This is a genomic window from Cyanobium sp. L1E-Cus, from assembly GCF_024345755.1.
Taxonomy (GTDB): Bacteria; Cyanobacteriota; Cyanobacteriia; order PCC-6307; family Cyanobiaceae; genus Cyanobium_A; species Cyanobium_A usitatum.
In genome coordinates, this window is the sequence record NZ_JAGQBS010000008.1 from 1 (window position 1) to 55,207 (window position 55,207).

The 55,207-nt window shown below is 62.2% G+C and carries 54 protein-coding genes, 2 tRNA genes and 1 pseudogene (1 of these 57 cut by a window edge); 12 read left to right on the top strand and 45 right to left on the bottom strand.

Translation table 11 applies throughout. The annotated features are described in order from the left end of the window. Window positions 1–445: pseudogene (locus KBZ22_RS08685) on the bottom strand (photosystem II q(b) protein); the annotation flags it as partial. Window positions 446–601: 156 nt separating this feature from the next. On the opposite strand from KBZ22_RS08685, the gene cofG reads away from it, so the two are divergent. Together cofG and KBZ22_RS08695 are read left to right on the top strand one after the other, a co-directional pair. Beyond that, the gene (gene cofG, locus KBZ22_RS08690; RefSeq protein WP_255021711.1) at window positions 602–1,618 is read left to right on the top strand and encodes a 7,8-didemethyl-8-hydroxy-5-deazariboflavin synthase subunit CofG; all 1,017 of its coding nucleotides are present in this window, start codon (window positions 602–604) and stop codon (window positions 1,616–1,618) included. Continuing rightward, on the top strand, window positions 1,615–3,195 hold the full coding sequence (locus KBZ22_RS08695; protein WP_396111876.1) for a photosystem II high light acclimation radical SAM protein: 1,581 nt from the start codon (window positions 1,615–1,617) through the stop codon (window positions 3,193–3,195). The genes cofG and KBZ22_RS08695 overlap by 4 nt, the downstream gene beginning before the upstream one ends. Here the strand turns inward: KBZ22_RS08695 and KBZ22_RS08700 are convergent. Genes KBZ22_RS08700 through KBZ22_RS08710 form a run of 3 tightly spaced genes read right to left on the bottom strand, consistent with a single transcriptional unit; the run spans window position 3,179 to window position 5,615 of the window. Then, a complete protein-coding gene (locus tag KBZ22_RS08700; protein WP_255021713.1) occupies window positions 3,179–4,033 on the bottom strand; it encodes a CPBP family intramembrane glutamic endopeptidase in 855 nt (284 codons plus the stop codon). The two genes, KBZ22_RS08695 and KBZ22_RS08700, sit on opposite strands and share 17 nt — an antisense overlap. Beyond that, entirely contained in the window at window positions 4,033–4,362 is a 330-nt protein-coding gene (gene clpS / locus KBZ22_RS08705; protein WP_396093912.1) for an ATP-dependent Clp protease adapter ClpS, read from the bottom strand. The genes KBZ22_RS08700 and clpS overlap by 1 nt, the downstream gene beginning before the upstream one ends. A 26-nt stretch (window positions 4,363–4,388) precedes the next feature. Then, window positions 4,389–5,615, bottom strand: coding sequence for an LL-diaminopimelate aminotransferase (locus KBZ22_RS08710; protein WP_255021714.1), 1,227 nt, complete (start codon window positions 5,613–5,615; stop codon window positions 4,389–4,391). 97 nt (window positions 5,616–5,712) lie between these two features. Here KBZ22_RS08710 and KBZ22_RS08715 point away from each other — a divergent pair, with 97 nt between their 5' ends. Next, the gene (locus KBZ22_RS08715; RefSeq protein ID WP_255021716.1) at window positions 5,713–8,364 is read left to right on the top strand and encodes a TIGR03960 family B12-binding radical SAM protein; all 2,652 of its coding nucleotides are present in this window, start codon (window positions 5,713–5,715) and stop codon (window positions 8,362–8,364) included. Between the two features lie 126 nt (window positions 8,365–8,490). Here KBZ22_RS08715 and KBZ22_RS08720 read toward each other — a convergent pair whose 3' ends face one another. Then, the gene (locus KBZ22_RS08720; protein WP_255021717.1) at window positions 8,491–8,697 is read right to left on the bottom strand and encodes a hypothetical protein; all 207 of its coding nucleotides are present in this window, start codon (window positions 8,695–8,697) and stop codon (window positions 8,491–8,493) included. 58 nt (window positions 8,698–8,755) lie between these two features. Here KBZ22_RS08720 and KBZ22_RS08725 point away from each other — a divergent pair, with 58 nt between their 5' ends. Beyond that, a complete protein-coding gene (locus tag KBZ22_RS08725) occupies window positions 8,756–10,822 on the top strand; it encodes an Rne/Rng family ribonuclease (RefSeq protein ID WP_255021718.1) in 2,067 nt (688 codons plus the stop codon). Further along, window positions 10,823–11,464, top strand: a complete 642-nt coding sequence (locus KBZ22_RS08730) for a ribonuclease HII (RefSeq protein WP_255021719.1) — start codon at window positions 10,823–10,825, stop codon at window positions 11,462–11,464. It abuts the gene before it with no gap. Here the strand turns inward: KBZ22_RS08730 and KBZ22_RS08735 are convergent. Next, entirely contained in the window at window positions 11,430–11,942 is a 513-nt protein-coding gene (locus tag KBZ22_RS08735; RefSeq protein WP_254941759.1) for a DUF1997 domain-containing protein, read from the bottom strand. The genes KBZ22_RS08730 and KBZ22_RS08735 overlap by 35 nt on opposite strands. A 69-nt stretch (window positions 11,943–12,011) precedes the next feature. On the opposite strand from KBZ22_RS08735, the gene pheA reads away from it, so the two are divergent. After that, on the top strand, window positions 12,012–12,839 hold the full coding sequence (gene pheA / locus KBZ22_RS08740; protein ID WP_255021720.1) for a prephenate dehydratase: 828 nt from the start codon (window positions 12,012–12,014) through the stop codon (window positions 12,837–12,839). 7 nt (window positions 12,840–12,846) lie between these two features. Here pheA and KBZ22_RS08745 read toward each other — a convergent pair whose 3' ends face one another. The 9 genes from KBZ22_RS08745 to KBZ22_RS08785 form a co-directional block, all read right to left on the bottom strand. Next, complete coding sequence (locus KBZ22_RS08745) at window positions 12,847–13,830, bottom strand: methyltransferase domain-containing protein (RefSeq protein ID WP_255021721.1); 984 nt, start codon at window positions 13,828–13,830, stop codon at window positions 12,847–12,849. A gap of 8 nt (window positions 13,831–13,838) precedes the next feature. Continuing rightward, window positions 13,839–14,486 (bottom strand): LON peptidase substrate-binding domain-containing protein, encoded by a 648-nt coding sequence (locus KBZ22_RS08750; RefSeq protein ID WP_106632421.1) that lies wholly within the window; start codon window positions 14,484–14,486, stop codon window positions 13,839–13,841. Between the two features lie 114 nt (window positions 14,487–14,600). Then, on the bottom strand, window positions 14,601–14,921 hold the full coding sequence (gene rpsJ / locus KBZ22_RS08755; RefSeq protein ID WP_006910513.1) for a 30S ribosomal protein S10: 321 nt from the start codon (window positions 14,919–14,921) through the stop codon (window positions 14,601–14,603). A 124-nt stretch (window positions 14,922–15,045) separates the two neighbouring features. Further along, window positions 15,046–16,275: an elongation factor Tu gene (tuf, locus tag KBZ22_RS08760; protein ID WP_106632420.1), complete on the bottom strand. Its 1,230-nt coding sequence runs from the start codon at window positions 16,273–16,275 to the stop codon at window positions 15,046–15,048. Between the two features lie 40 nt (window positions 16,276–16,315). Continuing rightward, complete coding sequence (fusA, locus tag KBZ22_RS08765) at window positions 16,316–18,391, bottom strand: elongation factor G (RefSeq protein WP_254941762.1); 2,076 nt, start codon at window positions 18,389–18,391, stop codon at window positions 16,316–16,318. 99 nt (window positions 18,392–18,490) lie between these two features. After that, the gene (gene rpsG, locus KBZ22_RS08770) at window positions 18,491–18,961 is read right to left on the bottom strand and encodes a 30S ribosomal protein S7 (protein ID WP_106632418.1); all 471 of its coding nucleotides are present in this window, start codon (window positions 18,959–18,961) and stop codon (window positions 18,491–18,493) included. Between the two features lie 106 nt (window positions 18,962–19,067). Continuing rightward, on the bottom strand, window positions 19,068–19,442 hold the full coding sequence (gene rpsL / locus KBZ22_RS08775) for a 30S ribosomal protein S12 (RefSeq protein WP_106632417.1): 375 nt from the start codon (window positions 19,440–19,442) through the stop codon (window positions 19,068–19,070). Between the two features lie 65 nt (window positions 19,443–19,507). Then, complete coding sequence (locus KBZ22_RS08780) at window positions 19,508–19,864, bottom strand: AIR synthase (protein WP_254998941.1); 357 nt, start codon at window positions 19,862–19,864, stop codon at window positions 19,508–19,510. 42 nt (window positions 19,865–19,906) lie between these two features. Continuing rightward, a complete protein-coding gene (locus tag KBZ22_RS08785; RefSeq protein ID WP_255021722.1) occupies window positions 19,907–21,649 on the bottom strand; it encodes a phosphodiester glycosidase family protein in 1,743 nt (580 codons plus the stop codon). A gap of 176 nt (window positions 21,650–21,825) precedes the next feature. On the opposite strand from KBZ22_RS08785, the gene KBZ22_RS08790 reads away from it, so the two are divergent. Continuing rightward, window positions 21,826–26,424, top strand: coding sequence for a glutamate synthase-related protein (locus KBZ22_RS08790; protein WP_255021723.1), 4,599 nt, complete (start codon window positions 21,826–21,828; stop codon window positions 26,422–26,424). Here KBZ22_RS08790 and lipA read toward each other — a convergent pair. Continuing rightward, on the bottom strand, window positions 26,421–27,290 hold the full coding sequence (gene lipA / locus KBZ22_RS08795; RefSeq protein ID WP_255021724.1) for a lipoyl synthase: 870 nt from the start codon (window positions 27,288–27,290) through the stop codon (window positions 26,421–26,423). The genes KBZ22_RS08790 and lipA overlap by 4 nt on opposite strands. A gap of 106 nt (window positions 27,291–27,396) precedes the next feature. Here lipA and KBZ22_RS08800 point away from each other — a divergent pair. Beyond that, window positions 27,397–27,470, top strand: a tRNA-Pro gene (locus KBZ22_RS08800). A gap of 5 nt (window positions 27,471–27,475) precedes the next feature. Here the strand turns inward: KBZ22_RS08800 and cobJ are convergent. Both cobJ and KBZ22_RS08810 read right to left on the bottom strand, forming a co-directional pair. After that, the gene (cobJ, locus tag KBZ22_RS08805; RefSeq protein WP_255021725.1) at window positions 27,476–29,329 is read right to left on the bottom strand and encodes a precorrin-3B C(17)-methyltransferase; all 1,854 of its coding nucleotides are present in this window, start codon (window positions 29,327–29,329) and stop codon (window positions 27,476–27,478) included. Further along, window positions 29,326–30,573 carry a hypothetical protein gene (locus tag KBZ22_RS08810; protein ID WP_255021726.1) on the bottom strand — a complete coding sequence of 416 codons (1,248 nt, stop codon included), beginning with the start codon at window positions 30,571–30,573 and terminating at the stop codon, window positions 29,326–29,328. Before KBZ22_RS08810 ends, cobJ begins: the two co-directional genes overlap by 4 nt. A 645-nt stretch (window positions 30,574–31,218) precedes the next feature. Here KBZ22_RS08810 and psaA point away from each other — a divergent pair. Next, window positions 31,219–33,522: a photosystem I core protein PsaA gene (psaA, locus tag KBZ22_RS08815; protein WP_106632413.1), complete on the top strand. Its 2,304-nt coding sequence runs from the start codon at window positions 31,219–31,221 to the stop codon at window positions 33,520–33,522. Between the two features lie 19 nt (window positions 33,523–33,541). Then, window positions 33,542–35,749, top strand: a complete 2,208-nt coding sequence (psaB, locus tag KBZ22_RS08820) for a photosystem I core protein PsaB (RefSeq protein WP_106632412.1) — start codon at window positions 33,542–33,544, stop codon at window positions 35,747–35,749. A gap of 327 nt (window positions 35,750–36,076) precedes the next feature. On the opposite strand, the gene KBZ22_RS08825 is transcribed toward psaB, so the two are convergent. From KBZ22_RS08825 to KBZ22_RS08840, 4 genes are all read right to left on the bottom strand, one after another. Beyond that, window positions 36,077–36,568, bottom strand: a complete 492-nt coding sequence (locus KBZ22_RS08825; protein WP_254942898.1) for a photosystem I reaction center subunit XI — start codon at window positions 36,566–36,568, stop codon at window positions 36,077–36,079. A 46-nt stretch (window positions 36,569–36,614) separates the two neighbouring features. Next, window positions 36,615–36,731, bottom strand: a complete 117-nt coding sequence (locus KBZ22_RS08830; RefSeq protein WP_106632445.1) for a photosystem I reaction center subunit VIII — start codon at window positions 36,729–36,731, stop codon at window positions 36,615–36,617. A gap of 103 nt (window positions 36,732–36,834) precedes the next feature. Continuing rightward, on the bottom strand, window positions 36,835–37,809 hold the full coding sequence (locus KBZ22_RS08835; RefSeq protein WP_255021727.1) for a glycosyltransferase family 2 protein: 975 nt from the start codon (window positions 37,807–37,809) through the stop codon (window positions 36,835–36,837). 26 nt (window positions 37,810–37,835) lie between these two features. After that, window positions 37,836–38,612: a C40 family peptidase gene (locus KBZ22_RS08840; RefSeq protein WP_255021728.1), complete on the bottom strand. Its 777-nt coding sequence runs from the start codon at window positions 38,610–38,612 to the stop codon at window positions 37,836–37,838. A 32-nt stretch (window positions 38,613–38,644) separates the two neighbouring features. Between KBZ22_RS08840 and KBZ22_RS08845 the strand changes: the two genes are divergently transcribed. Next, window positions 38,645–39,592, top strand: a complete 948-nt coding sequence (locus KBZ22_RS08845) for a serine hydrolase (protein WP_255021729.1) — start codon at window positions 38,645–38,647, stop codon at window positions 39,590–39,592. Window positions 39,593–39,802: 210 nt separating this feature from the next. Here KBZ22_RS08845 and KBZ22_RS14410 read toward each other — a convergent pair whose 3' ends face one another. The 5 genes from KBZ22_RS14410 to alr all read right to left on the bottom strand — a co-directional run bounded on the left by KBZ22_RS14410 (window position 39,803) and on the right by alr (window position 43,683). Continuing rightward, window positions 39,803–39,979, bottom strand: a complete 177-nt coding sequence (locus KBZ22_RS14410) for a hypothetical protein (protein ID WP_396111884.1) — start codon at window positions 39,977–39,979, stop codon at window positions 39,803–39,805. Between the two features lie 241 nt (window positions 39,980–40,220). After that, the gene (locus tag KBZ22_RS08855) at window positions 40,221–40,913 is read right to left on the bottom strand and encodes a bifunctional 2-polyprenyl-6-hydroxyphenol methylase/3-demethylubiquinol 3-O-methyltransferase UbiG (RefSeq protein ID WP_255021730.1); all 693 of its coding nucleotides are present in this window, start codon (window positions 40,911–40,913) and stop codon (window positions 40,221–40,223) included. Between the two features lie 265 nt (window positions 40,914–41,178). Further along, window positions 41,179–41,358 (bottom strand): hypothetical protein, encoded by a 180-nt coding sequence (locus KBZ22_RS08860; protein WP_255021731.1) that lies wholly within the window; start codon window positions 41,356–41,358, stop codon window positions 41,179–41,181. Between the two features lie 1,000 nt (window positions 41,359–42,358). Next, window positions 42,359–42,447: transfer RNA gene (locus KBZ22_RS08865), tRNA-Ser, on the bottom strand. A gap of 18 nt (window positions 42,448–42,465) precedes the next feature. Continuing rightward, window positions 42,466–43,683 (bottom strand): alanine racemase, encoded by a 1,218-nt coding sequence (alr, locus tag KBZ22_RS08870; RefSeq protein ID WP_255021732.1) that lies wholly within the window; start codon window positions 43,681–43,683, stop codon window positions 42,466–42,468. A 50-nt stretch (window positions 43,684–43,733) separates the two neighbouring features. On the opposite strand from alr, the gene KBZ22_RS08875 reads away from it, so the two are divergent. Beyond that, the gene (locus KBZ22_RS08875; protein ID WP_255021733.1) at window positions 43,734–44,234 is read left to right on the top strand and encodes an HNH endonuclease; all 501 of its coding nucleotides are present in this window, start codon (window positions 43,734–43,736) and stop codon (window positions 44,232–44,234) included. Window positions 44,235–44,240: 6 nt separating this feature from the next. On the opposite strand, the gene prfA is transcribed toward KBZ22_RS08875, so the two are convergent. From prfA to rplE, 18 genes are all read right to left on the bottom strand, one after another. After that, the gene (prfA, locus tag KBZ22_RS08880; protein WP_255021768.1) at window positions 44,241–45,338 is read right to left on the bottom strand and encodes a peptide chain release factor 1; all 1,098 of its coding nucleotides are present in this window, start codon (window positions 45,336–45,338) and stop codon (window positions 44,241–44,243) included. A gap of 94 nt (window positions 45,339–45,432) precedes the next feature. After that, on the bottom strand, window positions 45,433–45,750 hold the full coding sequence (rpmE, locus tag KBZ22_RS08885) for a 50S ribosomal protein L31 (protein ID WP_255021734.1): 318 nt from the start codon (window positions 45,748–45,750) through the stop codon (window positions 45,433–45,435). 33 nt (window positions 45,751–45,783) lie between these two features. Further along, window positions 45,784–46,185, bottom strand: coding sequence for a 30S ribosomal protein S9 (gene rpsI, locus KBZ22_RS08890; RefSeq protein ID WP_106632403.1), 402 nt, complete (start codon window positions 46,183–46,185; stop codon window positions 45,784–45,786). Further along, window positions 46,182–46,634: a 50S ribosomal protein L13 gene (gene rplM, locus KBZ22_RS08895; protein WP_254941853.1), complete on the bottom strand. Its 453-nt coding sequence runs from the start codon at window positions 46,632–46,634 to the stop codon at window positions 46,182–46,184. The genes rpsI and rplM overlap by 4 nt, the downstream gene beginning before the upstream one ends. An 81-nt stretch (window positions 46,635–46,715) precedes the next feature. Beyond that, window positions 46,716–47,636 (bottom strand): tRNA pseudouridine(38-40) synthase TruA, encoded by a 921-nt coding sequence (gene truA / locus KBZ22_RS08900; RefSeq protein WP_255021735.1) that lies wholly within the window; start codon window positions 47,634–47,636, stop codon window positions 46,716–46,718. 71 nt (window positions 47,637–47,707) lie between these two features. Next, a complete protein-coding gene (rplQ, locus tag KBZ22_RS08905) occupies window positions 47,708–48,058 on the bottom strand; it encodes a 50S ribosomal protein L17 (protein WP_106632400.1) in 351 nt (116 codons plus the stop codon). A 44-nt stretch (window positions 48,059–48,102) separates the two neighbouring features. After that, complete coding sequence (locus tag KBZ22_RS08910; RefSeq protein WP_254941851.1) at window positions 48,103–49,041, bottom strand: DNA-directed RNA polymerase subunit alpha; 939 nt, start codon at window positions 49,039–49,041, stop codon at window positions 48,103–48,105. A gap of 57 nt (window positions 49,042–49,098) precedes the next feature. Beyond that, window positions 49,099–49,491 (bottom strand): 30S ribosomal protein S11, encoded by a 393-nt coding sequence (gene rpsK / locus KBZ22_RS08915; RefSeq protein WP_010311626.1) that lies wholly within the window; start codon window positions 49,489–49,491, stop codon window positions 49,099–49,101. A 117-nt stretch (window positions 49,492–49,608) separates the two neighbouring features. Continuing rightward, window positions 49,609–49,974 (bottom strand): 30S ribosomal protein S13, encoded by a 366-nt coding sequence (rpsM, locus tag KBZ22_RS08920; protein WP_106632398.1) that lies wholly within the window; start codon window positions 49,972–49,974, stop codon window positions 49,609–49,611. Window positions 49,975–50,067: 93 nt separating this feature from the next. Further along, a complete protein-coding gene (rpmJ, locus tag KBZ22_RS08925; protein WP_048018126.1) occupies window positions 50,068–50,181 on the bottom strand; it encodes a 50S ribosomal protein L36 in 114 nt (37 codons plus the stop codon). Between the two features lie 65 nt (window positions 50,182–50,246). Further along, window positions 50,247–50,807, bottom strand: coding sequence for an adenylate kinase (locus tag KBZ22_RS08930; RefSeq protein WP_254998954.1), 561 nt, complete (start codon window positions 50,805–50,807; stop codon window positions 50,247–50,249). A gap of 61 nt (window positions 50,808–50,868) precedes the next feature. Beyond that, window positions 50,869–52,188, bottom strand: coding sequence for a preprotein translocase subunit SecY (gene secY / locus KBZ22_RS08935; protein WP_255021736.1), 1,320 nt, complete (start codon window positions 52,186–52,188; stop codon window positions 50,869–50,871). A gap of 102 nt (window positions 52,189–52,290) precedes the next feature. Next, window positions 52,291–52,740, bottom strand: a complete 450-nt coding sequence (rplO, locus tag KBZ22_RS08940; protein WP_106632395.1) for a 50S ribosomal protein L15 — start codon at window positions 52,738–52,740, stop codon at window positions 52,291–52,293. A 9-nt stretch (window positions 52,741–52,749) separates the two neighbouring features. Further along, window positions 52,750–53,403 carry a 30S ribosomal protein S5 gene (gene rpsE / locus KBZ22_RS08945; RefSeq protein WP_106632394.1) on the bottom strand — a complete coding sequence of 218 codons (654 nt, stop codon included), beginning with the start codon at window positions 53,401–53,403 and terminating at the stop codon, window positions 52,750–52,752. A gap of 14 nt (window positions 53,404–53,417) precedes the next feature. Then, the gene (gene rplR, locus KBZ22_RS08950) at window positions 53,418–53,783 is read right to left on the bottom strand and encodes a 50S ribosomal protein L18 (RefSeq protein ID WP_106632393.1); all 366 of its coding nucleotides are present in this window, start codon (window positions 53,781–53,783) and stop codon (window positions 53,418–53,420) included. A 32-nt stretch (window positions 53,784–53,815) separates the two neighbouring features. Next, a complete protein-coding gene (rplF, locus tag KBZ22_RS08955; RefSeq protein ID WP_254937630.1) occupies window positions 53,816–54,355 on the bottom strand; it encodes a 50S ribosomal protein L6 in 540 nt (179 codons plus the stop codon). Between the two features lie 17 nt (window positions 54,356–54,372). Continuing rightward, the gene (gene rpsH / locus KBZ22_RS08960) at window positions 54,373–54,774 is read right to left on the bottom strand and encodes a 30S ribosomal protein S8 (RefSeq protein ID WP_254998955.1); all 402 of its coding nucleotides are present in this window, start codon (window positions 54,772–54,774) and stop codon (window positions 54,373–54,375) included. A gap of 19 nt (window positions 54,775–54,793) precedes the next feature. After that, a protein-coding gene (gene rplE / locus KBZ22_RS08965) for a 50S ribosomal protein L5 (protein ID WP_254941848.1) crosses the window boundary here: on the bottom strand, window positions 54,794–55,207 show its 3' portion. The gene runs 126 nt beyond the window's last position; 414 of the gene's 540 nt are visible here — the last part of the coding sequence; its start codon lies off the right edge, out of view; its stop codon occupies window positions 54,794–54,796.

The window sequence follows — 55,207 nt, forward strand, 5'->3', positions numbered from 1 at the left end:
CGCTGTAGGCAACGCAGATCCAGGGGCGCATGCCCAAGCGGTAGGAAAGCTCCCACTCGCGTCCCATGTAGGCGTAGATGCCGATCAGGAAGTGGAAGACCACCAGCTGGAAAGGACCACCGTTGTACAGCCACTCATCGAGGCTGGCGGCTTCCCAGATGGGATAGAAGTGCAGGCCGATGGCGTTGCTGGAAGGAACAACAGCACCGGAGATGATGTTGTTGCCGTACATCAGGGAGCCAGCTACGGGCTCACGGATGCCGTCGATGTCGACAGGGGGCGCGGCGATGAAGGCCACGATGAAGCAGATGGTGGCAGCCAGGAGGCAGGGGATCATCAGCACACCGAACCAGCCCACATAAAGGCGGTTGTTGGTGGAGGTGACCCAGTCGCAAAACTGGTTCCACGCAGAAGCGCCTTGGCGCTGCTGAATAGTGGTTGTCATGAGAACGAGAAGAGGGTGTTCCAGAGGAACGGGTATGGAAGGTGGCAAGCCACCAGACGGAATCCCGTCGAGCGCAAGAGCATTGCGTAAAAGAACTGTAACGGAAGATTGCGGGATTAGTGAGAAGGCTGACCGGGAGGCGCCAAAGCCCTGCTGATGAATCCTATAAGTACCGCTTATGCCGGGGTGCGGCGGATCACCTGGAGTCCCAGCGTCACCCTCGTACCCACCCGCTTCTGTTTCAACAACTGCGGTTATTGCAGCTTTCGGCGCCCCCCAGATGGCCTAGATCCCTTAGCTGATGGGCTCAGTGATGCCCAGGCGCAAGCGGCATTGAGGCTGCGCCCTTGGGCTGCGGAGGTGCTGTTGCTAAGCGGGGAGGTGCCGCCCGGCTCCCCCCAGCGCCGCGCCTGGTTCAGTCGTCTGCTGGCTCTTAGTCGTCTGGCCTGGATAGAGGGCCGGCTGCCGCACACAAACGCGGGCCCCCTCTCGATAGCTGAAATGGCCGCCCTGGGCCGGCTTAATGGCTCCATGGGGCTGATGCTGGAAGGGCTCGGCCCGGCCTACGACGCCTTGCATCGCCAGTCTCCGAGCAAGAGCTTGGCGGTGCGACTCGGCCAGTTGGAGCAGGCTGGTCGTTTAGGGATCCTCTACACCACGGGGTTGTTGCTGGGCGTGGGGGAGTCCGAGGCTGACAGGCTCGCGGCCCTGGAGTTGCTGGCCCAGCTGCAGCGCCGCTGGGGTCACTTGCAGGAGGTGATCCTCCAGCCCTTTCGCCCCGATGCCACTTCTGCTCTGTTGCTCAATGCCACTGAGCAGGCCGACCTGCTTGGCACCATTGCTGCTGCCCGGTCAATCTTGCCGCCGGAGGTGCATCTGCAGTTGCCACCAAATCTTTGGCCCTTGCAAGAGCTACCTGCTGCCCTGGCGGCGGGCATCGATGATCTTGGCGGCATCGATAGCAGTGACGTGATCAACCGCGCCTATCCCCAGCCCACGCCAAGCCAGTTAGCGGAAGTGCTTGCCCAGGCTGGCTACGAGCTGACTCGCCGGCTGTGCGTGCATCAATCCTGGCGACGCTGTTTGCCGCTGGCGATGCGGCGCCAGGCTCTCCGCGCCGAATCAAGGTTGTTAGCGTCCAAATCTTCCGGACTCAGGAGTCCATGGCCGTGAGCGCCGCGAGCGACCAACGGGTGCTGCTGGTGCGGCTTCCCTGCAATCCAATTTTTCCGATCGGCCCGATCTACCTGGCTGATCACCTCCATAAGCAGTTCCCGCAGCTGCCTCAGCAGATTCTTGATCTGGCGGCAGTGCCCCTGCTTGATGTGGACCAGGTGCTGCTGCGGGCAGTTGAGGCGTTTAGGCCCACCCTGCTGGTGTTCTCCTGGCGCGACATCCAGATTTATGCGCCCGTGGATGGGCGTGGCGGCAATCCCCTGCAGAACTCCTTTGAGGTGTTTTATGCCCGCAATCCGCTGCGGCGTCTGCGCGGTGCCTTGGGTGGCCTGGGGTTGATGGCTTCTTTTTACGGTGAGCTATGGCGGAATCTGCGGCTGGTGCGCCGCGGCCTGCGCCGAGCCCGCCGCTTCGAGCCCGAGGCCACCGCTGTGCTCGGAGGGGGTGCGGTGAGTGTGTTTTATGAGCAGCTGGGCCGCAAGCTGCCCAAGGGCACCGTGGTGTCGGTGGGAGAAGGGGAGCCCCTGCTGGAGAAGCTGATCCGCGGTGAATCCCTGGCTGAGGAGCGCTGCTTTTTGGCGGGTGAGGCACCCCGGCTCGGGCTGATCCACGAGCAGCCGGCTGGCATGGATAAAACCGCCTGCAACTACGCCTACATCGCCGAGATTTGGCCCCAGCTCGACTGGTATCTCGACGGCGGTGACTTCTACGTGGGCGTCCAGACCAAGCGCGGCTGCCCCCACAACTGCTGCTACTGCGTTTACACCGTGGTGGAGGGCAAGGCGGTGCGCGTCAATCCTGTGGAGGAGGTGATCGCTGAGATGCGCCAGCTCTACGCCAGGGGCGTGAGAGGTTTTTGGTTCACCGATGCCCAGTTCATCCCGGCCCGGCGCTACATCGACGACGCCAAGCAGTTGTTGCGGGCGATTCAGGCCCAGGGTTGGAGCGATATCCGCTGGGCCGCCTACATCCGCGCCGACAACCTCGACGCCGAGCTGGCTGAGCTGATGGTGGCCACCGGCATGGATTACTTCGAGATCGGCATCACCTCGGGCTCCCAGGAGCTCGTGCGCAAGATGCGCATGGGCTACAACCTGCGCACCGTGCTCGAGAACTGCCGCCTGCTGGCTCGTGCCGGCTTCCGCGAGCACGTGTCGGTGAATTACTCGTTCAACGTGATCGACGAGCGGCCAGAGACGATCCGCCAGACCGTGGCCTATCACCGCGAGCTGGAGCGCATCTTCGGGGCCGACAAAGTCGAGCCAGCGATCTTTTTCATCGGCCTGCAGCCCCACACCCACCTGGAGCAATACGGCTTTGATCAGGGCCTGATCAAGCCTGGCTACAACCCGATGAGCATGCTGCCTTGGACTGCTCGCCAGCTGCTCTGGAACCCTGAGCCGATGGGCAGCACTTTCGGCCGCATCTGCCTCGAGGCCTTCGAGCGCAACCCCGGTGATTTCGGCCGCACCGTGATGGACCTGCTTGAGCGTGATTACGGCCTCGCCCCACTGGAAGAGGCCCTACATGCCCCAGTGGAGGGGCGCAAAGCCCTGGCTACGGCGACCCGCTAGACCCGTCTTTGCTCCACCAGCGGCGGCGAATCCAGAGCAGGGCGCCCAGGCCTATCCAGCCAATCAGTCCGCCGATCGGGTTGATGTCGGCGCCACCGGGCCCCACCAGCCAGCCAGGCGCTGCTGGGGAAATCTGCAGCAGGCCCTTCTGCACTAGAAACCAACCCCCCACTAGGCCGCCATGCAGGCCTATTGCTCCCCATAGGGAGCCTGAGTCGGCTCGCCGCTGCAGAGCCAGCACCAGACCCAACAGAATTAAGCCCCCCAGCAGCCCCAAGGCCTCGAGCCCAGGGGCCCGATACCAGGGGTGCAGCAGGGCAAAGATAAGCGCCTGCACCACCAGCGCCCGGCGTGCCCCCAGCTGGAGCTCCAGTTCACCCCATAGCCAGCCGCGAAATAGCAACTCTTCGGCAAATCCCACCCCCGCCAGCAGCAGCAGGCCGTTGAGCAGCAGGGCTCCATTGAGCTCTCCAAGCCATTGGGCTTGGCCCGCGAGCATTAAGCCCACGGCAACTAGGGCGAGTAATAGCAGTGCCTTCAGCAGCCCCCGCACGCCGCTGCGTAGGGCAAGGGCACCTGGCACAGCCAATCCCAGGCGCAGCCAGGGATTGGACTCCTGCCAAACCCGCCTCAGTCTCAAAGGCAGGCTGGTAAGCAACAAAATCAGGGCCACTACCAGACCCGCCAGATCCACTTGGTCGGAGCGCCAGTTGGGGGCTAGGAGGGCAAGAGGCCGGGCCACCAGCCAACCCATTAGGTAGAGCAAGGGCACGTACAACAAGGTGCCCCACCAGTGCGGTCGCACTGCCGCGTTAGCTGCCGCAGCAGGCGGCTCCATCAGCTTTCGGGCTCGAGGCTGCTGCTCAGGCCCTTGCCCTTAAGGGTTTCGCAATAAAACTCAGCGGGCTCTAGATCGCAGACGATCACCAGTCCTACGCCGGTGTTGTGGGCCTCCAGCATTACGGCAATCGCGTCCTGCTCACTGAGCGAGGGCACCACTTGGCGCAGGGTGGTCACCACGTATTCCATCGAGTTGACGGGATCGTTGTGCAGCAGCACCTTGTAGCGGGGCGATGGCTTGCGCACCCGCTCCGGGGCCTTCTCCATCACGGCTGCCCCGCCGCTCTCGCGGCTGGGACTCTGGGTGGCGATTGGCATAGGAGTCATGGCAACAGACATGACGTTTCGCCCTATTAAAGGGCCCGGATGCGCCCCATGGCTTCCTGCACGTTCTCCCGGCTGTTGAAGGCCGAAAGGCGGAAGTAGCCCTCTCCCGCGGCGCCGAAGCCGCTGCCGGGGGTGCCCACTACGTGGGCTTTGCCGAGCAGGTGGTCGAAGAAGCCCCAGGAATCCATGTTTTCGGGGGTTTTCAGCCACACGTAGGGGGCCTGCTCGCCCCCGTACACCTGGATGCCGGCGGCCGTGAGCTCGCGGCGGATGATCGCCGCGTTTTGCATGTAAAAGGCAACCAGAGCCTGCACTTGGGCCTGCCCCCCGACCGAATACACCGCCTCGGCGCCGCGCTGCACGATGTAGCTGACGCCGTTGAATTTGGTGCACTGGCGCCTGTTCCACAGGGCCCAAAGCTCCACCCGTTCACCATTGGCGGCAGTGCCCATCAGGCCGCGGGGCACCACGGTGAGAGCGCAGCGGGTGCCGGTGAAGCCGGCGTTCTTGGAAAAGGAGCGAAACTCGATGGCGCACTCGCGGGCGCCTTCGATCTCGTAGATCGAGTGGGGTAGTTCGGGGTCCTGGATGAAGGCCTCGTAGGCGGCGTCAAACAGGATCAGGGCATCGTTGGCGCGGGCGTAATCGACCCAGGCCTGCAGCTGCGCCTTGGTAGCTACAGCGCCGGTGGGGTTATTGGGAAAGCACAGGTAAATCAGATCCACCTTTTCAGTGGGGATCTCGGCGGTGAAGCCGTTGGCAGCGGTGATCGGCAGGTAGGTGAGGCCGCCATAGCGGCCTGCATCGTCGGCGTCGCCGGTGCGCCCTGCCATCACATTGCTGTCCACATAAACCGGGTAAACCGGGTCTGTTACGGCGATGCGGTTGCCCTCGCCGAGGATGTCGAGGATGTTGCTGCTGTCGCATTTCGAGCCGTCGGAGACGAAGATCTCCTCGGCGCTCACCTGGCAGCCGCGGGCCTGGAAATCGCTGGCGGCGATTTTTTCTCGCAGCCATAGGTAGCCCTGCTCAGGGCCGTAGCCATGGAAGCCCTCACGGGTGCCCATCTCGTCGATGGCGCCCTTCATGGCGGTGCGGCAGGCCTCAGGGAGCGGCTCGGTCACATCGCCGATGCCGAGGCGGATGATCGGCGCCTCGGGATTGGCCTCACTGAAGGCCTTCACCCGCCGGGCGATCTCCGGAAACAGGTAGCCAGCCTTGAGCTTGAGGTAGTTGCCGTTGACCTGGGCCATCGCAAGCGCGGGCCGCGACGGCCCATGAGAACTCGCCGGATTGTCCTATAGCGGCCGGCGCTGCATACGATCAAGGCTGTCCCTGCCGTCGGCACCTGTGACCGTTGCCACCTCGGCTGATGCGCCGGTCGACTTCGACGTCCTGATTGATCTGGGCATCAGCAAGCCCGCCCGCTACCTGGGCAATGAGCTGGGAGTGAAGCCGCGCGACTGGGAGGCCGATTGGAAGGAAGTAGGGGTGCGTTGGGCGCTCACCTACCCCGAGGTCTACGAGGTGGGGGCAAGCAACAGCGGCCACATCATTCTCTATTCAATCCTCAACGCCGTTCCCGGCCAGCTGTGCGATCGCAGCTACCTGCCTGCGCCTGATCTGGCCGCCCGTCTGCGCGAGCGCGGTGCCCCCCTCTTTGCAGTGGAGAGCCGGCGGCCCCTAGCCGGCTTCGACATCCTGGGCTTCTCGCTCAGCTACGAGCTGGGCGGCACCAACATCCTCGAGATGCTGGAGCTGGCCGGTATTCCGATTCGGGCTGCTGAGCGGGGCGACCTGCCCCTTAGCCACCCGGATGCGCCACCGCTGATCTTTGCTGGCGGCCCCACCGCCACCAGCAACCCGGAGCCCTTTGCTGCCTTTTTTGACTTCGTGGCCCTCGGCGATGGCGAGGAGCTGCTGCCGGAGATCGGCCTGGTGGTGGCTGAGGCTCGCGCCGCCGGCCAGACGCGCCGGCAGCTGCTGCGCGATCTGGCTCAGGTGCCTGGCGTGTACGTGCCCTCGCTCTATGGCCCCGGCGTCGATGGGGTGAGCATCGAACCGCTCGAACCAGGCGTCCCTGCTCGGGTTCAGCGGCGAACGGCCACGCCGATGCCCCATTACGCCATGGGGTTGGTGCCCCATATCGAAACCGTGCACGACCGGCTCACGGTGGAAATTCGCCGCGGCTGCACCCGCGGTTGCCGCTTCTGTCAGCCGGGGATGCTGACTCGGCCTGCCCGCGATGTGGAGCCAGAAGCGGTCATTGAAGCCGTTGAGGAGGGCATGGGCCGCACCGGCTACAGCGATTTCTCGTTGCTTTCGCTGAGCTGCTCGGATTATCTGGCTCTGCCTGCGGTGGGGGTGGAGCTGCGCAATCGCCTGGCTGACAAAAACGTGAGCCTCACCTTGCCTAGCCAGCGAGTGGATCGTTTTGACCAAAACATCGCCCACATCCTGGGCGGTACCCGCAAGGCAGGCCTCACCTTTGCGCCGGAGGCTGGCAGCCAGCGACTGCGCGACATCGTCAATAAGGGGCTCACCGACGCAGAGCTGCTGGCCGGCGTGCGTATGGCGATGGAGAACGGCTATCGCAAGTTGAAGCTCTATTTCATGATCGGTCTGCCGGGTGAAACTGACGCTGACGTGCTCGGCATCGCCGATACCTGCCAGGCCCTGCAAGGGCAGTGCTCCGATCTCGGCCGGCTGGAGCTCAACCTCACGATCAGTAATTTCACGCCCAAGCCCCATACGCCATTCCAGTGGCACAGCGTCAGTACCGATGAATTTCGGCGGCGTCAGGAGCTGTTGCGCCGAGCCCTGCGCCAGTTGCGGGGCCTCAAAACTAATTTCAGTGATGTGCGCCTTTCCGCGGTGGAGGACTTTGTCGGCCGCGGCGACCGTCGCCTCTCAGCGGTGATTGAGGCGGCCTGGCGTGCCGGGGCGGGATTGGATGCCTGGTTTGAGTCGGCCGAGCGCAGCTACGCCGCCTGGACCGGCGCGATCGAGGCGGCGGGCCTGGGTGGCCGCTACCGCCAGCTGGAGCTAGGCGCCTGGAGTGCGGCTGAGGCTATGGAGACTGCGGATTTGGAGGCCTTCTGCCGCCAGAGCCTGCCCTGGGACCACATCGATTCCGGCCTGGATAAGCGCTGGCTGGCCGAGGATCTGCAGCGCGCCCTGGCCGCCACCGTGGTGCCCGATTGCTCCTTTGAAGGCTGCAGCAGCTGTGGCGTGTGCGGCCCGGAGCTTGGCCACAACGTGGTGATTCCGCCGCCTGCCATTCCGGCGGCTCTTCCCCAGCGGGCCCCTGCCAGCGACCGGGTCGACCGGCTCCGCATTGGCTTTGCCAAAACTGGCTCCCTCGCTTTGATTAGCCATCTAGACACCTTGCGGATGCTGGAGCGGGCCCTGCGCCGCTCCGGCTTGCCGGTGAGTTTCACCGGTGGCTTCCATCCTCTGCCTCGCCTGCAGCTAGCCCTGCCGCTGCCCTTAGGGGTAGAGGGCAGCGGCGAGTGGCTGGATTTGGAGTTCACCGAACAGGTGGATCCAGGCCTGGTGCGCTCTCGATTGCAGCGTGAGCTTCCACCTGGCTTCCAGCTGCTCTCGGCTATTCGGGTTGAGGTGTTTGGCGTCAGCCTTTCCCAAGAGCTGGCCTCAGCCCATTGGCAGTTTGTTTTGCAGCCCCAAGCCGGGGCACCGCCTACCTTGGAGCAATGGCAGCAGGCCCGCGCCAGCCTGCTCGCCGCCGAGACGCTGATGTGGAACGACACAGATAAAAAGGGTCGCCCCCGCAGCCGGGATTGCCGGCCGTTTCTGCTCGATTTGCAATGGGCGGAGCCGCAGTCGGATGGTTCCTTGCTGTGCACCCTTTGGGCTGCGATCGATGCTGCTGGCCGCAGTCTCCGCCCTGAGCAGGTGCAGCACTGGCTCGCTGAACGGCTCGGTCAATCCCTTGCCCTGAGTGACTTGCGGCGGAAGGATTTGGTGCTCAAGCCGTGCTAATTTTTCACGAAGGCGAATAGCCGATTGGACCCGGTTTATTGATCGAGTTCCAGCGGTTGCCGGTAGCCAGATTCGCTGGTTTAACCGCCCCAGGACACCTCAGTCCCAGTCTTCGCCCCACCGCTTTCAGGAAGCTCGATTCTTGAAAGCTGTTTCGCGGCACTCGATGCGCGAAAGATTCAGAACAGCATTTTTTGCAGTATTGCCGCTAGAGCGATCCGGATTTACCGGCGCTCCGAACGTTTTTTGGGCTTCCGATAGTCCAACTTTTTTGGCTTGTTGATGTTTTTCTGGCCTGGCCCCGAAGGGCTTGAACCAGGTTTCAGCCTTCAAGTCCGCCCATATCCATCGTTTTATCCCTGGCCGGGCCCGTCGGCCTATCCCATTCCCCATGCCCCAGCAGATCGTCATAGCCGAGCAACTGCGAATCGCCGCAGTTCTCAACGACGAACGTGTTGATGAATTGGTTGTGGCTCAAGGCCGCTATCAGATCGGAGACGTCTATCTAGGCACCGTTGAAAATGTGTTGCCTGGCATCGACGCCGCTTTTGTAAATATCGGCGAAAGCGAAAAGAACGGCTTTATTCACGTCACTGATCTGGGCCCCTTGCGGCTGCGCAAGGGAGCTGCCGGCATTACCGAGCTACTGGAGCCGCGCCAGAAGGTGTTGGTGCAGGTGATGAAGGAGCCCACCGGTACCAAGGGCCCCCGCCTCACCGGCAACCTCGCCTTGCCAGGGCGGTTTTTGGTGCTGCAGCCCCACGGCCAGGGAGTGAACATCTCCCGCCGCATCAACGGTGAGAACGAGCGCAACCGTCTGCGGGCCCTCTGTGTGCTGATCAAGCCACCAGGCGCAGGCCTGTTGATCCGCACCGAGGCAGAAGCTGTTAGCGAAGAGCTGCTAATCGACGACCTTGAAGCCCTGCTGCGCCAGTGGGAGGGCATCCAAACCGCCGCCGAAACCGCCAGCCCACCGGTGCTGCTCAACCGCGACGAAGACTTTGTGCATCGCGTGTTGCGCGATCTCTACAGCCCAGAGCTAGTGCGGGTGGTGGTTGATACCCCGGAGGCTGTTGCCCGGGCCAATGCCTTTCTGGGCTCTGATCACACCACGGTGCTGGTGGAAGCCCACACCGAATCGGCGGAGATTCTTGAGCACTTCAAGGTCAATGCCGCCATTCGCGATGCCTTGAAGCCGCGAGTTGATCTGCCTTCCGGCGGCTACGTGATTATCGAGCCCACCGAGGCGCTCACTGTCATTGATGTCAACTCCGGCTCCTTCACCCGCTCGGCCAACTCTCGCGAGACGGTGCTCTGGACCAACTGCGAAGCGGCTGTGGAGATCGGCCGCCAGCTGAAGCTGCGCAACATCGGTGGCGTCGTGATCATCGACTTCATTGATATGGAGTCCCGTCGTGATCAGCTGCAGCTGCTCGAACATTTCACCCAGGCGGTGCGCGACGATGCCGCCCGTCCCCAAATAGCCCAGCTCACCGAGCTCGGCCTAGTGGAGCTCACCCGCAAGCGCCAGGGGCAGAACATCTACGAACTGTTTGGACGAGCTTGTCCCAGCTGTGGGGGCTTGGGTCATGTGGCCGTGCTGCCAGGCAAAGACACGCTTCAGCCCCTGGCAACCCTCACCGGCCTGGTGCGCTCCGCCGCATCGGCTCGCGCTGAGGTGCTCAGCCCCGGCATCCCCGAGGCCGCTACCGGTCGCCGCCGCCGAGGTGGGCGAGGCGGGCGTAATGGCAGTGAGTTCCTCGATGCGCCTGGCACGCAGGCCGCTGATGGGGTCGAGATCGTCCCGATCGAGGCACCTGTCTCAGGCAGTGGCGCCAGCATGGAGCCGGCCCCCCGCCGCTTTGATCAGGAGCTGGTGGCCGTGCCGATGGATGCGGACCAGGAATTGGTGTTTGGTTGGATGGGCCTCAATCCAGCTCTGCTGCTCGAGCAGCCCCCCAGCAACGACAACGTCGTGGTCAGGGTGGTTCGCCCCGGCATGGAGGCGGAAGAAGTGCTGGAGCAAGCCAGGCAGCAGCTGGCAGTTGCTGGTTCCCGTCGCCGCCGCGGACGAGGTGGTCGCGGCGGTAATGGGGCCGCCGCTGATGGTCAGTACGGCGCTGGAGAGATGCCGGCCTCAGGCGTAGAGACTCTGGTTATGCCGGCCCCGGTGGAAATTACGCCCCTGCCAGAGCTCAGCGAGCCTGAGACAGTGGTCACGGTGTCGGTGCCGACCACTGCCAGCATCGCTCCTCCTGAAGTCGAGATTCCAGCTCGCCGCGGTCGCACCCGCAGTTCTGCCGCCAAAACCCCTGCAGCGAAATCCCAAACCTCCCAGACCACAACCCCCGAAGCCGGCACCGCCCAAGTAGACACCGCGTTGGCAGTCGCTGAGCCGGAGCTTGATGAGTCAGGCGAACCACGTCGCCGCCGCCGGCGCTCCTCGGCCTCCAGCTGAGTGGGTCCGCCGGAGTCGGATCCCTGGCAGGGCCGGGATCCGGGCGAGTGCGCCGGCGTTGATGAGGTCGGTCGCGGTTGTCTATTCGGCCCTGTTTTTGCTGCTGCGGTAGTGCTGCCGGCCGCAGCGCTAAAGCCCTTGGCTGGTCTGGGGCTCACCGACAGCAAGAAGCTCACCGCCCGGCGGCGAGCGGCCCTGGTGCCCGTTATCCAGCGCCTGGCGGCTTCCTGGGCCCTCGGCCAGGCCTCGGCGGCAGAAATCGATCGCGGGGGCATCCGGCTAGCAACAGAGCTGGCCATGGTCCGCGCCCTGCAAAAACTGTCGTGTCCGTTTGAGCTGCTGCTGGTGGATGGGGTGCTGCCCCTGCGGGGCTGGCACGGCGACCAGCGCACAATGGTGCGAGGCGATAGCCACTGCCTGGCGATTGCGGCCGCCAGCGTGCTGGCCAAGCAGGCCCGGGACGCCTTGATCACCGCCCTGGCGGAGCGCTATCCGGGCTATGGGCTGGAGCGTCATGCTGGTTACGGCACGGCCTTGCATCGCGCCGCCCTCCAAAACCTCGGCACAACGCCGCTGCATCGTCATAGTTTTTTGGGGCGGCTGGAGCTCAGTGCTCCTGGCACCAGAGGCGATAGTCGCTGAGTAGCTGCTGCCCCACCCGGCCCTTGATGCCCAGCAGGATGCCTGCCAGCAGAGAGCGGCCGGTGGCCTCCAGCACCTTGGCGGGAATCAGTTTGAGCAGCGAGGGCTGGCTCACCGTCACGGCCAAGCTGGCTTCCCCTTCCAGCCCGTTGGCACCCGCTGCCAACCAGGATCCCAGGGTGAGCTGGAAATCATCCACTAGCCCCAAACCCTCCAGTTCACACTCGGTGGCTTCCAGCACCAGCCGGTCTTGGGCCAGATGGATGCGCAGATCCACCACTGGCTGAATCTGCAGTTGAAATACCTGCAGATGGGTCACCGCGTAGCGATAGCGACCTGGGCCGAGGGGCTCGAGCTGGTCGGGATCCAGCAGGGCTTTGACCACCCGATCCTGATCGCTCAAGTAGGCGGCCAGCCGTTCGGGCTGGTGGCTTACGTCAAGTTGCAGTTGCTGACTGGCGCTGAAGGCCAGGGGCATGGCCTGCGGGCCGGCGCGGCATGATCCTATCGGTCACCACTCGATGGCCTCTCCTCGGTTTCGGAAACGATGCGTTTTGCCTTCCTCGGGCCGGCCGGCACCTACGGCGAGCAGGCAACCCGGCAACTGGCCGAGTTGGAAGGCGTCGCCAACCCTGAATTGGTGCCTCAGCTAGGTATCCGTGCCGTTGTTCAGGCCCTAGCCAATGGCACCTGTGATGCGGCAGTGGTGCCCGTCGAGAATTCAGTGGAGGGGGGGGTGACGGCCTGCCTGGACGCGCTCTGGGAGCATCCGGATCTCAGCGTCGCGCGGGCCCTGGTGCTGCCGATCCGCCATGCCCTGCTTGGCAGCGGCCCGATTACGGGCGTGAGTGAGGTGTTGTCCCATCCCCAGGCCCTGGCCCAGTGCTGCCAGTGGCTGTCGGAACACCTGCCCCAGGCCCTGCAGTTGCCCACCAGCTCCACGGCGGAGGCGGCCCGCATGGTGGCGGGCAGCCGCTTCCGCGCGGCGATCGCCTCCCAGCAGGCCGGCACGGAGCATGGCCTGCTGGAGCTGGCCTACCCGATCAATGATGTGGTGGGCAACTGCACCCGCTTCCTGTTGCTGCGGCGGGGACCACGCTCATCGCAGGGCCCGATGGCAAGCCTCGCCTTCTCCCTGCACTCCAACCAGCCAGGGGCCCTGCTCGAAGCCCTGGGCTGCTTTGCCCAGCGCGGGCTCAACATGGGCCGAATCGAGTCGCGACCATCAAAGCGGGAGATGGGTGAGTACATATTTTTCGTTGATCTGGAGCTTCCAGATGGATCGACCCCTCTGGAGGAATCCCTTGCTGAGCTGGCGCCCCTTTGCGAGCACCTAGCCCTATTCGGGGCCTACCCAGTCACCAACCTCACTTAGGAGTCGTTTAAGGCTTGCTGGGCTTGCGACCGCGAAAGACGCCAAATTGCATCAGTCCGGTGGCGAAGGACCAACGCATCAGCAGGATCGTGGGGGTTTCGCGCAGGCCTTGCAAAACTGCGGCGGGACCCAGGCCCAGGATTGCGCCTGGCCGGCGTACGCCCTCAAAGATCGATTCGATCCAGGAGGGCAGGGTGGCGCTGGTCCAGTCGCCGGTTTCGATGCTGATGCCACCAGCCTGCTGACTTTGCTCGAGGTGCTTTTGCAGTCCGCGGATACTGGCGAATTCAGGGTGGGCCCACTGTTCAAGCAACTGACGCATCACCCAGCGCTCTCGCCGATCCATGGCGCCATCGGCCGGATCGCGCCGGTTCCAGTCAGCTACAGCCAGCAGGCCGCCAGGTTTGAGCACCCGCAACAACTCATCGGCGTAGCGCTGCTTGTCGGGCATATGGGGACAGGCCTCCACACTCCAGACGGCATCAACGCTGGCGTCGGCAATTTCCATGGCCAGGGCATCCATCACCGCAAAGCGGCAGCTGAGGCCGGCTGGAGTTAGGGCTGTGGCCCGGGCGATCTGGGCCGGGCTGATGCTGATACCCAGGACGTTCAGTCCGTAGTCCTTCGCCAGGATGCGGGCGCTGCCACCAATGCCGCAGCCCACATCCAGCACGGTCGAGCCGCGGGGCAGTTGGTCAAGGCCGCTCCAGCGCGCCAGTTCATGGACGAAGGTTTCTTTGGCAACTCGGAAATCCTGGTGGCGCGACCTGCCGCTACCACTCTGGCGGTAATAGCCCAGGTGGATATGGTCCCCCCAGAGCCGCTCCAGCAGCTGGTCATTGGTCCAGCGGTCGTAGGCGTCTGCCACGCTTGCTGAGGATTCATAACGCCGCCGGCGTTTCAACCAGAGGCGCGCTGATAGGGCGACGGCAAGGCAGCCAAGGGCTCCTGCCCCGATGGTGGCGGCTAGGGGCCAGCTCAGGACGGTCATGACAGGAGTTATTGGGGCTGGAAGGTGTCTTTGAGCACGGTGCGTGCCGCCAACTGCCTCCTGGTCTGGTCCAGCAGTTCGTATTCCTGGCGCAGGCGCTCGCTGGTGTCAGTTATCTCCAGCAGGGCCTGCTGGTGGTCGGCCACGGGGCCGCCTAGGTGGGCTCCGATCCAGAACGACAGCTCCCGGGGCAGGTCGGGCAGGTCGTTGGGCAGGCTGGCCGGTTTGCCAATCAGCTTGCCGGTGAGTTCCACCACATCCCGCAGGGCCTGGCCGACATCGCCCGCTAACGCAGCCAGCTCCGCATGGCTCGTCTCGGGTTCATCCTCAATCCAGCTCACCATTCCCACTCGAAAGGGCGCCTCACGCACGATGTCGAGTACGCGAAAACGCTGTTGCCCCATGGTCACAATGTTGCTGTGGTCGTCGTCCTGGGTCTGGCAGTGCAGGATCTCGGCACAGCAGCCCACATCGGCCATGGTCTGGTTTTGGGGGTCCCAACGCACAACTCCGAAGCGCTGGTCTCCGGCCATCACGGTGCGCAGCAGCATCCGGTAGCGGGGCTCAAAAATATGAAGTGGCAGTACTTCCTGGGGGAAGAGCACCACGTCGGGCAAGGGAAACAGCGGCAGCTCCCTTACGGCCAGCTCGCCCATGGCTTTAACAGGAGATGCAAGAGCATCCTAGAAAAAATGCCCCTGCCACGCGTTGGCGTGACAGGGGTCGGCTGCAGTAAGCGACTGGTCAGGCAGGGCTACCGGAGATTGGGATCAGAGCTTGACTTCAATATCAACGCCGCTGGGCAGGTCAAGCTTCATCAGGGCGTCGATGGTCTTTGCCGAAGGGCTGTAGATATCGATGATGCGCCGATGGGTGCGGGTTTCGAAGTGCTCGCGGGAGTCTTTGTCGACGTGAGGCGAGCGAAGCACGCAGTAAATCTTGCGCTTGGTTGGGAGCGGAATGGGGCCGATCGCCGTTGCGGCGGTGTGGTCGGCAGTTTCGATGATTTTTTCGCAGGAGAGATCAAGCATCCGGCGATCAAACGCCTTGAGGCGAATGCGGATCTTCTGCTGGGCAATGGCTGTGGACATGTCAGATCAGGCGTCAGGAAGCTCCTGGGCGGAACGCCCGGGTGGCTGGTGGAGCTGGATTGTCGAGGAGCGGCAGGTGGGGTGGAGACCCATAGAGGTCCCACCCCAAAAACCTACCTCAGGATCAGGCGATGATCTTGGAAACCACGCCTGCACCGATGGTGCGGCCGCCTTCGCGGATGGCGAAGCGCATGCCTTGCTCAATGGCAACGGGGCAGATGAGCTCGCCGGTCATCTTGATGCGGTCACCGGGCATCACCATTTCGACGTTGGCGCCGTCGTCAGAGGTGAAGGCCGTGATCTGGCCGGTCACGTCAGTTGTACGGATGTAGAACTGAGGGCGATAGCCAGCAAAGAAGGGGGTGTGGCGGCCGCCTTCTTCCTTCTTCAGCACATAGACCTCACCTTCGAATTTGGTGTGGGGCTTGATGGAGTTGGGCTTCACCAGCACCATGCCGCGCTCGATGTCCTCTTTCTGGATGCCGCGCAGCAGTAGTCCACAGTTGTCGCCAGCCAAACCCTCTTCGAGCAGCTTGCGGAACATTTCCACGCCGGTGACAGTGGTCTCGCGGGTGTCGCGGATGCCGACGATTTGAACGGTTTCGCCAACCTTGACCTTGCCGCGTTCGATACGGCCAGTTGCCACGGTGCCACGACCGGTGATCGAGAAAACGTCCTCGATTGCCATCAGGAAGGGCTTGTCGACTTCGCGCTCGGGCTCGGGAATCGACTCGTCGACGGCGTCCATTAGGTCGAGAATCTTGTCAACCCACTCGTTGGCACCACGCTCGGCTTTGTTGCCAGCTTGGATAAATTCGAGGGCCTTCAGGGCTGAACCTGCCACCACGGGGATGTCATCGCCAGGGAAGTCGTAGCTGCTGAGCAGCTCGCGCATTTCCAGTTCGACAAGCTCGAGGATTTCCTCGTCGTCGACCATGTCCTTCTTGTTGAGGAACACCACTAGGGCGGGAACGCCGACCTGTTTGGCAAGGAGTATGTGTTCCTTGGTCTGGGCCATCGGCCCGTCGGTCGCGGCTACTACCAGGATCGCGCCGTCCATCTGGGCGGCACCGGTGATCATGTTCTTGACGTAGTCAGCGTGGCCGGGGCAGTCCACGTGGGCGTAGTGACGATTTGTGGTCTCGTACTCGACGTGCGCCGTGTTGATAGTGATGCCCCGCTCTTTCTCCTCAGGTGCACCATCGATCTCGTCGTAGGCCTGGGCCTTGGCCATGCCCTGGGACGCCAACACGTTGGTGATGGCAGCCGTGAGGGTGGTTTTGCCGTGGTCAACGTGGCCGATGGTGCCAATGTTGACGTGGGGTTTGTTCCTTTCGAACTTCTCGCGTGCCATGAGTAGAAAGAATCGGGGGGGTTAGTGGGTAGAGGAGAGATCAGGAATTGCCCTGATTCTTGGAGATGATGGCCTCAGCCACATTGCGAGGAACTTCCTCGTAATGGCTGAACTCCATCGAGAAAATACCCCGACCCTGGGTCATGGATCGGAGCTGGGTGGCGTAGCCGAACATTTCGGCCAGAGGCACTTTTGTTTGGACCTTGGACTGCCCATTATCAATGGACTGTCCTTCGACCTGGCCACGACGGGATGAAAGGTCGCCGATGACCGACCCAAGGAAATCCTCGGGGATCTCGACTTCCACCTTCATCATTGGCTCAAGAAGTACGGGGTTGCACTTCTTGACTGCGTCTTTGAAGGCCATGGATCCGGCGATTTTAAACGCCATCTCCGAGGAGTCGACGTCGTGGTAAGAGCCGTCAACCATGGTTGCCCTGACGTCGATCATGGGGAAACCAGCAATCACACCGGATTGGCAGGTCTCCTTCATGCCGGCTTCTGCGGGACCGATGTACTCCTTGGGAACGATGCCGCCAATAATTTTGTTGACGAATTCGAATCCTGTGCCTGGTTCGCCGGGCTCCATTTCGATCACGACGTGACCGTATTGCCCTTTGCCACCGGTCTGACGGGCAAATTTGCCTTCACCCTTGGAGCTGCTGCGAATGGTTTCGCGATACGACACTTGGGGAGCGCCGATGTTCGCTTCAACCTTGAACTCGCGCAGCATCCGATCCACCAGGATTTCAAGGTGGAGTTCTCCCATGCCAGCAATAACTGTCTGGCTGGTTTCAGGATCGGTGGAGACCCGGAAAGTGGGGTCTTCTTCTGCAAGTGACTGAAGAGCTTTGGAAAGCTTCTCCATGTCACCCTTGGTTTTTGGCTCAACAGCCACAGAGATCACGGGCTCGGGGATGAAGAGCGATTCCAGAATGATCGGGTCAGAATCTACGCAAAGCGTGTCCCCCGTGGTGGTGTCCTTGAGGCCCAAGACTGCGCCAAGATCACCGGCACGCAGCTCATCGACCTCTTCACGGTCAATGGCTTTGAGGAGGATCAAGCGAGAAATGCGCTCCTTCTTATCTTTGGTGGAGTTGAGTACATAGCTGCCTTTGTTGAGTACCCCGGAGTAGATGCGTACAAAAGTAAGCTTCCCGTAGGGGTCAGCCATTACTTTGAAGGCCAAGGCGCTGAAGGGCGCGCTGTCGTCGCAAGGGCGGGTTGCCTCGCTGCCATCAGCCAGTAGGCCAGTGATGGGAGGTAGATCAACTGGTGCTGGTAGGTAGTCAACCACTGCATCTAGCACCAGCTGGACGCCCTTATTTTTAAAGGCTGAGCCACAAACAATTGGCACTAAGCCATGATGGATGGTGGCCTTGCGGATGCCTTTGATCAACTGCTCTTCGGTGAGCTCGCCATTTTCCAGGAAGGGATCGATTAAATCTTCGTCGGACTCAGCGACCGTTTCCATCAACTTGAGGCGCCACTTTTTGGCCTCTTCAATCATGTCTTCAGGGATTTCACCTTCAATGATGTCAGTGCCGAGATCATTGGTGTAGATAATCGCCTTGTTGCGCACAAGGTCAATAATTCCCTTCAGATCGCCCTCGGCTCCGATCGGCAGCTGGATCGGCGCGGCATTGGCTTTGAGCCGATCCTTGATTTGGTCGTAGACCTTCAGGAAGTCGGCACCGGTCCGGTCCATCTTGTTGACGAACACGATCCGAGGCACGTTGTAGCGGTCAGCCTGACGCCAGACAGTCTCTGACTGGGGCTGTACGCCACCAACGGCGCAGAAGACAGCAACCACGCCGTCCAGGACCCGCATCGAACGTTCCACCTCGATGGTGAAGTCGACGTGCCCGGGGGTGTCGATGATGTTGATGCGGTTGTCTTTCCAAGTGGTGGAAATGGCAGCTGCGGTGATCGTGATACCACGCTCACGCTCCTGGTCCATCCAGTCAGTGACCGCCGCACCGTCGTGCACCTCGCCCATCTTGTGGACGACGCCTGAATAGAACAGAATCCGTTCAGTTGTCGTGGTCTTGCCCGCATCGATGTGGGCGGCAATACCAATATTTCTAACGCGTTCCAGTGGAAAGGCGCGGGCCACGGGGGAGGTCTCCGAAAGGTCAACAAAACGTGGGCGTAACTCTACAGACTGGGCCTGCAGAGGCTGAACTCGCCCTGGGTTTCAGCAGTTCAGGCAGGATCAGTAGCGGTAGTGGGCGAAAGCCTTGTTGGCTTCAGCCATCTTGTGGGTCTCTTCCCGCTTGCGAACCGCGCTACCGGCTTCGTTGGCTGCATCCATCAGCTCACCAGCCAATTTTTGGGCCATGCTGCGACCGTTGCGGGCGCGGGAGAAATTCACCAGCCAGCGCAGAGCCATGGCTGTACCGCGCTCCTGGCGAACTTCCATCGGCACCTGGTAGGTGGCACCGCCAACCCGGCGGGCACGAACCTCAACCAAAGGGGTGGCATTGCGTACAGCTGTCTCAAACAGCTCCAGGGGATCAGTACCGGTGCGGTCGTTGATCAGGGAGAAGGCATCCGAAAGGATGCGCTGCGCCGTGGACTTTTTGCCGTGCTTCATGAGCCGGGCCACGATCATGGAGGCCAGGCGGCTGTTGAATTGGGGGTCGGGAAGCACTGGGCGCTTCTCGGCGGCATTGCGGCGAGACATGGTCGACCGGAGCGGGGAGAACTAGAGGAAGGGAATGGAGCGGGCGTCGGTGACGCCCTTTGCTGAAGTTGCTGCTCAGCGGCTGGTCACGCTGAGCTAAGCGGTTTCAGCTCTTTGGCGTCTTGGCGCCGTACTTGGAACGGGACTGACGACGGTCCTTGACGCCCGCGGTGTCCAAGGTGCCGCGGATGATGTGATAGCGGACGCCAGGCAGATCCTTGACGCGTCCACCCCGGATCAGAACCACAGAGTGCTCCTGAAGGTTGTGTCCAATGCCGGGGATGTAGGCGGTCACCTCAAAGCCAGAGGTGAGACGCACCCGAGCGACCTTGCGCAGGGCCGAATTCGGCTTCTTGGGGGTGGAGGTGTACACGCGTGTGCACACACCGCGGCGCTCGGGACAAGCGCGCAGGGCGGGCGACTTGGTCTTCCGGGAAAGACTCTGGCGCTCAGTACGGATTAGCTGCTGAATGGTGGGCATCGAGGACCGGGGTCTGGTCGGAGAATATTGGTCGGACGTCCGACCGATTTCGACAATCCGTCACCTTACTGGGTCGCCTGTCGCCCTCCTCCTAAGCGGCTGAATGCAGTGCCGCAGGCGCAACTCACCGTGCCTTCGCCTGGACGTACCAAAAAGCCGCCGCCGCTGATGTCACCCCGGTAGTCCAGGCTCAGGCCGCTCAGCAGGTTCAGTTGCTCTGCTGGCGCATAAAGGGTGATGCCATCGGCGCGGGCAATCGGCGTGCCCGCCAGGTGGCCGGGGCGCAATCGAATCGCCCAGCGCTCACAGCGCCCATCTACTAAATCCAGATGCATCATCCCGGGGGTGCCCGCCACAGCTGCGTGGCGGCCTAGCTCGGCGGCGGCGGCGGCGGTCACGCGCAGGCTGTGCGCCTTGGCCATGGGGATGGGGTGCTGCATATCTGACTAATTTTGACAGCCCGCTCATGGCACTAGGCCGACACCGTTGTGAACGGATCCGGCCACACCCCGACCTTTTACCTGCAGGGAACCCCCCAGCACCAGCCCGGTGGAGCTGCCGCCATCGAGATTTAGGGCATCTTGTAGGCCTAGCTGTTGCAGCAGCGCGGCGGTTTCCCCCAGGGAGGGGCCGCTGTCCTGGATCCCCTCCAGGGTGATCAGCCAAATCTGGCGGTCGTCTCTGGCCAGCACGGTGCGGGGTGCTCCTTGGCTGAGGAAGGCGGAACTGAAGTTTTCGGCGGCGCCATTGAGCACGATGCGGCCTGCCTGCAACAGCAATGGCCCCCCGCCAATCACGTGTGTTGCGAGGCCGAGGTTGCTGCTGGGGCGGCTTTCGATCTGGAGCCGATCGTCTAAGCCCCAGGGCAGCTCCGCTCCGCCCCTTCCCACCAGCAGCAGGTCATCGCCCCGTAGCGCCACACCCGCATCCAATTCGGAGGGGCCAAGCTGCTGTCGCACCAGGCCCCCTTGGATTAACAAGCCAGTCTCAGAGCCACTCAGGGCTCGGTAGTTGGGCCCCCAGTCGGCGGTATAGCGGCTGATACCTCGCTGCACGTAGCCACTGTTGACAACGGCGACCGGTAGACGCAGAGCTCCGGGGCCCACAACCCACTCTGAAAGCTGTAGCCGGCCAAAACGGGGCATGGTTCGCCCGTCCCAGGCGGCGACTCCCCGGTTCAAAATTGGCCCGGAAAGCCATCGGCCGTCTTGTTTTAGAGCCCCCAAGGGCAGGCGCCTTACCCGGTTGAAGTAACCCCCGTTGATCGCTACCCAGGCCTGCTGCTGGTTGGCGAGCTGCACTAGGGAGCTGAGGCCCTCCATGCCTCCCGGTCTGGCCAGGGGCCGCAGCTGCAGTGAGGCCTGAAGTGGATCAATGCGGATCGCATTGATGCGCACCCCCTGGCGCACCAGGCGATCCCACTGAAGTTCTTTGCCAAGTAGGGCCTGCAGGCGCGGATCGATCGGGGCTGGACTGTCAGTGCGGCTAGCGGCCCCCTGATCCGGCCACTCGATCACCACCCGGTTGGGTTCGCCCAGGCTGAATACCCGCGTCAATTTGGCTGCGGAGGGTTTGAGCCTCAGCCCAGCTCTGTCCTGCTGGGCCTGGAGGCCCAGGCTCCCCAGCAGGGTTTGTTGGTCACTGCGGCTGAGCAGGTCGACCACCAGTCCGGCGCCGTCTCTACCAATGGCCGCCGGGCCGCCCAGGTCGAGCACGATGCGCTTGACGGGGCCAGGGTTTGAGCTGCGCACCTGGAGCAGCTGGGGCCTGGCCAGCTCCAGGCTGAGCAGGCTGCCCTCCTGGCGTAGGCCCACGCCGACGCGGCCAAACAGGCTGCTCACGTCTACCGCTACCTCGTCTTCGAGGCTGCGCTGGGCGCTGGCGGGCACCTTGAGTTCCTGGCCAAACCACTCCAGTTCCAGAGCGCCATCGCTGCGGCTGCGGCTGGTGACTCCGAGCTGGTTCTCGAGCACCTCTAGGGGGATCCACAGTTGTTGGGGCGTGTCGCCCAAGCCCCTAACCCAGAGCCAGCGGGCGCTCTGGAGTCGGCCGTTAATGCGGATACTGCTGCCCTGGCGCTCAGTTGCGGCGGCCGCACCGATTGGAACAAGAGGCGGCGGTGGTGGCGGCGTAATCGGCATGGCCTGGCCAACCCCTGGCAGGCACAAAACCAGGAGCCAGCCAGCCAGGAATGCAGTAGAGGCCATGGGCCAGCCTGGCCGAAAGCAACGAAAGCTAGCCCTCTTTAAGGGTTTGGGCGCCATGGTTTGGGCGCACTGGTTTGGGGATGTGCATCCCTAGGATCAGCTGCTCTGCTGCTGCCAGCACCTGTGGGTGTTAGCGGCGCTGCCCTGACAGATCACCTGCCGGACCGTCTCGGGTTATGCCTCACTTCTCTCGCCCTGTTTGGCCCCATCGCGATAGCGCTGCGCCGGCCGCTGTCGCTGGCGAAAAGGACGCCTGTGGTGTGGGCTTTCTGGCCAATCTTCAGGGCGAAGCCAGCCACTGGGTGCTGCAGCAGGCCCTGCGCGGCCTCGACTGCATGGAGCACCGCGGCGGTTGCGGTGGCGATGGTGATTCCGGCGATGGGGCCGGGGTGCTCTGCGGCATCCCCTGGAACTATCTAGAAGAGGTATGGACTGAGGCGGCGGCAGCGAAGGGAGTGGCTCGCGGGCTGGGCATGGTTTTCCTGCCAGCCGATGCTGCAAAGCGCGAGCAGGCAAAACTTTTCTGTGAAGAAGAGGCCGCCAAGCTGGGCTTGGGCAGCCTGGGTTGGCGTGCAGTCCCTCTGGATGCATCTGTTCTCGGCTCCCTGGCCCGCCAGACCGCTCCTGCCATTGAGCAGTGGCTAATTGCCGCAGACCAAGCCGGTGATGATCTGGAAGCGTTGCTATTCAGACTGCGCCGCCGTTGCGGTGATCGGGCCCGCGCCGTTTGGGGGCCAGGGCCTGGTGAGCTTTATTTCGCTTCCCTGAGCAGCCGGACTGTTGTGTACAAGGGCATGGTGCGTTCAGCGGTGCTGTCCGCTTTCTATGGCGACCTGCGCGATGCACGCTTTGCCGTGAGCTTTGCGGTGTACCACCGCCGTTTCAGCACCAACACCCTGCCCCGCTGGCCCCTAGCCCAGCCCATGCGGCTGCTGGGTCACAACGGCGAGATAAATACCTTGTTGGGCAACCTCAACTGGGCAAGGGCTTCGGAAGCAAATCTCGATGCGGTCTGGGGGGAGGCGGCTGCAGAACTGAAGCCAGTGGTGAACCCCGCCTTCAGCGATTCCGCCAACCTCGACGCCACCCTTGAGCTGCTGGTGCGCAGCGGCCGGCCGATCACCGAGAGCCTGCTCACCCTGGTGCCAGAAGCTTTCCGCGACCAGCCTGAGCTGGCAGATAAGCCCGATATCCAGTCGTTTTACGAGTATTCCGCCTGCACCCAGGAGCCCTGGGATGGTCCGGCCCTGCTGGTGTTCGCCGATGGTCGCTGCGTGGGAGCCACCCTCGATCGCAACGGCCTGCGCCCCGCCCGCTACTGCATCACCAGCGACGGTTTTGTGGTGATGGGCTCAGAAACCGGTGTGGTCGAGCTTGAGGAGAGCCGGATCATCGAAAAGGGTCGCCTCGGCCCTGGCCAGATGCTGGCAGTGGACCTGGAGCAGGGCCGCCTGCTGCGCAACTGGGAGGTGAAGGCCGAGGTTGCCGCCCGCCATACCTACGGTGACTGGTTGGCGCAGCATCGTCGCAACCTCGTCCCCCAGCCCTGGACCCAGGAGCGTCAGCTGGCAGATCTGGAGCTGCTGCAACAGCAAACGGCCTTTGGCTTCACCGCCGAAGACTTCGAGCTGGTGATCGAGGACATGGCCGGCGCGGCTAAAGAGCCCACCTATTGCATGGGCGACGACATTCCCCTGGCGGTGCTTTCAGACAAGCCCCACCTCCTTTACGACTACTTCAAGCAGCGTTTTGCCCAGGTCACCAACCCGCCGATAGATCCCCTGCGGGAAAAGCTGGTGATGAGCTTGGAGATGCATCTGGGCAGGCGGGGCTCGCCGCTGCGCCCAGAAGCTGCCTCGGCGGCGGTGCTGCACCTGGCCAGTCCGATCCTCAATGAGGCGGAGCTGGCGGCGGTGAGCCAGCAGGGCCTGCCCACCACCACCCTTTCCACGCTGATGGCCGTCACCGACGGTCCTGGTGGTCTCGAGCTTGCGGTGCAGCGCCTGCGCAGCGCTGCCGAGGCGGCCGTGCGCGCCGGCAGCCAGATCCTGGTGCTGAGCGATCGGGGCGGCGAGGCTGGTGGGATCAATGCCACCACGGCCACCATTCCACCGCTGCTGGCCGTCGGCGCGGTGCATCACCACCTGCTCAACCTGGGCTTGCGCCTGCAGGCTTCCCTGGTGGTGGAAACGGCCCAGTGCTGGAGCACTCACCACCTGGCCTGCCTAATCGGTTACGGCGCCAGTGCCGTTTGCCCCTGGCTTACCTGGGAAACCAGCCGCCACTGGCTAGCCCACCCCCGGGTGCAGAAGCTGATCGAAAGCGGCAAACTGCCGGCGCTCAGCCCCGATCAGGTGCAGGCAAATGTGCGCAAGGCCCTAGAAGACGGCCTGCGCAAGATTCTCTCCAAGATCGGCATTTCCCTGCTGGCCAGCTATCACGGCGCCCAGATCTTCGAAGCCATCGGCCTTGGCGCCGATCTGATCCAGCTTGCCTTCAGTGGCACCACCAGCAGGGTGGCTGGCCTCAGCTTGGGCGAGCTGGCCAGCGAAACCCTCAGCTTCCATGCCAAGGCCTTCCCCGAGCTCAACCGCACCAAGCTCGAGTTCATGGGCTTCGTGCAATACCGCACTGGCGGCGAGTATCACCTCAATAGCCCGGAGATGGCCAAAGCCCTGCATGCCGCCGTCAAGGCGGGCCCCGGCTACGACCACTTCTCTACCTTCAAAACCCTGCTGGAGCACCGGCCAGTCACGGCCCTGCGGGACCTGCTGGAACTCAAGCCCGCTCTCGCCCCGCTGCCGATCGAGCAGGTGGAGAGCGTGGAGAGCATCTGCAGTCGCTTTTGCACCGGCGGCATGAGCTTGGGGGCCCTCTCCCGCGAGGCCCACGAGGTGTTAGCCATCGCCATGAACCGCATCGGCGGCAAGAGCAACAGCGGTGAGGGCGGCGAGGATCCGGCCCGCTTCGGGTTGCTCAGCGATGTGGACGGCGACGGTCATTCGCCGACCTTGCCCAGCCTCAATGGCCTGCGCAACGGTGATACCGCCTGCTCCGCCATTAAGCAGATCGCCTCAGGGCGCTTCGGTGTGACTCCCGAATATCTGCGCAGTGGCCGCCAGCTGGAGATCAAGGTGGCCCAGGGGGCCAAGCCGGGTGAGGGCGGTCAACTGCCGGGGCCAAAGGTTGATCCCTACATCGCCTGGCTGCGCAACAGCAAGGCAGGTGTGGCCCTGATTTCGCCGCCTCCCCATCACGACATTTATTCAATCGAGGATCTGGCCCAACTGATCCACGACCTGCACCAGGTGCACCCCGCAGCCAAGGTGAGCGTGAAGCTGGTGGCAGAAATCGGCATCGGCACCATCGCCGCCGGTGTGGCCAAGGCCAACGCAGATGTGATTCAGATCTCCGGCCACGACGGTGGCACGGGCGCTTCACCGCTCAGCTCGATCAAACATGCCGGCAGCCCCTGGGAGCTAGGCCTCACTGAGGTGCACCGGTCGCTGCTGGAGAATGGCTTGCGCGATCGGGTGCTGCTGCGGGCCGATGGCGGCCTCAAAACCGGCTGGGACGTGATCATCGCCGCCCTGTTGGGAGCTGAGGAATACGGCTTCGGCTCGGTGGCGATGATCGCCGAGGGTTGCATCATGGCCCGCGTTTGCCACACCAATAACTGCCCGGTGGGTGTGGCTACCCAGAAAGAAAACCTGCGCAAGCGCTTCCCCGGCGTGCCCGAGCACGTCGTGAATTTCTTCCTGTTCGTGGCTGAGGAGGTGCGTCAGCTGCTGAGCGTGCTTGGCGTGGCCCGGCTCGAAGAGCTGATCGGCCGCAGTGAATTGCTGCAGCCCCGGGCCGTAGCTCTCACCAAAACCAGCGCTCTTGACCTCTCTTGCCTAATTGACCCGATTCCCGCCGCTGCTGATCGCAGTTGGCTGAAGCACGACGCTGAGGCCCACGGCAATGGACAAATCTTGGAAGACCAGTTGCTGGCCGATGCCGAGGTGATGAGCGCGATTTCCAGCCACGGCCGTCTGGCCCGCACTATGGAAATCGTCAACACGGATCGCAGCGTGGGCGCCCGCATCTCCGGTGAAATTGCGGCGCGCCATGGCAATACCGGCTTCCAGGGCCAGCTCGATCTCACCTACCTGGGGGCCGCTGGTCAAAGTTTCGGGGCCTTTGTGCTTCAAGGCATGAATGTGCGCCTGGTGGGTGAAGCAAACGACTATGTGGGCAAGGGCCTCAACGGTGGCCGCCTCACCGTTGTGCCTCCCGCCGGCGTCAACGACCCTGGTAACCAGGTGATCCTGGGCAACACCTGTCTTTATGGCGCCACCGGTGGAGAGCTGTTTGCCGTAGGCCGCGCCGGTGAACGCTTTGGCGTGCGCAATAGCGGTGCCAAAACCGTGGTCGAGGGCGCCGGCGACCACTGCTGCGAGTACATGACCGGTGGCGTCGTGGTGGTGCTGGGCAGTACAGGTCGCAACGTGGCCGCCGGCATGACCGGTGGTGTGGCCTTCATCCTTGATGAGAGCGGTGGTTTGGCGGAGCGGGTGAACCCGGAGATCGTGGCCATAGCTGAGCTCACAACCCCTGAGCAGGAGGCCCTGCTCAAGCCCCTGCTGCAGGCCCATCTAGACGCCACCGGCAGCGTCAAGGCGGCCGCCATACTGGCCGATTGGTCCACCTGGAAGGCCCAGTTCAAGCTGCTGGTGCCCCCCAGCGAGAAGGCCGCCGTGGGTCTGGCGGAGCGGGAGGCTGTGGTGGCTTAGCGCGGATACTCCCGCATCAGCCGCTGCACCTCGCCGGCGTGATAGCTGCTGCGGGTGAGCGGGCTGCTCACCACCTGTAGGAAGCCGAGCTCCTGCTCACCGTGCTGCTTGAACGTCGCAAATTGCTCTGGGGTCACGAAGCGATCCACTGGCAGATGTTTGGGGCCTGGCGAGAGGTACTGGCCGATGGTGACGATGTCCACCTGGTGGCGGCGTAGATCGGCCATCACCTCCCGAACCTCGTGGTCGGTTTCCCCCAAGCCCGTCATCAGGCCTGATTTGGTGTAAGTGCGCGGCCAGCCCTGGCGCACCCGCTGCAGCAGCTCCAGGGAGCGCTCGTAGATGCCTTGGGGCCTGGCTTTTTTGTAGAGGCTTGGCACCGTTTCAATGTTGTGATTGAGCACCTCAGGGGCGCCTTCCATCACTGCGGCCAGAGCGTCCCAGTTGCCGCAGAAATCGGGGATCAGTAGCTCGATCGTGGTGAGTGGTGAGCGCTGGCGCACCTGCGCGATGCAGGCCACAAACTGGCTGGCGCCGCCATCGGCTAGGTCGTCGCGGTTTACCGAGGTGATCACCACGTGGCTCAGGCCCAGGCGTGCCACCGCTTCGCCGAGTCGTTCAGGTTCGCTGGGATCGAGCTCCCGCACGCTCTTGTCGAAGTCGATGTCGCAGTAGGGGCAGGCCCGGGTGCAGCCGGGGCCCATGATCAAAAAGGTGGCCGTGCCGCCGGCGAAGCACTCGCCGATGTTGGGGCAGCTGGCCTCCTGGCAGACGGTGTTGAGCTTGAGATCTTGCAGCAGGTCTGCCACCTCACCGATGCGCTCCCGCTGGGGGGCCTTAACGCGCAGCCAGTCGGGTTTGAGCAAGGCGCCAGTAGGGCCACGGGGGCCAGAAGAAGGGCTAATTCCAATTTTAGGAAGCCACCGGCAGGCCAAGGTCTACAGCCGAGTTGATCCCCTAAACTCCCCTCATCGGGATGTGGCGCAGCTTGGTAGCGCACTTCGTTCGGGACGAAGGGGCCGCAGGTTCGAATCCTGTCATCCCGATTTTTTCAACTGAGCTCGGCTCCCGGGTAACCCCTGGGGGTCACCATGCGACCGTCTTTGGCATAGCTGCTGCTATTGCCAATGAGCACCAGGGTCAGCATGTCCACTTGCTCCACCGGTAATTCGCCCAGGCTGTGCAGGCTGACGGCCTCATCGACTCGCCCCAGTTGGCGGGCCAGGGCCACCGGTGTTGAGGCCGGCCGGCCCTCCAGCAGCAGCTCTCTGGCTCGGGCCAGTTGCCAGTCGCGGCCAAGGGAGCGGGGGTTGTAGAGGGCTACTACAAAGTCCCCCGCAGCCGCTGCTTGCAGCCGCTTTTCGATCACTTCCCAAGGGGTGAGTCGGTCGCTGAGGCTGATGGTGCAGAAATCGTGCATCAAGGGAGCTCCTGCCTTGGCAGCGGCGAGTTGCAGGGCCGAGATGCCCGGATGCACGTTGAAGCTGGGCCGGCCATCGGCTGGGCTGGCCAGCCAAAGCTCCAGGGCCAGGCCGGCCATGGCGTAGATGCCGCTGTCGCCCGACGACACCAGTGCCACATTCAGTCCCTGGCTCGCTAGCTCTAGGGCTAGGGCGCAGCGGGCCCGCTCCTCGGTGAGTTGGCCGTTCCAGCGCAGCTGATCAGGTCGCCGCAGCGGTTCAAGCAGGTCGAGGTAGAGGCCGTAGCCCACCCACACCGTGGCTTCCGCCAGGGCGCGGCGCGCATCCGCAGTGAGCAGCTCCAGGCTGCCCGGGCCACTGCCCACCAGGTGCAGCTGGCCCCGCTTGGGAGCCCATTGACTCTCGGCCAGAGCCACCGCCAGGGTGGCTGCCCCGAGCTCGCCTGGGTTGGCATGCTCAATGCGCTTGGTTTGCAGCAATTGGGCTGCGGGGCCAGCTGCCAGCAGGGCTGCGGCCTCGGCCACGCTGGCGGTGCCCATCTCCTGGGCCACCGCTGCCGATGGGGTGGGCACCGGCACTGCGGCTAGGGAATCGGCCCCAAACCAGCGCACTGGCCAGCCTCGTTTAGCCGCTAGAGCAAGCAGGGCCGGTTCATCGGCCTTGCGGTCGATGCTTGCTAAACCAGCTACGGATTCAGGTGCCAAATGCTGGTCGCCCAGGGTCTGTTCCAGCAAGCGCTCCAGCAGGCTCAGGCTGGTGTTGCGTTCACAGCCCATACCTAGCCACAGGCTCGGCGGATGCCAGCGGCAGCCAGCTCCGGTGTGGATATCTACGACCAGATCTGCCTCTGGGTTCTCGCCAGAGCCACTGCCAGAGCCAGAGCCACTGCCAGAGCCACCAGCGCGCTCCAGTAGGCAGGTGGCGGCCTCGAGCTCTAGCCAGCGGCGGCTGCCGTGGTGAGCTTCCAGTCGCAGCGGTTGATCCAGATGGGCTGCCTTACGCATCAGGGCGCTCCAATCGCCCTGCCCCCGCTGCCAACCCCAGTCTCTGCCGAAGCTGTCGAGGCTAAGTAAGCCTGCTGCAGCCGTTGCCCCGGTGAGCACAGCCTGGCCGCCCAGGCAGGCGGCAACCTGGTGGCTCAGTCGCTCGGCCCCGGCCACGTGACCCCCTAGCAGGGGAATGGCGAAACGACCCTGTGGATCCACCACCACCACGGCGGGATCGCGCTCTTTACTCACGAGCAGCGGCGCAATCAGCCTGGTCACCAGGCCACAGGCGCCAACGATCACAAAGCCGCTGGCCGTTGACCACTGTTCAACTATGCAGTCCCCTGCGGTGATCTGGTCGTCAGTCCCCACCTGGGAGTCGATCAGGCCGGCCTGAAGGAGCTGGTCCAGCACAGGGGCGCTGGCAGGGCTGAAGCCCAGGCCCCAGCGGCGGGCGCGCGGCGCGGCCTGCTCGGGGCGGTTGTTTGGTGAATTCACTTACCTACCTTCTGACGCAGCCCGGCCAGGGGACCCGGCGCCTTGGGCTTGAGCAGGGAACCATCTGGATTCAGCTGGCTGCGGGCCGATCCCCCCAGGTTGGTGGAGGCGCTGAGCCGATCAGTGGTGGCCCTAGTGGCGGGGGCCGTAGAGGTGGGGGCCGGAGTAGGGGCTGGGATCGCTTGTGGGGGTATCACAGGTGCGGACTCTGCTTGTGGGGCATCTTGCTGCGAAGGTTCTGTTAACTCAGCTTCAACAGTGGGCTCCAGCTCAGGCAGTTGTTCTGGGTCAAGTTGTTCTGGGTCAAGTTGTTCTGGTTCCGGCAGGGGTTCCGTTTGAGGCGAAGCCTCGGGCTCAAGTGGTGATTGGGACTCATTTGCGGGCAACGGTTCAGCCACGGTTTGGGGCTCGCTGGCCGTCGGCGGATTGATTTCTATGGCTGCTACTGGTTCTTCTGGGACTGGTTCAGGTTCTGGAGCCGCCGGCGTTGCAGGCTGATCTCCCAGCAGCTGGGCTAACTCGCTGGCATCCAGGCGCCCCCGCTGCCAACTGGGCGTGGGCGAAGAACTATTAATCGTCACTTCGCTCACCAAAGTGTTGAAAGGGGGGTTGAGGGGGGCGCCGCGACCATCAACCAGCTCCATCAGCACGCTGTTGCTGCCGCTGCTCCAGCCCTTGAGCCACAGAGGCGAGTTCTGATCCACCAAAAAACTGTCCCCGTTGACTGTCACCCGCAGGCGCCAGCTGCCGTCGTTGTCGCGCAGGCCCTGGAGGGGAGCGTCTATTAACAGCCAGTCGAGCAGCACTGGTTCGCGGCCGGCCAGATCTGCTGTGCTTACGCCGATCAACTGGGGTGTGCCCAGCTGGGGAGTGGCCAGGGGATTGGCGGCCACCCGGTTTACCCGCACCTGGTCCCAGGCGCCTGGACTTTTCACCACTTCCCCCCAGGGTTTGGCCGCATAGGCGGTAAGGCGATGGCTGCCCGGGCCCAGGGGCGGTAGTTCGGCGTCCAGACGAGTTGGGAATTGCCCAGAGAGTGAGGTGGTGAGGCGTTGGGGCGGTAGGTCATCAACTTGCACCACGAGGTGAGGCCCCAGCCCGAGCACTCCCGCATCAACTAACGGCCAATCACGAACCTGCACTTGCAACTTGACCGGACCGCCTGGCAGATCGCTTCCATCTAGCGGGATCTGGATCGATACCTGGGGCTGGCGTTCGGCCAGGGCCGCTTGAACTTGTTGCACGGCGGTAGGTGGCGCGACTTCCTGCAAGCGGCCACTGGGCCCCTGGACTGGAAGAGGCGCTGGGGCTGGGACGCTGCTGCGGCTAGCGGCTACTCGATTGCAGCCAGCCAACAACATCAACGCTGCCACTAGCAGGACCGCGAGCAGTCGCTGCCGCCATCGCACGGGGCGACCCGGGAGGGCTGGATAGGTTGCGCTGCCTGCGCCCACGCTGGGTTGCTCAACTTGTAGTGGAAGCATTCTGCTGGCCGGGGCCACCCTGGGGGAAATGGATGCGGCAGATGGCTGTTTTTGATGCTCTCTAAGTAATAAAAAACTGCCCGCAAGATGGTTGAAGTAGATGATTCTTTCTGTTCTGTAAAGCCCTGTGCTGGCCTGGGAAGCGCCGGGATTGAACCTTTGTAACTCCAAGCCAAAACCTCTCGGAAACGACCCCTATACTTCGGCGAGCGGTCCCCTAATTGGGGCCCAAAGCTCCAGTTGTGGCAAGTGGTTTCGCGTTTTCGCGGACCCCCTTCCCGGCTGGTGCCCATGAACGATTGGAGGCCTCGGTCGCCTGTCGTTCATGGGGCCCAACGGCAGGCTCTCCGGCCTGCTGCAGGGGTGGACCCACCACCTCGATCCCGTCCCTCGAGGAACGTCTCGATGACCATCAGCCCACCAGAGCGTGGGGAAAAGGCGAAGGCCATGGTCGACCGGAACCCAGTTCCGGCCACCTTCGAACTGTTCGGCAAGCCCGGCCATTTCGATCGCAGCCTTGCCAAAGGTCCCAAAACCACCACCTGGGTTTGGAACCTCCACGCCAATGCTCACGATTTCGACAGTCACACGAGTGACCTTGAAGAGGTCTCTCGCAAGATCTTTTCAGCTCACTTCGGCCATTTGGCCGTCATCTTTATCTGGCTGAGTGGCGCCTTCTTCCATGGAGCGCGCTTCTCCAACTACACCGGTTGGTTGACCGATCCCCTGCACGTCAAGCCTTCGGCGCAGGTGGTGTGGCCCATTTTCGGCCAGGAAATTCTCAATGGAGACATGGGTGCCGGGTTCCACGGCATTCAGATCACCTCCGGCCTCTTCCATGTGTGGAGGGCCTGGGGCATCACCAATGAAACCCAGCTGATGGCCCTGGCCATCGGTGCTTTGGTGATGGCCGGCTTGATGCTCAATGCCGGCGTCTTCCACTACCACAAGGCGGCTCCCAAGCTCGAGTGGTTCCAGAACGTTGAGTCGATGCTCAACCACCATCTGGCCGGCCTGCTCGGTCTGGGATCTCTCTCCTGGACAGGACACCTGCTGCATGTGTCCCTGCCCACCACCGCGCTGATGGACGCCATCGACGCCGGCCAGCCGCTGGCGCTCAATGGCAAAACCATCGCCACCTACGCCGACATTCCCCTGCCCCACGAGTTCCTGAACCAGGACGTGATCGCCCAGATATTCCCCGGTTTCGGGGCTGGCGTTTCAGCCTTCTTCACGGGCAATTGGGCCGCTTACAGCGATTTCCTCACCTTTAAAGGTGGGTTGAATCCTGTGACCGGGAGCCTCTGGATGACCGACATCGCCCATCACCACTTGGCGATCGCGGTGTTGTTCATCGTGGCTGGCCACATGTATCGCACCAACTGGGGCATTGGTCACAGCATCAAGGAGATTCTCCAGGGCCAGAAGGGCGATCCCCTGCTGTTCCCCGCTCCCAATGGTCATGACGGACTCTTCGAGTTCATGACCACCAGCTGGCACGCCCAACTGGCTGTGAACCTGGCGATGCTCGGCTCGCTGAGCATCATCGTGGCCCAGCACATGTATGCGATGCCTCCCTATCCCTATATCGGGATTGATTACCCCACCCAACTGTCGATCTTCACCCATCACATGTGGATCGGTGGTTTCTTAGTTGTGGGTGCTGGTGCGCACGCCGCTATCGCGATGATTCGCGATTACGACCCCGCCAAGCACGTCGATAACGTGCTGGACCGGGTGCTTAAAGCTCGTGATGCCCTGATCAGCCACCTCAACTGGGTGTGCATCTGGCTCGGCTTCCACAGCTTTGGCCTCTATATCCACAACGACACCATGCGTGCCTTGGGCCGTCCCCAAGACATGTTCAGCGACTCCGCCATTGCCTTGAAGCCTGTCTTCGCGCAGTGGATTCAGGGTCTTCACGCTGCCGCTGCAGGTAGCACTGCGCCTAACGCCCTCGCGGGTGTGAGCGAAGTGTTCAACGGCACCGTTGTAGCTGTGGGCGGCAAGGTGGCCGCCGGTCCGATTCCTTTGGGAACGGCCGACTTCATGGTCCACCACATCCACGCCTTCACGATCCACGTCACCGTGCTGATTCTGTTGAAGGGTGTGTTGTATGCGCGTAGCTCCCGCCTAGTCCCTGATAAGGCGAATCTGGGCTTCCGCTTCCCCTGCGACGGCCCTGGCCGTGGCGGTACCTGCCAGGTGTCGGCTTGGGACCACGTGTTCCTTGGCCTGTTCTGGATGTACAACTCCCTGTCGATCGTCATTTTCCACTTCTCCTGGAAGATGCAGAGCGACGTGTGGGGCACCGTCAACGCTGATGGCAGCGTCCAGCACATCACCAACGGCAACTTTGCCCAAAGCGCCATCACCATTAATGGTTGGCTGCGGGACTTCCTCTGGGCTCAAGCCGCACAGGTGATCAACAGCTACGGCTCGAGTTCCAGTGCTTATGGCTTGATGTTCCTTGGAGCCCACTTCATCTGGGCCTTCAGCCTGATGTTCCTGTTCAGTGGCCGCGGCTACTGGCAAGAGCTTATCGAGTCCATCGTCTGGGCTCATAACAAGCTGAGGGTTGCACCCGCCATCCAACCGCGGGCGCTTTCCATTACCCAGGGCCGTGCTGTCGGTGTCGCTCACTATTTGCTGGGCGGTATTGCAACAACCTGGGCATTCTTCCTGGCCCGCATCGTCGCGGTCGGCTGACCTTTTCTGACCTCTCCCAATGGCAACGAAATTTCCTTCGTTCAGCCAGGGTCTGGCACAGGACCCGACAACCCGCCGGATTTGGTACGGCATTGCCACGGCTCACGATTTCGAGAGCCACGACGGCATGACCGAGGAGCGGCTTTACCAAAAGCTGTTCTCCACCCATTTCGGTCACCTGGCCATCATTGGCCTCTGGGTTTCGGGCAACCTGTTCCATATCGCCTGGCAGGGCAACTTTGAGCAGTGGGTCGCCGATCCTCTGCATGTACGTCCCATCGCTCACGCGATCTGGGATCCCCACTTCGGCCAGGGAGCTATCGCCGCCTTCACCCAGGCTGGTGCTACCTCCCCTGTGAACATTGCTTATTCCGGCCTGTACCACTGGTGGTACACGATCGGGATGAAAACCAACGCTGAGCTTTATCAGGGTTCCATCTTCATGATGATCCTGTCGGCTTGGGCCCTGTTCGCAGGCTGGCTCCACCTTCAGCCCAAGTTCCGGCCTTCCCTGGCCTGGTTCAAGAACGCTGAATCCCGCCTAAACCACCACCTGGCGGTTCTGTTTGGTTTCAGCTCGATCGCTTGGACCGGTCACCTGGTTCACGTGGCTATCCCTGAGGCCCGTGGTCAGCACGTTGGGTGGGACAACTTCCTCTCAGTGCTGCCTCACCCCGCTGGTTTGGCTCCGTTCTTCACCGGCAACTGGGGTGTATATGCCCAGAACCCAGACACCGTTTATCAACAGTTCGGAACTGCTGAGGGTTCTGGCACCGCGATCCTTACCTTCCTGGGTGGCTTCCACCCCCAAACGGAAGCCCTTTGGCTCACGGACATTGCCCACCACCACCTGGCGATCGGTTGCATCTTTGTGATCGCTGGCCACATGTACCGGACAAACTTCGGTATCGGCCACTCGATTCGCGAGATTCTTGAAGCCCACAACCCACCCAAGGGCACCCCTGGTGACCTAGGTGCTGGCCACAAGGGCCTCTACGACACGATCAACAACTCGCTCCACTTCCAGCTTGGTCTGGCTTTGGCATCTCTGGGTGTGGTCACCAGCCTGGTGGCCCAGCACATGTATGCGATGCCGTCCTATGCGTTTATCGCTAAGGACTACACAACGCAGGCTGCGCTTTATACCCACCACCAATACATCGCCATCTTCCTGATGTGCGGTGCGTTCGCCCACGGTGCGATCTTCTTCATCCGCGACTACGACCCGGAAGCCAACAAAGACAACGTGTTGGCCCGGATGCTCGAGCACAAGGAAGCCATAATCAGCCACCTGAGCTGGGTCTCCCTGTTCCTTGGCTTCCACACCCTGGGTCTCTACGTCCACAACGACGTCGTCGTGGCCTTTGGTACTCCTGAGAAGCAGATTTTGGTGGAGCCCGTCTTTGCCCAATTCGTCCAGGCCGCTTCCGGCAAGGCGATGTATGGCATGGATGTGCTGCTATCCAATTCCGCATCCGCAGCTAGCAATGCCAGTGCGGTTTATCTGCCCGGTTGGATCGACGCCATCAATGGTGGCAACGACCTCTTCTTGCAGATCGGTCCTGGTGATTTCCTTGTTCACCACGCCATTGCGCTTGGTCTGCACACCACGACTCTGATCCTGGTGAAGGGTGCTCTGGATGCCCGGGGTTCCAAGCTGATGCCTGACAAAAAGGACTTCGGCTATTCCTTCCCCTGCGATGGCCCCGGCCGTGGTGGTACCTGCGACATCAGTGCCTGGGACTCTTTCTATCTGAGCGTCTTCTGGGCCCTGAATACCGTCGGTTGGGTCACCTTCTACTGGCACTGGAAGCACCTCGCCATCTGGCAGGGCAACGTGGCTCAGTTCAACGAATCCAGCACCTATCTAATGGGTTGGTTCCGCGACTACCTGTGGCTTAACTCCTCCCAGCTGATCAACGGTTACAACCCGTTTGGCAGCAACAACCTGGCCGTCTGGTCTTGGATGTTCCTGTTCGGTCACCTGGTTTGGGCCACCGGTTTCATGTTCCTTATCTCCTGGCGCGGCTACTGGCAGGAACTCATCGAGACCATCGTCTGGGCGCATCAGCGCACCCCGCTTGCCAACCTTGTTGGATGGCGCGATAAGCCTGTCGCTCTTTCGATCGTCCAGGCTCGTGTTGTGGGTCTTGCTCACTTCACTATTGGCTACATACTCACGTATGCAGCCTTCCTGATTGCTTCTACCTCTGGCAAGTTCGGCTAACTGCGGCCTACTTGCTCCCTCGAGGGACGAATTAACCCCGGCGCAAGCTGGGGTTTTTTATTGTCCATTGTTTTATTGACCATTGTTTGTTGGTTAACTTGCCTCTCACTGCACCCCCTGGCTCTTTCCCCCTAAGGGAATGGTTCTGGTCCCGAAGGCTTGGCTTGTGGCCCAGGCCCAGCAGCCACTATCTATCGGGCTGCCCCCAAACAAGATCAGCCCAATCAAAGGCCCAATAAAGGTTCAATAAAAACGCCCAGTAAAAACACCCAATAAAAAAGCCCCGCCTTAGCGGAGCTTTCAGGGGATTGGAAAACCGCTTGGGATTCAGTTGACGCTCCAGACGCCGCCAGCGATATTGACCAGCGGGGCAACGATCGCAGTGCCGGCTAGGAACCAGGCAAAGGCGGCGCCACCGCAGCCACCCAGCCAGAAACCACTGGCGAATTCTGCCCAGCCAGCCTTGGTGAACAGGTCTGCGGGCGGGTTGTCGATGGTGGCGTCAGCCGGCTGGATGTTGGGTCCGTTGCCAGCGGTGCCGTAGATCGAGAGACATACGGTCAAGATCGACACCAGTCCAATGGTGGCGAGTAAACCAGCGGTGCTGGCGTACTCGGTGAGCCGCAGGGGACCACAGACGGCGAAGGGTCCGTAGAGAAAGAAGCCATGGGCCATGCCTACTTCCAAACCACGACGGTTCGGAGATAGGGAGGGGCGGTAGGCGGGCAGGGCATTGATGAAGGCCCGGCTGAAATAGCTGCTGTTGACGGGGGTTGCCAGATTGCCGACGCAGGGGTCGGCCACGGGGGTCACGGTCATGGTGGCGGGGGTAGGCGGTGAGGCTGAGCGACGGCTTGGGTCGGGCTCAGTCGCGGGCTTCGATTACGTTGAAAAGCAAGGCCATGGCCACGGCTGGGCCGAGGATTCCAACAAGTGGGACTAACACCGAGGGCAACCAAGCGGCAGCAAATTCTCCAGTCATGGCGCGGGCCAATAGCAACCGTTAATACTGTACGAAGACCACCCGTGGCAGCTTGCGGGGCCGGCTAGGGCGACATAAAAATTCAATCCCTTTGCCCCGCCTCTCAGCTTTCGGATCCGCGCACGATGCCGCGCACCCGGTAGATCGGTCGTCCCTGACTTTCGTGGTAAGTGCGCATCTGCAGTTCGGCCAGCAGGCCAAAGCAGAAGAGCTGCACCCCCGTCAGAAAACTCAGTAGGGCCATCAGCAGCAGGGGGCGATCGCCGATGTCTGCGCCAAGCAGTAGTTTCTCGCCTACAAGCCAGATGCCGATCAGCAGCCCTGCGCCCATGGCGGCCAGGCCCCCGAAGCCGAAGACGTGCATCGGTCTGGTCAGAAAGCGCTTCATGAACCAGACCGTCAGCAGGTCCATCAATACCCGGAAGGTGCGGTCGAGTCCGTATTTGCTTTCCCCATAACGCCGGGGATGGTGGTTTACTTTCACCTCGCTGATCCGGGCACCTTCGATGAAGGCCAGGGCAGGCAGGAAGCGGTGGAGTTCGCCGTAGAGGTTGAGGTCACTCACCACTTCGCGCCGATAAGCCTTGAGGGAGCAGCCGTAGTCGTGGAGTCGCACCCCAGTTACCCGGGCAATCAGGCTGTTGGCGATGCGGCTGGGCAGCAGCCGTTGCATGGCCGCATCCTGGCGCTGGTGGCGCCAGCCGCTTACCAGGTCGAAGCCTTGGTCGAGCTCAGCTAGCAGTAGGGGGATATCGGCGGGGTCGTTCTGCAGATCGCCATCGAGGGTCACGATCACCGCCCCGCCGCTGGCGTCAAAGCCGGCCGCCATTGCCGCCGTCTGGCCGTAGTTGCGGCGCAGCAGCACGGCCACCAGCTCCGGAACCGTGGCGACTAGCTGGCTGAGCACCTTCGCTGTGCCGTCCCTGGATCCGTCGTCTACCAGCACCAATTCAAAGCTCAGCTGCAGCGGTCGCAGTGCCGCCAGCAACTGCTCCACCAACTGGGGCAGGCTCTCCTCCTCGTTGTAGAGGGGCACCACTACGGAAAGCTCGGCCTGACCTTCCCCCGTTTGCTGCATGTCATTGTCAGCCTGTGGCATCGACCCTAGGTGGGTAGGGGACTGCCGTTATGGCTGTGCATTACCCGCCCCGCTCCCCGCAGTTCCAGTCGGTAGTGGCGCGCCACCGGGTCGGGGTTTTGGGGCGCCAGGTCGTCGAGGCCGATGCCGTTGCGGCCGTGGGCGACGCCGGAGCTGTGTAAATAGCGGCCGCCCCCTAGGTGCAGCCCCACGTGGCTGCAGCGCTGGGGTGTGCCAAAAAAGATCAGGTCGCCAGGCTCCAGCAACTGCACCTGGCCCGGGTGCACCGCAACTGGCTGACAGAACCGCTCCTGCAGGTAGGCATCGCGCGGAATCCAGATGCCAGCGCTGGCATAGGCCCGCTGCATCAGACCGGAGCAGTCGTAGTTGGGGCCCAGGCTGCCGCCCCACAGGTAGGTGTTGGCTACGCGCTGGGCGGCCTGCGCGAAGCTCAGCACTTGCTCCATCCTCCGGACAATGATGCAGCGCTGCAGGAGTTGCGGCTGGGGCGGGGAGCACGCCACTGCTCGCCCCAGCAAGGCATCGGGCTCAAGCCAGCCTGGGTAGCCATCGTCGAGCAGTCGTACCCGCAGGCGCATTCCTGACCCTGTAGCGGCAGGACTGGTCAGGATTTGCAGGTGGCGGCCAGTCCAGGCCTGGCTGGCTAGCCCCTCTCCGCGGGCCTGGCTGTAGAGGTCGACGCTGCCAGTGAGCTGCCAGTTCGTGCCTGGAATGAGCCATTCTGGCGCGGCTGGGGTGCCGGCAGCCAGCTGGGCAGGGTTGATGGTGTCTACTGTCAGCACAGCTAATCTCGCCACAACGTTGGCCGGCGGTGATGGCTTTTTACAGCCCCGATCCAGCCATGGCTCAGATCCTGGCCGATCTGGTGCGGGCTCTTGAGCTGGAGGGGCGGCCTGGCTTAGCCCAGCACCTCTCCATTACCTGGCTTCGCTACGACCAGCCCTTGCTTGGCCGAGCTGCCGATCTAGATCCCGATCTGTTCTGGGCCCAGCCGGTGCAGGGGGCGAGCTGGGCTGGGGATCGTCCTCGCTATCCAGCCAGCGTCGTGAAGCTGGTTTACCTAGTGGCGGCTGAGGCCTGGCGCCAGGCTGACTTGCTTGCGGATACGCCCGAGCTGCGGCGTGCCCTTTCAGACATGATCCGCGACTCCAGCAACGACGCCACCTCCCTAGTGGTGGATTTGCTTAGTGGCACCACCAGCGGCCCTTCTCTGCCCCCCGAGCGCATGGCCCACTGGGTGGAGCAGCGTCAGCTTGTCAATGGCTGGCTGAGCGAGCTTGGCTGGCCGGAGCTGCAGGGCTGTAATGCTTGCCAAAAAACCTGGGGTGATGGTCCCTACGGGCGCGAGCGGGTTTATTACGGCACCGATCTGGAAAACCGCAATCGCCTCAGTACCGACGCTGTAGCCCGTTTGTTGCAGGCCGTGCTGGCGTCGGCCCTGGTCTCGCCGCCAGCTTGTGCCCGGATGGCAGCTCTGCTGGCGCGCAGCTTGGATCCGGCCTTGAGGCTTGCGGATCCAGAAAACCAGGTGGATGGCTTCATAGGTGAGGGTTTGCCTCTTGGCTCTCGCCTCTGGAGCAAGGCGGGCTGGATGAGCCAGGCCCGGCACGATGCTGCCTACGTGGAGCCGTCAGCTGAGGGTTCTATGCCAAAAGCTGCGCCTTTCTTGCTGGTGATTTTTTCTGAGGGCCAGGCCTGCGCCCAGGATCACAAGCTCCTACCCGAGATAGCTACCCGGCTGGCCGCAGCCAGCCGTAAATAAGCATTCGGGCTTAACAACGGAGAGGGAGGCCGTAGTTGTGACTCTCAGAGCGAAGTGGTGACACGGGAAGAGACGACGCTTCCCTTTGGTGGAGGCGGAATCCAATGCCATTTCCAATACCAATTCCAACACTATTTCCAACACCACATAGAACGTGCAAATTCAGGGCGCTGGCCGCAGGTCAATACCAGCGCTGAGCCCTTGTAGTCGTCATGGCGCCCTCTCCTCATATCCCTGGTTGTTCAGCGGGTGTAACTCTTTCAGCAGTGCCCGATTTAGGTGGTCATCGCATCCCACCACCAACTGCGGGTAAATGGTGCCCTCCTTGTAGGGGGCATAGGCGTGGGCGCAGATCGCTCGGGTGGTGTCCTGCCACTGTTGGAGCATCTGCCTGGGCAGCTTTTGCTTCAACTGGTCTGTGGATTGCTCCCAGGACTGACCAGCGCAGTAGCGCATCTCTACCGTGTTATCGCCAGGGCACTTGATCTTCTGTGCTTGGGCGTGGGCAGAACCAAGAGGCAGCATCAGGGCGCCAAGGAGTAACAGGTGCTTCATCAGATTTTGTTCGGTCTTGTTAGCAGGGTATGGATGCTTACTGCTATAGCCGACTGTCTTGGTGGCAAGGGACTCAATGAGCTCCTGGACTCTGCAATTCCACGTCTTGGCATTGCTGATGCAAATAAGTTCGCTTTGTCCAGCCACAATCTTTGCCAAGGATTAGATTACTGCCTTTCCACTCAAATACTTTTTTTAGCCTTAGGTTGAATGGGTGTTCAGTCGGGTCAAGAGTCCTGTAGTCCCCCGTCTTTATTTCTCTATTATTTATGGGTGAAAAGGGACTTCGCAGCTTTAGAAGAATTTTCCCGAGTGCGGATACGCATGGAATGTCATTAGTGATTAATGCATGTTTAAAGTTTGGGAGAATTGACAAAATATCTTGAACTTCCTTCGTGCTTAAATGCATTAGTACGTCTTTGCAAACTAACAGTTCGGCGGATGGAAGTTCATTATAATCCTCTGGGAGATTGGCAAAGGAAACCCTGGATCGCGAAAATGACCGCTGATTATTTGTGATTACATATTTAGATGCATCGATGCCAATATATGTTGCGCTGCCAAAGTCGAGAAATTGAGAAAACTGCCAGTCGCCGCAACCAAGGTCAACGACTGATTTAATATCGTGTTGACGAATAAACTCTTCTAGGAATATCTTGTAGGGTTGAGTTGCTTCAGGTGAGCTTCCGCCCCCTGACCCCTTGCCCCAGTATGAATTCTCATAAATCTTATCAAAAATATCTGGATCGCCAAATTCAAAACTCATAAAAGTCGATAAATTCTGAATTTTTAATTTAGCACTTAAGAAGATTTTATAGTTGCAAATTATAACATTTACAGGGTTCCATGGCAAAAGTTTATGTTGTCGCCGTTCTTTGCTGCCCTAAGACCCTTCCGCCTATTCGCCAGTGCCCCCGTCGCCAGCTTCGCGTCGTAGTGGAAGAAGTGCTTTGGGACGAGTTTGATTGAAGTGTCGCAGTTATTGCAGACGGTTGTTTTGGCAACCTCATAGATACGCAACCATTGCGCCGCTACCCCTGCCGCTGTTCCTTCTTCCAGATCCGTTCCAGTGATTTGCGGAACTCTCCATCGCTTTGTGGACGTGCCAGGTCGCGCCTCCAAAAGACGCTGCTAATCCACCACACCTGAAGACCGCCAAAGATCAGGGCGACCAAGCCCAGTTGGATGTATCCCCAGTTCAGGTGCTCCATTGCGCCCGTTGCTGATTCTTCGCCCAGATGCGTTCAAGGGTCTTTCGGAACTCCTCTGTGCTCTTGCTCGTGCCCTCAGGGCATTTTCCAAGCTGAGCCGCCAGGCGCCAGAACTTGATTCCTGCTGCGACGGCAAAGACCAACTAGAGCACCAGCATCGATAGGGGCTGAAATATCACTGCCTGGCGCTTTGGGTCGAGGTTTCCTGGTGCCCGTGCTTCTGGTCGCAGTGGGCGCTGGCAGTTGTGCCCATCAGCAGCGTCCCAGCGGTCAGGGCGAGTAGCAGCAGGCGTTTCATCTGTTCTTGTTGGGGCTTATGAGCACGGTACGGGCGCTTTCGGCTGTTGGCGACTGCCTCGGTGCTATGGGACTCCTTGGACTCGTGGCCCCAGCGCGAATCGTGCAGGTGTATCCGCTTTTGTGCGATGCCTGCTGCTCTCCCTGGGCCACCTGCTGCCCCCTCTGGGGAATGGGAGTTCCTTGAGCGTGTCCGCATGAACACCTGCGGCAATCACTCCATGGCCTGAGCGTAAGTACCTAATAGCGTTGGCTAGTCGTGATGAGCGACGGGAAGCGTATCCCTGGCGGAGTCGAACACGCCAGGGATTTTTTTGTGAACAAACCTTGCTGCTGCTCGCACCCAATACCAGTGCCTAACTCAAATAACTATCTATGGCGGCGTTCGACCCGTCCATAGGTCTAGGAAGTGGGCGGAGATTTCGTCCCCGTCGCTCACGCCCCACTTTTCTCTTAAACAGCGTCAGGTCTGGCTCTCCCTGGGTGAGGTGGCGTGGAACCATCGCTCATACCCGCTGCTATCTAGTGCTGGGCTGCCTTTTCGCAATTCGGGCATCCAACACCACAAGAATGGGCAACTACACCACTTCCAACACCCATGGGCGGGTACTGGGTCGCACTACTGGAGAATCGCTGACTCACCAATGTCAGTCGCCAGCAGGACTCGCGGCGGTGGTGACTCCGCCGTGAATCCTGCTTAAAACGGAGAGGGAGGGATTCGAACCCTCGACAAGAGTTGCCTCCTGTAACTCCTTAGCAGGGAGCCGCTTTCAACCACTCAGCCACCTCTCCAGGGGCTTGACGACTTTATCAGTGAGCCCTATCGCCTGGGGCCTCCCAGGCGGCTTGGGCAGCGGTGAGTCGTGGCAGGCGGTGCTTAAAGCCGCAGAGGATTTCCCAGGGGATGGTCTGGCAGCGATCGCTCCAGTCGGTAGGGGTGATTTGTTCGCTTCCCTCCTGGCCCAGCAGAGTCACCACCGACCCCACCTCCAGTCCCGGGCAGTCGGTTGCATCGAGCACCAGTTGGTCCATGGTGATGGCTCCCACTTGGGGCAGACGTTGGCCTGCAAACAGCACTTCCAGCTGGTTGGAGAGTTGGCGAGGCACGCCATCGGCGTAGCCAATGCCAACAACGGCAAGACGGCTGGGGCGGCTGGTGCGGAAGCGATGGCCGTAGCTCACCCCCACCCCGCTGCCCGCCTCCCGAATCAGGCTGACGCGGGCGTGCAGGGTCATCGCTCCCTGCAGGGGAGTGACAGAAGCCAGGTGGGCCGCTGGACTGTGACCATATAGCGCCAGGCCGACTCGCACTAGGTCGTAGTGCAGCCCTGGGCTGCGCAGGGTGCCGGCCGAGTTGGCCAGGTGGCGGATGCCAGCCGGCAGGCGCTGGTGCTCCAGGGCCTGCAGCACCGTCTCGAAAAGCCGCTGCTGTTGATCGGTGAGCCCGTCATCGGCGTCCGCTGATGCATCGGCACTGGCGAGATGGGAATAGAGACCGGCCAACTGCACGGCTTCCAGTTCCGTGATCGCGGCCACGAGTCTGGGCCCCTCCTGCCAATCGGCCCCGAGCCGAGCCATGCCAGTGTCGAGCTTGAGCTGCAGGGCCATCGGGCGGCCTTGGCCGCTGGCGAGGTTTTGGCAGAGCAGGGCTTCGCGCATGCCGCTGATAGTCGGCATTAGCTGCCAGTGCAGACAGCTGCGCAGCTCCTCTACCTGGGTGAGGTTGCCGAGCACCAGGATTGGTGCTTCGATGCCGGCCCTGCGTAGCTCGATGCCTTCGCTCAGGGTCGCGACACCGCACTGACTAGCTCCACCAGCGAGGGCGGCCCTGGCCACGGGGATCGATCCATGGCCATAGCCGTCGGCCTTGACCACAGCCATCAGCTCGGTGCCATTGCCTATGCAGCGTTTCAGGCTGCGGGCGTTGGCACTTATGGCGCCGGTATTCACCTCTACCCAGGCCCGTTGCCGAGCCAGGCTGGCCTCATGGGCCTGGGCACTCCAACTGGTCTCGGTCGCCTGGGTCACGGATTACAGCGAAGATTGCCACTAGCATGCCTCCGATCACGGGTGCTGGCATGGGCCATGTTCTCGTTCTAAACGCGTCTTACGAGCCCCTCAACATCACCACCTGGCGTCGTGCGGTGGTGATGGTGCTGAAGGGGAAGGCGGAGGGGCTTGAGCATGACCCGGTGCGCAGGATTCGCGAGGACACCCTGCTCCCCACCGTGATCCGCCTGCGTCATTTCGTGCGGGTGCCCTACAAGCCGTTGCCCCTGACCCGCCGCAACCTGTTTCACCGCGATGGCCATCGCTGCCAGTACTGCGGGGCCAGCGCTCAGCAGCTCTCTGTCGACCATGTGGTGCCCCGCAGCCGCGGTGGCCTCGATACCTGGGAAAACGTCACCACAGCCTGTCTGTCCTGCAATGTCCGCAAGGGCAACCGCACGCCGCGGGAGGCCGCGATGCCCCTGCTGCGTCCACCTCATCGGCCCCTGGGCAGCTTTAGCTTTGAAGCCAGTCGCCAGATTTCGGCAGGGCAGCATGGCGAGTGGGCCAAATATGTAATTGGGGCTTGAGAGCGCTCAGCTGGCTACCTGTTGGGCCAGCTCCTCGAGCTGGCGGCTCTGATCGGCGGCGATTGAGGCACTGATCAGGTCGTGGAGCTGGCCGTTGAGCACCGGCTCAAGCGCGAAGTTGCGGCCTAGGCGGTGGTCGGTGGTGCGGCTGTCTTTGAAGTTGTAGGTGCGGATTTTCTCGCTGCGGTCGCCGCTGCCTACTTGGGCCAGCCTGGTGGAGCGCTGCTGGGCGTTGGCTTCTGCCAGCTGGCGCTCATAGAGCTTTGCCCGCAGGATTTCCATGGCGCGCTCGCGGTTCTGCAGCTGGGAGCGCTGCTGGGTGCAGAACACCCGAATGCCGGTGGGCTTGTGCAATAGGTCTACGGCCGTTTCGACTTTGTTGACGTTTTGGCCGCCGGCGCCACCGGAGCGGGCGGTACTGATTTCGATGTCGCCGGGGTCGATCTGAACCTCCACGGGATCAGCCTCCGGCATCACGGCGACCGTGGCGGTTGAGGTGTGCACCCGGCCCTGGGACTCGGTGGCCGGCACCCGTTGCACCCGATGCACGCCGGCCTCAAACTTCAGCTGGCTGAAAACCCCATCCCCCTTGATGGCGAGGATCAGTTCTTTGTAGCCCCCGAGCTCGGCTTCGGAGGCGCTCACCGGTTCCACCCGCCAGCCCACCCCTTGGGCGTAGCGCTCATACATGCGGGCTAGATCGCCGGCCCAGATCGCCGCTTCATCGCCACCGGCGCCGGCGCGGATCTCCAACATCACGCTGCGCTCATCGCGGGGGTCTCGGGGCAGCAGGGCCACCGTGAGCTTGTCGAGCAGGCTGGCCGTGGCATCCGCCAGGGTTGCCAGCTCCTCGTTGACCAGTTCCTCCATGGCGAGGTCGCCCCGATGTTCCTTCAGCAGGGCGCGAGCTTCTCGTTCTTCCTGCTGCAGTTTCTGCAGGCTCAGGTGGTCCTGCACCAAGGGCTCAAGGCGAGCCCTCTCGCGGGCGATGGCCTGCATCTGGCTGGGATTAGCCGCCACGGCTGGATCGGCCAGCTGGCGTTCCAGGGTCTCGAAGGTGCGGCGGGCCGTCTCCAGACGCTCATGCAGCAGGGAAGGATCCATCAGCGAGATAGGAGGAGCCCGCATGGGCACCAGACAACACAAAGCCGGGTGCCCGTAAGCACCCGGCTGGGGGGTTCAATCAGGCCTGCAGAGATCAGGCTTCGGCCACAGCGGGGGCCTCGGTCTCAACTTCGGTTGCAGCAGCTTCGGCCGTGGTCTCAACCTGGGGCTCCTGCTTGGCAGCGGCGTTGGAGAGTGAATCTGCTCCACCCATGCCGTACTTGCGCATAAAGCGGTCTACACGGCCCTCGGTGTCGAGGATCTTTTGGGTGCCTGTATAGAAGGGGTGGTTGCCACTCCACACATCGACGTGGAGTTCGGGGGAGGTGGAACCGGTGGTCATAACCACCTCTCCGTTGCAAATCACCTTGGCATCGGGATACCAGGTGGGATGAATTTCGGCCTTGGGCATGACGGGGAAGGGGCTGATGGCGGAGGGAAGAAATCAGCGCTTGGAGAACTGAGGCGCCTTACGAGCTTTCTTCAGGCCGTACTTGCGACGCTCCTTGGCGCGGGGGTCGCGGCTGAGGTGGCCTTCTGTTTTAAGGGGTTTGCGGTTGTCCGGTGACAATTCACACAGGGCACGAGCTGCACCCTGCTTGATGGCGTCGGCTTGGCCGGTAAGCCCACCACCACGCACATTGACTAGCAGGTCATAGTCAGTTGCAAGCCCGAGAGTCTGCAGTGGTGCCTTGACCGCTGCGAGATAGACGGGGTTGTAGTTGAGGTAGTTATCGCCAGGGCGACCGTTGATGGTTACGGTGCCGTTCCCGGGAACCACACGCACTCGGGCGACTGCCGTCTTACGACGACCCGTACCCCAATAGACGACTTTGTTAGTGCTCATTGGGCGGCAGTGGCGGGATCGAGGGCTAGGGCTTGGGGTTGTTGGGCAGCGTGGGGATGCTCAGTACCCTTGTAAACCTTCAGCTTGCGGAACAGCTGACGACCCAGGGCGTTGTGGGGAAGCATGCCTTTGATGGCTTTCTCCACGATCCGCTCAGGGATCCGGGCTTGGAGGTGGGCGAAGGTTTCGGTCTTCATGCCACCGGGCCGGCCGGAGTGGCGGCGGTAGATCTTCTGGGTCGACTTGTTACCGCTCACCTTCACCTTGTCGGCGTTGATGACGATGACAAAGTCGCCGGTGTCGAGGTGGGGTGTGTAGCAGGGCTTGTTCTTGCCGCGCAGCACTTGGGCCACTTCGCTCGCCAGGCGACCGAGGGTCTGATTCTCTGCGTCCACCAGATACCACTGGCGTTCGAGGGAATCAATGGAGGGCAGGGGGGTCTTGTTCATTTCGCCTGATCAGGCACCGGCAGGCCGGAAGTGGGGCAGGACAGCTGGTCGTTGGAAACCCAACGCCCGGTTTCAGTGACCTTACCGCCTGGCCGGCGCGCCCCCAAGAGGTAGCTGCGCTGAACTGACGAAAGGCTGGGCTGAACCAGGCTGGAGATCCGGAGAATCGGAAATCTCGAGCTGATACCGCGGTTGGCAATCATACCAGGCGGCTCGTGGGAATACTGGTTTGGGGTAGCCCACCCGCAGCAGGCAGAGGCCCTGCGGTGGTGCTGCCTCTTTCACTTCCACGCGTTGGCACTCGCGCCAGCGGCGCTCGAAGTCGGCGCCGCTGAGCCGCCCCTCGCCAACCGCCACGAGTTGGCTCAGCACCAGACGCACCATGCCGTACAGAAAACCGCTGGCTTGCAACTCGACGCTGATCAGGTCACCCTGGCGCTCCAAGCGCACCTCCTGAAGGGTGGTGCGGCCGTGGGCTCGGCGGCTGCCGGCTCGTTGAAAGGCAGAAAAGTCGTGTTCGCCCAGCATGGCCTCCAGGACCTGGCCCATGGCTTTTTCATCCAACCGGCGCTGATAGCGGTGCCAGCTCCAGGGGGCTAGGAACAGGTTGGGGGTGCGGGCGTTGTAGATCGTGTACCGGTACCGCCGGTAGCTAGCGCTGAAGCGGGCGTGCCAGCTGGGGTCGACCTCTACAGCCGCCAGGATGCGGATCGTGGCCGGTAGCCGACCATTGAGGGCCTTGGCCCAGCGCTCTGGTGGAATTGGCCCAGCAGCTTCGAAGTGTGCAACCTGGGCGGCAGCATGCACGCCCGTATCGGTGCGGCCAGCAGCCATGGTGCGATTGGGCCCCTGGGGGTCAAGCCCAGCTATCGCTTGCTCCAGGGTCTGCTGCACGCTGTGGGCATTGCGTTGCCGCTGCCAGCCGCAGTACGCGGAGCCGTCGTATTGCAGGCAAAGAGCGATGCGGCGCAGGGCGGGGGCGGGAGTCAGCACGGGCACCATGCAGCCATTAAAAAACCGCGGTGGGCTTACGCCACCGCGGCAGTTTGGAATCTCGCCAGACGGGGAGAGATTTAGACCAATTCGATGATGGCCATCTCGGCGTTATCGCCGCGGCGGGGAACGGTGCGGATGATGCGGGTGTAGCCACCTTGGCGCTCGCCATAGCGGTCTTGAGCTTTGTCAAACAGGGCATGAACCAACTGCTTGTCATAGATGTAACCGATGGCGCGGCGACGGGCAGACAGGCTGCCGTCCTTGGCCAGGCTGATCATGCGCTCAGCTTCATCGCGCAACGCCTTGGCACGGGCTTTGGTCGTGGTAACCCGACCTTCGCGGATCAGCTGGGTGGTGAGACCCCGCAGCATGGCTTTGCGTTGGTCGGCGGGGCGTCCCAGCATGGGGACTCGGCACTGGTGTCTCATAGGGCTGACTCAGGTGAGAAGGCTGTCGGTAAAGGGGCCGCCGATCAGGCGCTAGTGCGGCTCTGGGGCAGGGTGATGCCGATGCGCTCCAGCGCTTCGATCACCTCGTCGGCTGATTTGGAGCCGAAGTTTTTGATCTCCAGCAGATCTTCGTAGCTGAAGCCCATCAGGTCGGACACGGAGTTGACCTGGGCGCGCTTCAGGCAGTTGTAGGCCCGCACGGAGAGGTTGAGCTCTTCGAGAGGAATTTGGGCCTCGGCGGAGGGCTCGGGCTCAAGGCCGGGCTCTTCCACCATGGTCAAGCTGGCCAGGGGCTGGAACAGACCGATCAGCTGGTTGGCTGATTGGGCCATGGCGTCGTCTGGTGTGACGCTGCCATTGGTTTCGATCTCCAGGCGCAGTCTTTCGCGAGCGGATCCACCCTCACCAACGGCGGTTTCATCCACCGTGTAGTTGACCCGGCGCACGGGCTTGAACACAGCATCGATCTGAAGAAGGTCGATGGCGTTGGTGTCTTCGCTGTGGCGATTGACCGGCCGATAGCCAACACCACGCTCCACATGTACCTCCATTTCGAGGCTGTGGCCTTCAGCCACGGTGGCGATCAGGCGATCTGAATCGATTACCTGAACCTGGGAGGAGAACTGCAGATCCGCGGCGGTAACCGTCGCGGGGCCATTCACCACTAGGCGTCCGATCTCCAGCTCCCGGTTGCGGCTGCTAACGGAGATCTGCTTGCAGTTGAGCAGAATGTCGAGAACGTCTTCACGAACCCCGGGCACGGTGGCGTACTCGTGGTTGACTCCGGAAATGCGCACCGCGGTGATGGCACTGCCTTCGAGGCTGCCGATCAGGACGCGTCGCAGGGCATTGCCAAGCGTGGTGGCCTGGCCGCGATCGAGCGGGCCGATCAGGAAGGTGCCGGTCTGGGATCGGTCTTCCGCGACCTGGTGCTCAATGCGATCGATTTGGTAATGCAACACGGTCTGAAGGGTCGAAAGGTTGGAGAAAGCCCAGGGGGGCAGGAACGAAACGACAACTCAGACGCGACGGCGCTTGGAGCGACGGCAACCGTTGTGGGGAAGGGGAGTCACGTCGCGGATCAGGGTGATTTCAAGGCCGGCAACCTGCAGGGCTCGGATTGCGGTTTCGCGGCCTGAACCAGGACCCCTTACAAGGACTTCGATCTGGCGCATGCCCTGCTCGAGGGCGCGGCGTGCTGCTGCTTCAGCTGCGGTTTGGGCGGCAAAGGGTGTGCCTTTGCGGGCTCCTTTGAAGCCGCTAGCACCGGCGGAACTCCAGGAGATCACTTCTCCTGCGGTGTCAGTGATCGACACGATCGTGTTGTTGAAGGTGCTCTGAATGTGGGCAACGCCGTTGGGGACGTTGCGCTTCGTTTTCTTGGCGCCGGATTTTTTGGCTGGCTTTGCCATGGCGGAAAGGCCTGCTGGTGCAGGAGGTGATCAGGGGAACGTCGGTAGGCACCCTGGTGACGCCGGTCGCTTACGCAGTTGGCGGCAGGGTGGGAGCAGATGAAGGAAGGGGAAGCCTTACTTCTTCTTGCCGGCCACGGTTTTGCGAGCACCACGACGGGTGCGCGCATTGGTGCGTGTGCGCTGGCCGCGCACGGGCAGACCCATGCGATGGCGGCGACCGCGCACGCAGCCGATGTCTTGGAGGCGCTTGAGGGCCATGCCCTCTTGACGGCGCAGGTCGCCTTCGAGGGTGAAGGTTTCTGCAGCACCGCGCAACTTCTGTACGTCGGCGTCGCTGAGGTCTTTTACCCGGATGTCAGGGCTGACACCGGATTTGGCCAGAATCTTCTGGGCACGGGTAAGACCGATGCCATACACGTAGGTGAGGGCAATCTCGACGCGCTTTTCGCGTGGGATATCAACGCCGGCAATCCGAGCCACGTAGTAATTCGATGAGGGGGCAAGGGGCTCCGCCTGAGCGGAGCGGGGAAATGATGCACAGCTGGCCCCCGAAGGGGCGCTGGCTAGGGCTGGTCAGCCTTGGCGCTGCTTGTGCTTGGGATTGGTGCAGATCACCATCACCCGACCGTGGCGACGAATCACCCGGCATTTGTCGCACATTCTCTTGACCGAGGCACGAACCTTCATGGGAGTTGTGCTCTCCTAATTTGCAAACCGACAACCTACCACACGGGTCAACACCCTTCAGTGACTTAGCCGAGCAGGGCGGCGATCCGTTCGGCGATCGCATCGACGCTGCCATTGGCCTCAATGGCCTGCAGCAAGCCAAGCTGCTGATAGTGGTCAATAAGAGGTGCGGTCTGTTCCCGGTAGACCTCCAGCCGGTGGCGAATCACGCTTTCGTTGTCGTCAGAGCGCCCCCGGCTCAGGAGCCTTTGGATCAAGACGGCGTCGTCGAGCTCCATCAGCACCACCAGCTCGATCGGTTGTTGCAGCTCATCGAGCAACAGCCCCAGAGCCTCGGCTTGGGCGAGGTTGCGGGGAAAGCCATCCAGTAACCAGCCACCGCCGCCGCTGGCGGCCAGTGCTTCCAGCCGGCCACGCACAATCGCCAGCACCAGCGCATCGCTCACCAGCTCACCACGGGCCATTACGGCCTCGGCTTCCTTGCCCAGATCGCTGCCAGCAGCTACTTCCGCTCGCAGCAGGTCCCCCGTAGAGAGATGCAGCAGCTGGCGATCGGCGGCCAGTTGCTGGGCTTGGGTGCCCTTGCCAGCGCCGGGGGGGCCAAGGAAGAGGAGACGTTGCTTCATCGCTGAACTTGCGAGTTGGAGGAAAGGGTTGCTGCGAGGCCCGCAGGCAAGGGGCTGGTGCTCACTCGCGCACCATGCCCTCGTAGCGCTGGGAGATCACGTAGGTCTGCACTTGTTTGGCTGTGTCGATCGCAACGCCGACAAGAATCAGCAGGGAGGTGGCCCCCAGCCCCTGGAAGGTGCGCACCTGGGTGGCCCCTTCCACGGCTGAGGGAATGATCGCAACGGCGCCAAGGAACAAGCCGCCGAGCAGGGTGAGTCGGTTTTGCACGCCGCTCAGATAGCTGGCAGTGGCAGAGCCGGGCCGCACGCCAGGGATTGCCACCCCACTGCGTTTGAGGTTGGTGGCGATGTCCACCGGGTTTACGGTGAGTGAGGCGTAGAAGAAGCCGAAGCCGCAGATCAGGGCGAAGAACACCAAGGCGTACAGCCAGGGAGTGCTGCTGTTGGGGTTGAGATATCCCGCCAACTTGATCAGCCAAGGGTTGCGGGTGAGGTTGGCAATGGTGAGTGGCAGGAAAACCACGGCCGAGGCAAAAATGATCGGCATCACGCCGCCGGCGTTGAGCTTGAGCGGCAGATAGCTCTGGCGCGCCGCAAGCACCCCTGCCCCGCCCACTTGGCGCTTGGCGCTCACAATTGGGATGCGGCGGTTGCCTTCCTGCACAAAGATGATCCCCACGATCGTCAACAGGAAAACCAGCACCAGCACGACAATGCCGCCAACTGTGCTGCGGTCACCGCTCTGGGCCAGCTCGATCGTTGATCCCAGGGCCTTGGGCAGGGTGGCCACGATGTTGACGAAGATCACCAGCGAGGCGCCTTGACCGATGCCTCGCTCGGTGATCACCTCGCTGATCCACATCACCACCATCGAGCCTGTCACCAGGGCGAGGGCCGTTTGGATTACAAACACCGGCTCCGAAAGGCCCTCTGTGGCGTATTGCCGCAGGATCAGGGCAAAGACCAGGCTCTGCAGGATGCCCCAGCCCAGAGCTACGTAGCGGGTGATCTGGGCGATCTTGCGCCGGCCGGCCTCGCCCTCATTCTTCTGGAGGTCCTCCAGTTGGGGCAGGGCCGCGGTAAGCAGCTGAATAATGATCGAGGCGTTGATGAACGGCAGGATGCCCAGAGCGAAAACGCCGAGGGTGGACAGGCCGCCCCCGGTGAAGATGTCCAGGAACCCGATCAGCTGACCGCCCTGGGAGAGGAACTGCTGAAAGGCCACCCGGTCGATGCCTGGCATCGGGATGTAGATGCCCAGCCGGACCAGCAGCAGCAGGCCGAGGGTGGTTAGCACCCGGTCGCGCAGTCCCTTCGACTGGATCAGTTGGCTGAGGATTTCCCCGGCGCTTGGGTTGCGACCCCGGCTAACAAGCATGGCGGCGTGTGATGGACATGAAAAAACCGCCCATCAAGACCCTTGGCGTGCCCGGGGCTCGACTGGACGGCTCAGACCTTAGGGCGGAGGCCCGCAAGGCGATCAGATGACTTCGCAGCTGCCACCGGCAGCTTCGATCTTGGTGCGGGCGCTGGCAGTAAATGCGGCGGCCTGCACGGTGAGCTTGACGGAGAGCTCACCGTTGCCAAGCACCTTGAGGGGGTGCTTGGGGCTGGTCACGAGACCATCCTTCACCAGGGAATCGAGGCTGATGGTGCTGCCGGTTTTGCAGTCGGCGAGCTTGGCCACGTTGATGATCGTGAACTCTTTCTGGTTGACCAGCTCAAAGTGCTTGAGCTTGGGGATGCGGCGGTAGAGAGGCATTTGGCCACCCTCGAAGCCAGGACGGGTCGGCCGACCCGAACGGGACTTCTGGCCGCGCATGCCGAAACCGCAGCTGGCTCCCTGGCCTGCAGCAATGCCGCGACCCTTGCGGAGCTTGCGGCGCCGGGCGCCAGGGTTGGATTTGAGAGACTGGAGATTGAACGTCATGACGAGGCCTTAGGAGTAGATCTGCTCTAGGGAGATGCCCCGCTCCTTGGCGGTCTCCTTGTGCGTGCGAAGGCCGGCCAAAGCCTCCATCGCAGCGCGGGCGTTGTTGAGGGGGGTCTTGGATCCGAGGCGCTTGGCCAGCACATTTTTGATGCCGGCCAATTCGAGCACCGTGCGGATCGAGCCGCCCGCAATTACCCCGGTTCCCGGGGCTGCCGGGCGGATCAGCACGCTGGCGGCACCGTCGCGGCCGTTGCTGAGGGTAGGGATGGAGTTGTGACGGGTTAGGGGCACCTTGACCAGGTGCTTCTTGCCATCGGCTACGCCCTTACGGACGGCGCCGATCACGTCGCCGGCCTTGCCGACGCCCACACCTACTTGGCCCTTCTCGTTGCCAACGACAACGATGGCCCGGAAGCTCATCTTCTTGCCGCCTTTAACGGTTTTGGAAACGCGGCGGATTTGCACCACCCGCTCCTGCCATTCGGAGTCGCGCTCCTGGCCGCGACGGTTGTCGCGTCCGCGGCCGCCACCGCGACGGCTATCGCCGCCTCGGCCTTCAGCCCGACCACCGCGGCGATCCTGCTGGCCTTCGGCAGCAGCAGGTACATCCGAAGCGGCCGGGATGTCGTTGGACTGAACTTGATCGTTGGTTTCGGTCATGGTGAGAGCAGGGATCAGAACTGAAGGCCCGCTTCCCGGGCGGCGTCAGCCAGGGCCTTGACCCGGCCGTGGTACAGGTTGCCGCCTCGATCGAAGACCACCTGCTGGATGCCCTGGGCGAGCGCCCGTTTGGCTACCAGCTCGCCTACCGCCACGGAGGCATCACAGGTAGAGCTGGCGTCGAGGTTGGTGCGCAGGTCCTTGTCGAGGGTCGAAGCCGCACAGATGGTGTTCTGGGCGTCGTCGTCGATGACCTGGGCGTAGATGTGGTTGTTGGAGCGGAACACGGCCAACCGGGGACGGGAGGACGTGCCAGTGAGCTGACGACGCAGGCGGCGGTGACGCTTCTGGGTCTGCTGTTTGCGGGAGATGGATGACATTGCGATACAGGGTAACGACGCTCAGGCAGACCTCATTTCTTACCGGTCTTACCGGCCTTGCGCAGGATGCGCTCACCCTCGTACTTGATGCCCTTGCCCTTGTAAGGCTCAGGCGGACGAATGGCACGCACCTTGGCAGCTTCGTTGCCCACCAATTCCTTGTTGGCACCGGAGACAAACACGGTGGTGTTTCCCTCTACGGCGAAGGTGACGCCCTCGGGGGGCACCATCTCCACCTGGTGGCTGTAGCCAGCTGAGACCACAAGCTTTGTGCCTTGGACGGCGGCGCGATAGCCAACGCCAATAATTTCCAGCTTGCGGGTGTATCCCTGGCTGACGCCTTCCACCATGTTGGCGACAAGCGTGCGGCAGAGACCGTGGCGCTCGCGGGAGCGACGGGTTTCGCTGCTGGGGCTCACCACCAGGGTGTTGCCGTCCTGGGAGATCTGCACCCCTTCGGGCAGGGTGCGGCTGAGTTCGCCCTTAGGACCCTTCACGGTGACTGCCAAGCCATTGAGGCTGACACTCACCTTGTCGGGGAGGGGAATCGGCGCTTTACCAATACGAGACATGGATCAATCTCCCAGATTCAGTAGACGTAGCAGAGCACTTCGCCACCGACGCCCTGCTTACGGGCATCGCGGTCGCTCATCACCCCTTTCGACGTAGAGATGATGGCAACTCCCAGGCCGCCCAAAACTTTGGGCAACTGGCGATTGTTCTTGTAAATGCGCAGGCCTGGCTTGCTGACTCGCTGGACAGAGCGAATCGTGGGCTGGCGATGCTTGCCGCTGTACTTGAGCTCAAGCACCAAGTGCTTCGTGACGCCCTCACCTTCTTCGGTGATTGCGGCGATGAAGCCTTCCTGCTGCAGCACATTGGCGACGTTACGCACCAGTCGGGATGCAGGAATCTTGGTGGTCTCGTGGCGCTTCTCACTCGCATTGCGAATGCGGGTGAGCATGTCTGAAATTGGGTCGTGATTGGCCATGGTCGGGTCCGAAGAGGGCTCAGTTGCTGCGGAACGGCATTCCCATCTCGCGGAGGAGGGCCCGGCCCTCTTCGTCGTTACGGGCGTTGGTCACAATCGTGACGTCCATCCCCCGGATCGCATCGATTTTGTCGAAGGAGATCTCAGGGAAAATGATTTGTTCGCGGATCCCCAGGGTGTAATTCCCCCGGCCGTCAAAGCTCTTAGGGCTCACACCGCGGAAGTCGCGGATGCGAGGCAGAGCAAGATTGATTAGGCGCTCCAGGAAGGCATACATCCGCTCACCACGCAGGGTGACGGCGACACCGATTGGCATCCCCTGGCGAATTTTGAAGCCGGCGATTGCTTTTTTGGCTCGAGTCACCACCACTTTTTGGCCAGTGATTGTGGCCAGTTCAGTGATAGAGGCCTCGAGGGCTTTGGCATTCTGTGC

Coding starts and splice junctions, on each gene's coding strand:
- KBZ22_RS08725 (WP_255021718.1), top strand. CDS start 8,756: ATGCCCCAGCAGATCGTCATAGCCGAGCAACTGCGAATCGCCGCAGTT.
- rpmJ (WP_048018126.1), bottom strand. CDS start 50,181: ATGAAGGTTCGTGCCTCGGTCAAGAGAATGTGCGACAAATGCCGGGTG.
- KBZ22_RS08830 (WP_106632445.1), bottom strand. CDS start 36,731: ATGACTGGAGAATTTGCTGCCGCTTGGTTGCCCTCGGTGTTAGTCCCA.
- KBZ22_RS08785 (WP_255021722.1), bottom strand. CDS start 21,649: ATGGCCTCTACTGCATTCCTGGCTGGCTGGCTCCTGGTTTTGTGCCTG.
- KBZ22_RS08790 (WP_255021723.1), top strand. CDS start 21,826: ATGCCTCACTTCTCTCGCCCTGTTTGGCCCCATCGCGATAGCGCTGCG.
- rpsL (WP_106632417.1), bottom strand. CDS start 19,442: ATGCCCACCATTCAGCAGCTAATCCGTACTGAGCGCCAGAGTCTTTCC.
- KBZ22_RS08875 (WP_255021733.1), top strand. CDS start 43,734: ATGGGCCATGTTCTCGTTCTAAACGCGTCTTACGAGCCCCTCAACATC.
- KBZ22_RS08780 (WP_254998941.1), bottom strand. CDS start 19,864: ATGGCCAAGGCGCACAGCCTGCGCGTGACCGCCGCCGCCGCCGCCGAG.
- rplM (WP_254941853.1), bottom strand. CDS start 46,634: ATGAACAAGACCCCCCTGCCCTCCATTGATTCCCTCGAACGCCAGTGG.
- clpS (WP_396093912.1), bottom strand. CDS start 4,362: ATGACTCCTATGCCAATCGCCACCCAGAGTCCCAGCCGCGAGAGCGGC.
- truA (WP_255021735.1), bottom strand. CDS start 47,636: ATGGTGCCCGTGCTGACTCCCGCCCCCGCCCTGCGCCGCATCGCTCTT.
- KBZ22_RS08750 (WP_106632421.1), bottom strand. CDS start 14,486: ATGGGCGAGCTGGCCGTAAGGGAGCTGCCGCTGTTTCCCTTGCCCGAC.
- rplR (WP_106632393.1), bottom strand. CDS start 53,783: ATGTCATCCATCTCCCGCAAACAGCAGACCCAGAAGCGTCACCGCCGC.
- psaB (WP_106632412.1), top strand. CDS start 33,542: ATGGCAACGAAATTTCCTTCGTTCAGCCAGGGTCTGGCACAGGACCCG.
- rplO (WP_106632395.1), bottom strand. CDS start 52,740: ATGACGTTCAATCTCCAGTCTCTCAAATCCAACCCTGGCGCCCGGCGC.
- rpmE (WP_255021734.1), bottom strand. CDS start 45,750: ATGCCCAAGGCCGAAATTCATCCCACCTGGTATCCCGATGCCAAGGTG.
- rpsH (WP_254998955.1), bottom strand. CDS start 54,774: ATGGCCAATCACGACCCAATTTCAGACATGCTCACCCGCATTCGCAAT.
- KBZ22_RS08845 (WP_255021729.1), top strand. CDS start 38,645: ATGGCTTTTTACAGCCCCGATCCAGCCATGGCTCAGATCCTGGCCGAT.
- cofG (WP_255021711.1), top strand. CDS start 602: ATGAATCCTATAAGTACCGCTTATGCCGGGGTGCGGCGGATCACCTGG.
- rplF (WP_254937630.1), bottom strand. CDS start 54,355: ATGTCTCGTATTGGTAAAGCGCCGATTCCCCTCCCCGACAAGGTGAGT.
- KBZ22_RS08825 (WP_254942898.1), bottom strand. CDS start 36,568: ATGACCGTGACCCCCGTGGCCGACCCCTGCGTCGGCAATCTGGCAACC.
- rpsG (WP_106632418.1), bottom strand. CDS start 18,961: ATGTCTCGCCGCAATGCCGCCGAGAAGCGCCCAGTGCTTCCCGACCCC.
- psaA (WP_106632413.1), top strand. CDS start 31,219: ATGACCATCAGCCCACCAGAGCGTGGGGAAAAGGCGAAGGCCATGGTC.
- KBZ22_RS08735 (WP_254941759.1), bottom strand. CDS start 11,942: ATGCCCCTGGCCTTCAGCGCCAGTCAGCAACTGCAACTTGACGTAAGC.
- KBZ22_RS08930 (WP_254998954.1), bottom strand. CDS start 50,807: ATGAAGCAACGTCTCCTCTTCCTTGGCCCCCCCGGCGCTGGCAAGGGC.
- rpsI (WP_106632403.1), bottom strand. CDS start 46,185: ATGAGCACTAACAAAGTCGTCTATTGGGGTACGGGTCGTCGTAAGACG.
- prfA (WP_255021768.1), bottom strand. CDS start 45,338: ATGGATCCTTCCCTGCTGCATGAGCGTCTGGAGACGGCCCGCCGCACC.
- KBZ22_RS14410 (WP_396111884.1), bottom strand. CDS start 39,979: ATGCTCCAACAGTGGCAGGACACCACCCGAGCGATCTGCGCCCACGCC.
- KBZ22_RS08745 (WP_255021721.1), bottom strand. CDS start 13,830: ATGACCGTCCTGAGCTGGCCCCTAGCCGCCACCATCGGGGCAGGAGCC.
- pheA (WP_255021720.1), top strand. CDS start 12,012: ATGCGTTTTGCCTTCCTCGGGCCGGCCGGCACCTACGGCGAGCAGGCA.
- rpsK (WP_010311626.1), bottom strand. CDS start 49,491: ATGGCAAAGCCAGCCAAAAAATCCGGCGCCAAGAAAACGAAGCGCAAC.
- secY (WP_255021736.1), bottom strand. CDS start 52,188: ATGCTTGTTAGCCGGGGTCGCAACCCAAGCGCCGGGGAAATCCTCAGC.
- rplQ (WP_106632400.1), bottom strand. CDS start 48,058: ATGAGACACCAGTGCCGAGTCCCCATGCTGGGACGCCCCGCCGACCAA.
- rpsJ (WP_006910513.1), bottom strand. CDS start 14,921: ATGTCCACAGCCATTGCCCAGCAGAAGATCCGCATTCGCCTCAAGGCG.
- KBZ22_RS08700 (WP_255021713.1), bottom strand. CDS start 4,033: ATGGAGCCGCCTGCTGCGGCAGCTAACGCGGCAGTGCGACCGCACTGG.
- KBZ22_RS08855 (WP_255021730.1), bottom strand. CDS start 40,913: ATGAGTTTTGAATTTGGCGATCCAGATATTTTTGATAAGATTTATGAG.
- tuf (WP_106632420.1), bottom strand. CDS start 16,275: ATGGCACGCGAGAAGTTCGAAAGGAACAAACCCCACGTCAACATTGGC.
- KBZ22_RS08835 (WP_255021727.1), bottom strand. CDS start 37,809: ATGCAGCAAACGGGGGAAGGTCAGGCCGAGCTTTCCGTAGTGGTGCCC.
- KBZ22_RS08710 (WP_255021714.1), bottom strand. CDS start 5,615: ATGGCCCAGGTCAACGGCAACTACCTCAAGCTCAAGGCTGGCTACCTG.
- KBZ22_RS08860 (WP_255021731.1), bottom strand. CDS start 41,358: ATGGAGCACCTGAACTGGGGATACATCCAACTGGGCTTGGTCGCCCTG.
- rpsE (WP_106632394.1), bottom strand. CDS start 53,403: ATGACCGAAACCAACGATCAAGTTCAGTCCAACGACATCCCGGCCGCT.